Raw genomic sequence first — 40,694 nt, 5'->3', positions numbered from 1 at the left:
TCGACGGGCAGCACATCCGCACCCTGCTGCTCACCCTGCTGTTCCGCTTCATGCGGCCGCTGGTCGAGTCCGGCTACGTCTACCTCGCGATGCCCCCGCTGTACAAGATCAAGTGGAGCAAGGACGACTTCGACTACGTGTACTCCGACCGCGAGCGCGACGCCACCATCGCGGCGGGCGTCGCGGCCGGTCGCCGGCTGCCCAAGGACGACGCGATCCAGCGCTTCAAGGGTCTCGGCGAGATGAACGCCGAGGAACTGCGGGTGACCACCATGGACCAGGCCCACCGCCTGCTCCAGCAGATCACCCTGGAGGACGCGGCCCGCGCCGACGACCTCTTCTCCGTCCTGATGGGCGAGGACGTCGAGGCCCGCCGCTCCTTCATCCAGCGCAACGCCAAGGACGTCCGCTTCCTGGACGTGTGACGGGGCCCGCCCCTGCCAGCACAGTCCAGTCACGCGTGAAAGGAAACTGACCACCAGTGGTCGACGACAACCGTCCCGACGGCGAGCAGCCGGACGCCAGCACCGCCACCGACACCTTCGTGTCCCGGGTCGAGCCGATCGAGCTCGAGACCGAGATGCAGCGCTCGTACCTCGACTACGCGATGAGCGTGATCGTCAGCCGTGCGCTGCCCGAGGTCCGCGACGGCCTCAAGCCGGTGCACCGGCGCGTGCTCTACGCCATGTACGACGGCGGGTACCGCCCCGAGAAGGGCTACTACAAGTGCGCCCGCGTCGTCGGCGACGTCATGGGCAACTACCACCCGCACGGTGACACCTCGATCTACGACACCGTGGTCCGCCTGGCCCAGCCGTGGTCGCTGCGGATGCCGCTGGTGGACGGCAACGGCAACTTCGGCTCGCCGGGCAACGACCCGGCCGCGGCCATGCGCTACACCGAGTGCAAGCTGATGCCGCTGGCCATGGAGATGATGCGCGACATCGACGAGGAGACCGTCGACTTCGCCGCCAACTACGACGGCCGCTCGCAGGAGCCCACCGTCCTGCCCGCGCGCATCCCCAACCTGCTGGTCAACGGTGCCACCGGCATCGCGGTCGGCATGGCCACCAACATCCCGCCGCACAACCTGCGCGAGGTCGCCTCCGGCGCGCTCTGGGCGCTGGAGCACCCGGAGGCCTCCAACGAGGAGCTGCTGGAGGCCCTGATCGAGCGGATCAAGGGCCCGGACTTCCCGACCGGCGCGCTGATCGTCGGCCGCCGCGGGATCGAGGAGGCGTACCGCACCGGGCGCGGCTCGATCACCATGCGCGCGGTGGTCGAGGTGGAGGAGATCCAGGGCCGCCAGTGCCTGGTGATCACCGAGCTGCCCTACCAGGTCAACCCGGACAACCTCGCGCTGAAGATCGCCGACCTGGTCAAGGACGGCAAGGTCGCCGGCATCGCCGACGTCCGCGACGAGTCCTCCTCGCGCACCGGCCAGCGCCTGGTCATCGTGCTCAAGCGGGACGCCGTCGCCAAGGTCGTGCTGAACAACCTCTACAAGCACACCGACCTGCAGACCAACTTCGGCGCCAACATGCTGGCGCTGGTCGACGGCGTGCCGCGCACGCTCTCGCTCGACGCCTTCATCCGGCACTGGGTCAACCACCAGGTCGACGTCATCGTCCGGCGCACCACCTTCCGGCTGCGCAAGGCCGAGGAGCGGGCGCACATCCTGCGCGCCCTGCTGCGCGCCCTGGACATGATCGACGAGGTCATCGCGCTGATCCGGGCCTCGGCCAGCGCCGACGCCGCCCGCAGCGGCCTGATGGAGCTGCTCGCCATCGACGAGCTCCAGGCCAACGCGATCCTGGAGATGCAGCTGCGCCGCCTGGCCGCCCTGGAGCGCCAGCGGATCATGGACGAGCACGACGAGCTGCAGCGCAAGATCGACGAGTACAACGCGATCCTGGCCTCCCCGGGCCGTCAGCGCGAGATCATCTCCGAGGAGCTGACCGCGATCGTCGAGAAGTACGGCGACGAGCGGCGCTCCACCCTCATCCCCTCCGACGGCGACCTCTCCATCGAGGACCTCATCGCCGAGGAGGACATCGTCGTCACGATCACCCGTGGCGGCTACGTCAAGCGGACCCGCTCCGACCTCTACCGCTCGCAGAAGCGCGGCGGCAAGGGCGTGCGCGGTGCGCAGCTCAAGCAGGACGACATCGTCGACCACTTCTTCGTGACGACGACCCACAACTGGATCCTGTTCTTCACCAACAAGGGCCGGGTCTACCGGGCCAAGGGCTACGAGCTGCCGGACGCCGGCCGGGACGCCCGCGGCCAGCACGTGGCCAACCTGCTGGCCTTCCAGCCGGAGGAGCACATCACCCAGGTGATGGCGGTGCGCACCTACGAGGACAAGCCGTACCTCGTGCTCGCCACCCGGGCCGGTCTGGTGAAGAAGTCCGCGCTCAAGGACTACGACTCGCCCCGCTCCGGCGGCCTGATCGCGATCAACCTGCGCCAGGACGAGGAGGGCCGGGACGACGAGCTGATCGGCGCCGAGCTGGTCTCCGCCGAGGACGACCTGCTGCTGGTCTCCCGCAAGGCCCAGTCGATCCGCTTCACCGCGACCGACGACGCGCTGCGGCCCACCGGCCGCGCCACCTCCGGCGTCAAGGGCATGTCCTTCCGCGAGGACGACGAACTGCTGTCGATGAACGTGGTCCGGCCGGGGACGTACGTCTTCACCGCCACCGACGGTGGCTACGCCAAGCGCACCGGGGTGGACGAGTACCGTGTCCAGGGGCGCGGCGGTTTCGGCACCAAGGCGGCGAAGATCGTCGAGGGCCGCGGATCGCTGGTCGGCGCCCTGGTGGTGGACGACAGCGACGAGATCATGGCGATCACCCTGTCGGGCGGGGTGATCCGCACGAGGGTTTCCGAGGTTCGTGAAACCGGACGTGACACCATGGGCGTCCAACTGATCAACCTCGGAAAGCGCGACGCGGTGGTGGGCATGGCCCGCAACGCGGAGGCCGAGGGCGAGGAGCTGTTGGAGGACGAGGCGTCCGACGCCGAGTCCACCGAGGTGGCCGAGGGTACGGAGACGGTGGCGGGCGGCGAGGAAGCCCAGGCCTGACCCCTACCGCGCAGGCTGGTGCCGTTGCGTCCGAACACGGGCGCGGCGGCGCCGGCCGCCGACCAGTTCCGGGCAATCCCGCCGGGTGCTGGATGACGAGTGACGACGCAGGGCGGCGCCGCCGCCCTGGTGGGAAGTGCGGGAGGACCAGTGAGTGGAGCCACGGGTGCTGCGGGAGGAGCCACCGGCGGCCGTCCGGGCGCAGCACAGGGCGGCGGGGGCTACGGGGTGCCGCAGCCGCCGGCCGAGCACCCCGCCGCGTCCACCTCGCTGATGCCACCGGTCGGTGCGGCGGGTCAGGGCGGGGCGACGTACGGCGGGCAGCCGACCCCTCCGCCGCCGGGAGCGCCGGCGCCGGGCGGTAGCGGGTTCTCGCAGCCGACCACGTACGCCAAGGGGCAGCCGACACCGCCCCGGGGCACCCGGGTGGGCGGCAACACCCCGCCCGGCGGGACGCCCGTCCCGGGCGGCGCCCCGCGCCGGCCCGGCGCGGCGCCGGCCGTCGGGGGCGCCGGCCTCGGCCGGACCCGCAAGGCCCGGCTGCGGATCACCAAGGCCGACCCGTGGTCGGTGATGAAGGTGAGCTTCCTGCTGTCGCTGGCGGTCGGGATCATCATCATCGTGGCGGCGGCCGTCCTGTGGATGACGCTGGACTCGCTCGGGGTGTTCGACTCGCTCGGCAAGACCCTCAAGGAGGTCACCGCCGGCGAGGCGCCCAACAGCGGCATCAACCTGATGGACTACGTCGGGTTCGGCAAGGTGATGACCTTCACCTCGCTGATCGCGGTGGTCGACGTCGTGCTGCTGACCGCGCTCTCCACGCTCTCGGCGTTCATCTACAACGCGGCCGCCGGCTTCACCGGTGGCATCGAGCTGACCCTGGCCGAGGAGGACTGACCCCGGCCGCGCCGGACCGGGTCTGACCCCCGGTCACATCGTCGTCCGCGGACGGAATGTGCGGGCCCCGACGGCTGTTGCAGCCTTCGGGGCCCGTCGGCATTTCGGGTGACAGCCGGTCCCCGCGGCGTGCCGCCCCGTCGGGCGTCCGCCGCGGTGGGATTAGCTGGGCGCGCTCGTGCCGAGTCACCGAGTGCCGCAGGCCCGCCCCCCGGTCCGACCGGCCGGGGCGGGTACGGCTGTGCAGGTACGGCTGGACGGAGGCGCGCGATGGCTCAGCTCGCAAGGCAACTGGTCGAGGCCCTGGAAGGGCTGCTGGGGGTCCCGGTACCGCTGCGGGTGCAGGTGTGGGACGGCAGTGCCGCCGGGCCGCCGGGGGCGCCCACGGTGGTGCTGCGCAACCGGCGGGCGCTGCGCCGGCTGCTCTGGCAGCCGGGTGAGCTGGGCCTGGCCCGGGCCTACGTGTCGGGGGACCTGGAGCTCGCCCCGGGCGCCGACCTCTACGAGGTGCTGACGGTCGTCGCGCACCTCGCCGAGCGCCCCGAGATCCGGCAGCTGGCGCTGGGCCCCGGCGACGTGGTCGGCCCCCGGGGCCGCCGGGTGCTGGGGGCGCTGCTCCGGGCGGGTGCGCTCGGCCCGCAGCCCGCCCCGCCGCCGGAGGAGGCCGGGTCCGTCCGGGGCCGGGTGCACAGCCGCAGCCGGGACCGCGCGGCGATCAGCCACCACTACGACGTCGGCAACGACTTCTACGGGCTCGTCCTGGGCTCCTCGATGGTGTACTCCTGCGCCTACTGGGAGCCGGCCGCCAAGAGCCTGGAGGCCGCCCAGGAGGCCAAGCTCGACCTGATCTGCCGCAAGCTCGGCCTGCGGCCGGGGATGCGCCTGCTGGACGTCGGCTGCGGCTGGGGCTCACTGGTGCTGCACGCCGCGCGGCACTACGGCGTCACCGCGGTCGGCGTCTCCATCTCCGAGGAGCAGGTCGCGCTCGCCCGCCGGCGGGTCGAGGAGGCCGGCCTGGCCGACCGGATCGAGATCCGGCTGCAGGACTACCGGGAGATCCCGGACGGCCCGTTCGACGCCATCTCCAGCGTCGGCATGGCCGAGCACGTCGGCTCCGAGCAGTACCGGGTCTACGCCGACAACCTGTACGGCCTGCTGGTGCCCGGTGGCCGGCTGCTCAACCACCAGATCGCCCGCCGCCCGGACCACCCGGGCGAGCCGCACCGCCCCAGCCCGTTCATCGACCGCTATGTCTTCCCGGACGGCGAGCTCTCCCCGGTCGGTTCCACCGTGGCCCGGCTGGAGGAGGCCGGCTTCGAGGTCCGCGACGTGGAGTCGCTGCGCGAGCACTACGGGCTGACGCTGCGCGAGTGGGTGGCCAACCTGGAGGCGCACTGGACGGAGGCGGTCCGCCTGGTCGGCCGCGGCCGGGCCCGGGTCTGGCGGCTGTACATGGCGGCCTCGGCGCTCGCCTTCGAGGAGAACCGGATCGGGATCAACCAGATCCTCGCCGTGCGCACCGGTCCCGAGGGGGCGGCCCACCTCCCGGCCACCCGTGAGGAGTGGCTGCTCCGCCGCCCCACCGCTTCCCACCAGCGGACTGCCGCCGGGGCCGGTGCCGATCAGGATTTGGGAGATCGGCCGTCGGTCCGCTAATCTTTCAGTGCGGCAAGGGCCTATAGCTCAGACGGTTAGAGCGCTTCCCTGATAAGGAAGAGGCCACAGGTTCAAGTCCTGTTAGGCCCACCACCGCGAAGGGCCCGGAGCGATCTCGCTCCGGGCCCTTCGGCGTTTTCGTGCCCGGACCGGGGAACCACGGGCCCGTCCCGGGGGTTGTCCGGGGGAGGGCGGGTGGAGGGATGGTGGCGGTATGGCGCTGTTCTGGGCGATGAGCATTCCCGGACTGGTCTGCGCGCTGGTCGTGCTCGCCTTCGTCGATCAACTGGCGCTGCGGGCGCGCCGGGCCCGCTGGATCCCCTGGCGGGGGACGGGCCGTGAGGGGCAGATCTCGTCGACCGGCTTCGAGCAGCTGCACGCCCAGTTCGCGGCGGGCAAGCAGCACGAGCTGGACGAGCGGCGCAGCACGCTGATGCTGCGCGACGAGGAGGGGGAGGGGGCTCCGCCGCGGACCAGGGTGGACCTCGCCTCCGGTACCGCCGTGGTGGTCACGCCGCCCCGCCGGTGACCGGTCCGGGTCGGTCCGGAGGGCGTCCTGGGGCCGCTCACCGGCAGGCCGACCGTACGACAGGAGGTGTGGCGTCAATCCTCCGGCCGGACGGGTCGGTTGGCGGCAGCGGTGGCTGGTCACGATTGGGACACCGGTGTGTATCATCGGCCGCAAGGGCAGTCTGGCACCCGGCAGCCCGTTCGTGCTCGTAAGAACCCATGGACTCGTCGGCCCGGCCAATCCGGTCGGCGCACGGCTGTTGAGTCCGATACGCAAGAAGGACGAGGTCCCGCGGTGAAGAAGCTTCTCCTGGTCGCCCTGGTCGCCCTCGGCGGCTTCTTTGTCTACCGTCAGGTCCAGGCGGACCGCGCCGAGCAGGACCTGTGGACCGAGGCCACCGACCCGGTCCCGGCCGGTCGCTGAGGGCCCGGACGATCTGACGATCGACGATCTTCGGAGACGCCGCAGCGCGTCTCCCCGGTCGGTCGGTCCGGTCGGACGACCGGGCCGACCGGCTCTTCCGGCACCGGCCGGGCACCAGTGCGGGGACGGGGCGTGGGATTCGCGCCGGGACCCGGTACGCTAGTGCCCGGCGGTACACGCGGTGCCGTCGAGGGGCTTTAGCTCAGTTGGTAGAGCGCTGCCTTTGCAAGGCAGATGTCAGGAGTTCGAGTCTCCTAAGCTCCACAGACGAACGCCGATCGGCCGCTGACCTGAATCCGGGTCAGCGGCCGATCGGCGTTCTGCGGGGGTGCGGGCCGGTCAGTGCGGCTTGCGCGGGTCGTGCGGCTTGGGCCGGTCCTCGTCGTGGTCGGGCCCGTCGGGGGTGGACGAGCCGGGTTCGGCGGCGCCGGACCCGGTCGGGACGTCCGGCGCGGCCGCGGTCTCGGCCGTGGAGCCGTTCACCGGGCTGGTGGTGGCCGCGTCCACGGTGCCGTCCGCGGTGCCGGCGCTCGTGGCGTGCGAGCCGCCGGGGCGCGGGGCGGCCGCGGCCTCGGCCGGGCCGGGCGCCGGGGTGGGAGCCCCGGTCGTGGGCTCGACGAGCCACTCCGGGTCGCCCTGGTGCCGCCACCACTGCCAGACCAGGATGCCGCTGCCGATGGCGACGGCGCCCGCCACGGCGAGGCCGGTGGCCCAGCCGTTGCGGTGCTCCTTCCTGGCGTTGCGGGCGGCCAGGTCGCTGATCTCGGCCGAGGTGACGTGGCCCTGCAGCGCGGTCAGCGCGGCGGCGCCGCGGGTCTGCGCCTCCAGCGCGACGGGCGTGACGGTGGCGCGGGCCTCCTCGACCGCGTGGGCGACCTTGGGGACCACGGTGGAGCGGGCCTGGTCGGCGGCGCGCATCGCGGAGAGCCGGGCCGCCAGGGCGGTCTCCTGAGCCCGGTGGAGGGCCTTGAGGGTGTTCTTCTGGGCTTCCGGGGGAAGGCTGGCGAAGGCATGCTCGAACTGCGGGGCGATGTGCTTGGCGTACTGGACACGGGCGCTGTGCGCCGCCTGGGAGGCCTTCGGCCCGACGGCGTCCACAGCGGGCCCCAGCCGCTGCTTCGCGCCGTCCGCGAGGTGCGCCGCGGTTTCCTTGGCGGTGGCGGCGTAGGGCGCGAGAGTTTCCCGGGTCTTGCCGGCCGTCTCACGTGCTGAGTCCAAACGGGTCACGAGTCTCTCCTCCTGGTGGCGTCCTATATGCACTTATCCACCTCAATGCTGATCATGCATGTTGATTTGTCTGAGAGCACTCCGGAGTGGGCCGTACGCGGGGTGCGGCGGGTCGCCCGGCCCGGCGTCCGGGGACCGGATCCGGCCGGTGGAGATCGCTCGGCGCCGACCCGCCGCAGTACGCTGACGATCCCGGTGCCACCCGTACGGCGGGTGCCGGCGGGACCGCGCCGCCGACGTACGAGAAGGGGTTACCGCTGATGCTCCCGGACGAGTCCAGGCCGCCGACGGACGAGGACCCGCGGCCGGGCGGCAGGTCCGGGGCGTCCCGCTGCTACCGGCACCCGGAGCAGGAGACCGGTATCGGCTGCTCCCGGTGCGGCCGGCCGATCTGCCCGAAATGCATGGTGAACGCCTCGGTGGGCTTCCACTGTCCGGAGTGCGTCACCGGGGACAACCGGCAGGTGCGGCAGGCGACCACGCGGTTCGGCGGCAAGCCGGCCGCCGACGGCGCGCTGGTCACCAAGGTCCTGCTCGGACTCAACCTGGCGGTCTTCCTGCTGGCCGCCTACGTCCTGGAGCCGTGGCTGGCCGAGGACCTCTCGCTGTTCAGCGTCGGCCCGCAGATCACCGGCTTCCCGTACGGCGTGGCGGCCGGGCCGGACCAGTGGTACCGGCTGCTGACCGCGACCTTCTTGCACGTCGCGCCGTGGCACATCGCCACCAACATGGTGATGCTCTGGGTGATCGGTCCCTCGCTGGAGGCGGCGCTCGGCCGGATCCGCTTCCTGGCCGTCTACCTGCTGTCCGGCCTGGCCGGCAGTGCGTTCGCCTTCCTGCTGGCCGGCGGCTTCATGAACTCGCTGGGGGCGTCCGGCGCCATCTTCGGCCTGCTCGGCGCGACCGTGGTGATGTACAAGCAGACCAGGACGCCGCTGGGACCGGTGATCGCGCTGCTGGTCTTCAACCTGATCGTCACCTTCTCGGTGTCCGGCATCGACTGGCGGGCGCACATCGGCGGGCTGGTCGCCGGCACGCTGACCGCGATCGGGCTGATGTACGCCCCGCGGGAGCGCCGGACGGTCGTCCAGACACTGACGGTGGCGGGGGTGGCCGGGCTGGTGCTGCTGATGGTCCTCGTCGGGACGGCCCGCTACGGCGGGTGACCGTCCCGGACGTTTGTCCACAGCGCGTGGGGGGTTGTGCACAGCCGGTGCGCCAGCCGGGCTGTGGACTGTTGTTCTACGCGTGTCCCGCTGTGCGTATTCGGCATTCGGGGGAGCGCGCGCACGGGTGTGGACAGCGCGCCGGACGCGAGTTATCCACAGGCCGGGGAGACTTTTCCCCAGTGTGGATAACCATGTGGATAAGCGCGATAAGCGGGATAACCGCCGTCCGGTGTCCGGACACACCGCAGCGCCGCCCCGCACGACGCTGCCGGGGCGGCGGAGCGGACGCTCAGGGCCTGGGCCCCGGCGTCACTTCCACTGGGTGGAGACGCCGAATCCCGCCGCGATGAAGCCGAAGCCCACCAGGATGTTCCAGTTGGCCCAGCTCTCGACCGGCCAGGTGCCACTGGTCACGTAATAGGTGACGATCCAGACCAGACCGACCAGGAACAGTGCCAGCATCAGAGGGGCTACCCAGCTTCGGCCCGAGCTGATTTTCACCGTTGCCACCGTCGGCGGGGTGTAATCGGACTTCTTGCGGAGTCGAGACTTCGGCACGAGGAGCTCTCCTGTCGATGCGCTGTGAGACCGCGCAGGGGTTCAGCGGGTGGGGCGGCTGTGGGTGGCGGCTGTGGAGAACGTTAGGGGAACCGGTCCCGCACATGCCACCGGCGTCCGTTAGCGTAGTGGCTCGGCGGGTCTGAAGGAGATAAGGGTACGGTGCCTAATTTGTCGATTCCTCCTCGGCCTGCCCGCTCTCGCGCCGCCGGCATCCGAATTGTCGGCCGTGCCCTGACCTGCGCCGTCTTCGCGCTCGCCGGCCTGCTCTTCTACATCAGCGCGCAGACCGCCCGCGGGACCGATCTGCGGACCGACAATTCGCTGTTGAGCCTCGGCGACGTGATACGCCAGCGCAGCTCGCAGAACCAGCAGTCCCAGGAGCAGCTCGCCGACCTCCAGGCGCGTTCCCAGGCGCTCACCGGCCAGCAGGGGCGCAGCCCCGCGGACGCCGCCCGGCTGACCGCCCTCCAGCAGGCCGCCGCCCTGGAACCGCTGCAGGGGCCCGGACTGACCGTCACCCTCAACGACGCGCCGCCGAACGCCACCGCGCGCATCCCCGGGGTGCCCGAGCCCGGCGTCAACGACCTCGTCATCCACCAGCAGGACATCCAGGCGGTGGTCAACGCGCTCTGGCGGGGCGGCGCCGAGGGCGTCCAGGTGATGGACCAGCGGCTGATCGCCACCAGCGCGGTCCGCTGCGTGGGCAACACCCTGCTGCTCCAGGGCCGGGTCTACTCCCCGCCGTACGTGGTCAAGGCGGTGGGGCGCACGGACGCGCTGCGGTCCGCGGTGGACGCCGACCCGACGATCCGCAACTACCTGCAGTACGTGCAGGCGTACGGGCTGGGCTGGAAGGTGCAGGAGAGCGGCGAACTCAGCGTGCCCGGCTACTCCGGCACGGTCGACCTGGGTTCGGCCGGGGGGCAGTGACGGCCGGCCGGTGACCACCGGTCCGGGCGCCGCTCCGGACCGCCGCCGCGACCCGCCGGGCGGGCCGCCGGAGCACAACGGGCGGGCGCTGCCGGGGAAGGGCGCCTCACGCGCCCGGATCACGGGTCTACTCTTGACCCCAGTCTGTTGCGTCGAGGGAGCACCATGTACGGCTGGATCTGGCGACACCTTCCGGGGCACCCCCTGGTCCGGGCCCTCATCTCGCTGCTCCTCGTCCTGGGGGTGGTCTACCTCCTGTTCACCTACGTCTTCCCGTGGGCGGAACCGCTGCTCCCCTTCGGCGACGTCACAGTGGACGGCGACGGCGGCGCCGCCGGCTGAGCCCGGCGGCCCTGCTCCTCCTCCCAGTCCCCGCAGCCCACGGAGATAGCGCGCGAATGACCCCCCAGCTGACCTCGCCCCGCATCCTGGTCGTCGACAACTACGACAGCTTCGTCTTCAACCTGGTCCAGTACCTCTACCAGCTCGGCGCCACCTGCGAGGTGGTGCGCAACGACGAGGTGACGGTCGAGCACGCGGTGCGCCGCGCGGGCGCGGAGGGCTTCGACGGGGTGCTGCTCTCCCCCGGCCCCGGTGCGCCCGAGGAGGCCGGGGTCTGCGTCGAGATGGTCCACCACTGCGCGCGGACCGGGCTGCCGGTCTTCGGTGTCTGCCTGGGCCTGCAGTCGATCGCGGTCGCGTACGGCGCGGTGGTCGGCCGGGCGCCCGAGCTGCTGCACGGCAAGACCTCGCTGGTGGAGCACGAGGACGGCGGCGTCTTCGAGGGACTGCCCTCGCCGCTCACCGCGACCCGCTACCACTCGCTGGCGGTCGAGCCGGCCACCGTGCCGGACGAGCTGGTGGTGACCGCCCGGACCGAGAGCGGCGTGATCATGGGGCTGCGCCACCGCGAGCTGCTGGTCGAAGGCGTCCAGTTCCACCCGGAGTCGGTCCTCACCGAGGGCGGGCACCGGATGCTCGCCAACTGGCTGGCCGAGTGCGGCGATCCGCAGGCCGTCGGCCGTTCGGCCGGGCTCGCCCCGGTGATCGGCCGGGGCTGAGCGGCATGACCGCGGTGCGTCCGGAGGGGCGATACCAGGCGGGCGCGGATCCGCACGGGGCCGGGGCGCCCGGCCCGGGCGGCCGGCACCGGCAGCCGACCCCGCAGTACGGCGGCCGGGGCCAGCACCCGCCGGAGAGCCAGTACCAGCAGTACGACCCCTACGGTGCGCAGCCGCTCGGACCGGGCGACCCGGAGCACGGTGGTGCCGAGGACGGCTGGAGCGTCTACGAGCAGGCCGGACAGGCCGCTCCGGGCGACCCGGCCCACCCGGGGCAGCCCGAGTACCCCTGGCTGGCCGACCAGACCCTCCAGCTGCGGCTCCCGGCCCTCGCCGCCGACGGCACTCCCCCGCCGCTCGGCGGCCGGGCCGAACGCCGTCGTGCCGCGCAGGGCCGGATCTCGGTGCGCTCGGGCGGCGGGCGCCGCCGGGCGGCCGACGGCGCGGCCACGGGCCGGGCGCGGCCCAAGGAGTCGCCCGCCGTCGTGGTCGCCCGCCTCGTCGGCGAGCTGTGCATCACGCTCGGCCTGGTGATGCTGCTCTTCGTCTCCTACCAGCTCTGGTGGACCAACGTGCAGGCCGACGCGGCCGCCGACGGTGCCCGCAACCAGCTGGAGCAGCAGTTCGACGCGGCCCAGCCGGCACCCGGCGCGGCCGGGCAGCCCGCGCCGGACCCGGCGAAGCCGGAGACCTTCGAGCCCGGCAAGGGCTTCGCGATCATTCACCTGCCGAAGCTGGGTCTCAAGTTCCCGATCGCCGAGGGCACGTCCAAGTCGGCGGTGCTCGACAAGGGCCTGGTCGGGCACTACGCCGGGACGGGCATGCCGGCCGACAAGGCGGGCAACTTCGCGCTGGCCGCGCACCGCAACACCCACGGCGAGCCGTTCCGGCACATCAACCAGCTCGGCAAGGGCGACAAGATCGTGGTGGAGACCGCCACCGCGTACTACACGTACGAGATCACCGGCGGCATCCCGGAGACCCCGCCGTCCAACGTGAGCGTGATCAAGCCGGTGCCCAACGGCTCCGGGTACACCCAGGCGGGCCGCTACATCACCCTGACCACCTGCACACCGGAGTTCAGTTCCAAGGCCCGTCTGATCCTCTTTGGCAAGATGATCGAGGAGCGGCCGCGGAGCCAGGGCAAGCCGCCCGGCCTCACGGTCGGCTAGGGCCTGCCGGACAAACCCCGGCGGGCCGCGGCGGACGGCCGCCGCACCGGATGGACAGCACGCGAAGGGGAGTACGAGTGACCCAGGACGAGACGGCGCAGGCAGGCCCGCCGCCCGCGCCCGCCCGTCGGCGACGGGGCCGGGCGCTGGCCGCGCTCGGCGTCCTCGGCGAACTGCTGATCACCCTGGGGCTGGTGCTCGGTCTCTTCGTCTCCTACTCGCTCTGGTGGACCAACGTGGAGGCCGACGCCGCCGCCGCGCAGGCGGGCGACCGGCTGCGCGGCGCCTGGGCGGCGGGGCCGACCAACGCCCCCCCGGCCGCCCCCGGCGCCCCGAGCCCCACCGCCGCGCCCGGCACCGGCACCGGCCCGGCCCCCGTGGCGGGCGACGGGATCGGCTTCCTGCACGTGCCCGCGATGGGCCGGGGCTACCAGGTGCTGATCCGGATGGGCACCGACGCCGACACCCTCGCCGAGGGCGTCGCCGGGGTGTACGAGCAGCCCTACCGGGCCGCGATGCCCTGGGACGCCACCGGGAACTTCGCGCTGGCCGCCCACCGGGACGGCCACGGGGCGAAGTTCCACGACCTCGACGCCGTCCACCGGGGCGCCGCGATCGTCGTCGAGACCAGGGACAAGTGGTACGTCTACCGGGTCGACAGCACCCTGGCGGAGACCTCCAAGTACGACACCGGCATCGTCGCCCCCGTCCCCAAGGGCTCGGGCTACCAGGCGCCCGGACGGTACATCACCCTGACGACCTGTACGCCGGTCTACACCTCGCGCTACCGGATGGCCGTCTGGGGCAGCCTGGTGCGGGTGGACGACATGGACGCCGCGCGCACCCCGCCGACCGAGCTGAGGTCCTGACCCGGGCACGGCCCAGCTACCGGGCCGGACCGGAAAGCCCGAGGGCCCGTCGCAGCACCTGCGACGGGCCCTCGGGCGTTCCCGGCGTCAGAGCCAGGGGAACCAGGGGTTAGGGGTTGCCCCCTTTGGTGTTGGAGGGTGACGGGTTGGCGGGGTCGCCCCCTTTGGTCGGCTCGGGCGGCTTCACCATCAGGGTGACCGACTGCCCCGGGTCCAGCTGGGTCCCGGCGCCCGGCATCGAGTTGGTGACCGTGCCGTTCGGGTCCTGCGAGCCGAGCAGGGTGTAGCCCAGGCCCTGCTTCTGCAGCTGCGCGATGGCGTCCTTGACCGGGACGTTCTGCAGCGGCGGGACGGTGGCCTTGTCCGGCGCCTTGAAGATCGTCAGGGTGATCTTCGAGTTGGCCGCGGCCTTGGTGTTCGGCTGGAGCGACTGCGACGCGACGGTGTTGACCTTGGTCGGGTCGTTGGTCGGCGTCGTCTTCGAGGCATCGACCTGGAAGCCCGCGCCCTCCAGGGCGGCCTGCGCGGCCTCCTTCTGCTGACCGACCACACCGGGGACGGAGACCTTGGCCTTGCCCTGCGAGACGGTGAGCTTGATCTGCGCGGTCGGGTCGCCGGCCGCGTTGGCCGCCGGGTCCTGGGCGATGACCGTCTCCGTCGGAGCGGTGTCGTCGTCCTTGTACTCGGGCTGCGCGATGTTGGTGAAGCCGGCGTCGTTGAGCGCCTTGACCGCCTGGTCCTTCGTCAGGCCGACCACCTTGGGCACGGTCGCCTTGGCCGGACCGGAGGAGAGCTGCACCGTGATCGTGGCGGCCTCCGCGACCTGGCCGCCGGCCGCCGGGGTCTGGGTGCAGACCTGGTCCTTCTTCACGTTGGTGTCCGGGCAGGCCACCTTCTCACCCTCGGTCACCACCAGCTTGGGGCCGCTCTGCGCGGCGAGGGTCTTGGCCTCGGCCAGCGTCTTGCCCACCAGGCTCGGCGCGACGACCTTGACGGACTCCTTCTTGTCGCCGCCCTTGTTGCCGAACATCGCCTGGGCGACGAAGAAGGTGCCGACCAGGACCAGCACGGCGGCGACCGCCAGCACGATCCAGGAGGTGTTGCTCTTCTTCGGCGGCTGCTCGCCGCGTCGGCCCCCGCCGCGGCCGTAGCCGTCGTCGTAGCCGTCGTTCCCGCCGCCGCCCGGGGCACCGGCGTAGGTCTGCCCGTAGCCGTCGTCCTGGTAGCCGGGCTGCTGGCCGTAGCCGGCCTGCGGGAGCATCGTGGTCGGCCCGCCGCCGGGCTGCTGGGGCAGCACGTTGGTCTGGCCGTACGGGTCGTGCTGCTGCGGGTAGCCGTTCTGGTCGTAGCCGTACCCGGCCGCGCCGCCCATCCCGTAGGCGGCGGCCTGCTGGGCGGCGGCCACCGGGAGGCCGTCGAGGAAGCGCTCGATGTCGTCGCGCATCTCGTCGGCGCTCTGGTACCGGTAGTCGCGGTCCTTGGCGAGCGCCTTCAGCACGATCGCGTCGATCTCGGGGCGCACCTCGGGATCGAACACCGACGGCGGCTGCGCCTCCTCCCGGACGTGCTGGTAGGCCACCGCGACCGGCGAGTCGCCGACGAACGGCGGCCGCACGGTCAGCAGCTCGTACAGCAGGCAGCCGGTGGAGTAGAGGTCCGAGCGGGCGTCGACCTGCTCGCCCTTGGCCTGCTCGGGGGAGAGGTACTGGGCGGTCCCGATGACGGCGGAGGTCTGCGTCATGGTCATCCCGGCGTCGCCCATGGCCCGGGCGATGCCGAAGTCCATGACCTTGACGTTGCCCTGCCGCGTCAGCATCACGTTGGCGGGCTTGATGTCGCGGTGCACGATGCCGGCCCGGTGCGAGTACTCCAGGGCCTGGAGGATGCCGATGGTCATCTCCAGCGAGCGCTCCGGCAGCAGCCGGCGGCCGGAGTGCAGCAGCTCCCGCAGCGTGGACCCCTCGACGTACTCCATCACGATGTACGGGATGGAGATGCCGTCGATGTAGTCCTCGCCGGTGTCGTACACGGCGACGATCGCGGGGTGGTTCAGTGATGCCGCGGACTGCGCCTCACGGCGGAAGCGGGCCTGGAAGGACGGATCACGGGCCATGTCGGCCCGGAGCGTCTTCACAGCGACGGAACGGCCGAGCCGGGTGTCATGGGCGAGGTACACCTCGGCCATGCCGCCGCGTCCGAGGACGCCGCCGAGCTCGTACCTGCCGCCTAGGCGACGAGGCTCTTCCATAGTTCCGACCCTCTCCCTCACCCGCCGGTGAGGTTGTGACGTAGGTGTCCCCGCACGCTCCGAGTGACGCCGGCGCGGGCCCGGGTGGTTCTGCGATCAGGACCCTTCGACGCTTCGCGGGCGGCAACGGGCACACCCGCTGCTGCGGATACGCTACCGGTCGCACCGCGCCGGACCGGAGTCGGCCGTGGGCCGATACCAGACCGGTATCCGTTCGGCGGGGCCGATCGTGACATTCGACGCACCCGTGACGGCCGCTCCCTACTTGCCGAGGGCGGCCTGCATCACCGCCTTGGCGATGGGTGCGGCGAGCCGGCCGCCGCTGATCCCGTCACGGTTGTTGGAGCCGTCCTCGACCACCACCGCGACCGCGACGGACTGGCCGTCGGGGGTCTTGGCGTAGGAGGTGAACCAGGCGAACGGCAGCCCGGCGTTGTCCTCGCCGTGCTGCGCGGTGCCGGTCTTGCCGCCGACCGTCAGGCCCGGGATCCTGGCGTTCTTGCCGGTGCCGTTGTCGACCACCGAGACCATCAGGTTCTGGAGCTTCTGCGCGGTCTCCGGGCTCATCGCCTGGGAGTACTGCTTCTCGGTGTGCTTGGAGATGGTGGTCAGCGAGGCCGAGCGCTCCTGGTCGACCAGGTACGGCTGCATCAGCGAGCCGTTGTTGGCGATCGCGGCCGAGACCATGGCCATCTGGAGCGGGGTGGCCCGGGTGTCGTGCTGGCCGATGGAGTCCAGTGCCACGCCGTCCGGGGTGGAGTTGGTCGGGAAGACGCTCTTCTCGGACCGGACCGGGGTGTCCACGGTGCTGTTGAAGCCGAACTTCTCGGCCTGCGCCCGCATCTTCTCCTTGCCGAGCTCGGTGCCGATCTTGCCGTAGACGGTGTTGCAGGACCAGTCCATGGCGACCTTGACCGTGGCGTTCTCGCAGGGCTCGTCGTCGCTCTCGTTCCTCAGCTCGGTCTTGGTGCCCGGCAGGATGTACGGCTTCGGCGTCTGGGTCTGGTCGTCGACGCTCTGGAACACGCCGTTCTCGAACGCCGCCGCCGCGGTGACCAGCTTGAACGTCGAACCGGGCGGGTACGTCTCGCGCAGCGCGCGGTTGAGCATCGGCTTGTTCGGGTCCGCGTTGAGGTCCACCCAGGCCTTGGAGTCGCCGGACTCGCTGCCCGCGAAGGCGCCCGGGTCGTAGGACGGGGTGGAGACCAGCGCCAGGATCGCGCCGGTGCGCGGGTCGAGCGCGACCACCGCGCCCTTCTTGTTGCCGAGGCCGTCGAAGGCGGCCTTCTGGGCCTTGGAGTTGATCGTCGTGACGACGTCCCCGCCCTTCTTCGGCTCCCCGGTCAGCATGTCCAGGGTGTTCCGGAAGAACAGCCGGTCGTCGCTGCCGGAGAGGATGCCGTCCTCCAGCTGCTCCAGCTGGCTGGCGCCGAAGGACTGCGAGGAGTACCCGGTCACCGGCGCGTACATCGCGCCGTCGACCCAGGAGCGCTTGTACTTGTAGCGCAGGCCGTTGACGAAGTCGGACTGGGTGACCGGCTTGCCGTCGACGATGATGTTGCCCCGCGGGTGGGCGTACCGGTCGTACACCTGCCGCTTGTTGTTCTTGTTGGTGGCCCAGGCCTCGGCCTGGACGCCCTGCACCCAGTTGGTGCGCACCATCAGGGCCAGGATCAGGACCAGGCAGAAGATCGAGACCCGGCGGATCGGCTTGTTCACGAGGCTGCTCCCCCCTGGAGCTCGGTGGCCGGGGCCGGTTCCACCCCGGGGCGGCGGGCGCTGTCGCTGATCTTCAGCAGGATCGCGATCAGGGCCCAGTTGGCGACCACCGAGGACCCGCCCTGGGCGAGGAACGGCATGGTCATACCGGTCAGCGGGATCAGGCCGGTGACGCCGCCGGCGACCACGAAGACCTGGAGCGCCATGGCCGAGGAGAGGCCGACGGCGAACAGCTTGCCGAACGGGTCCCGGGCCGCGATGGCGGTGCGCAGACCGCGCTGCACCAGCAGGGCGTAGAGCATGAAGATCGCCATGATGCCGGTGAGCCCGAGTTCCTCGCCGAACGAGCCGAGGATGAAGTCGCTCTTGGCGGCGAAGTCGATCAGCCAGGAGCGGCCCTGGCCGAGGCCCGAGCCGGTCACCCCGCCGGAGCCCAGCGCCATCAGCGACTGGCCGATCTGTTCCGTCGAGCCCTGGGGCGGTTTGGGCGTGAAGGCGGCCATCGGGTCGAGCCAGGCGTCGATCCGGGTCTTCACGTGGCTGGCGGTGGAGGCGACCGCGACGGCGCCGCCGACGGACATCAGCAGGCCGAAGACGATCCAGCTGGTGCGCTCGGTGGCGACGTACAGCATCACCACGAAGAGGCCGAAGTACAGGAAGGACGAGCCCAGGTCGTTCTCGAAGATCAGGATCAGCAGGCTGAGCAGCCAGATCACGATGATCGGGCCGAGGTCGCGGCCGCGCGGCAGGTAGAGGCCCATGAAGCGGCGGCTGGCCAGGGCCAGGGCGTCCCGCTTGACCATCAGGTAGCCGGCGAAGAACACGGTCAGGATGATCTTGGCGAACTCACCGGGCTGGATCGAGAAGGCGCCCATCCGGATCCAGATCTTGGCGCCGAAGTCCTCCTTGCGGGCCGGGAAGAAGGCCGGCGCCGCGAGCAGCACCAGGGCCGCCGCCATCGAGATGTAGGTGTAGCGCTGGAGGACCCGGTGGTCCTTCAGGAAGATCATCACGAAGATGAAGAACGCCACCCCGAGGCCCGACCACATCAGCTGGTTGGCCGCCGCGGGGTAGTTGTTGTGCAGCAGCTTCCCGGCCTTGTCGAGCCGCCAGATCATCACCACGCCGAGCCCGTTGAGCAGGGTGGCGATCGGCAGCATCAGTGGGTCCGCGTAGGGCGCGAAGCGGCGCATCAGCAGGTGCGCGACCAGTGCCAGCGCCCCCATGCCGAGGCCGTAGCCGAGCATGCCGGCCGGTAGCGAGTCGTCCATCGCGAGGCCCACGTTGGCGTACGCGAGGACCGGCAGCAGCACCGCGAACGCCAGCATGGCCAGCTCGGTGTTGCGTCGGTTGGGCGCGCCCTGCGGGGAGATGGTGGTGTTGCCCCGGCGCCGGGAGGAGGCGCGGTCGGCCGGTACGCCGCCGGTCCGGCGGTCGCCGGAGCGGTTGTCGGCGCCGTTGCTGAGGTCGAAGGTGCTCACGTGGTGACCGCTCCCTGACGGCCGGCAGGCCCGCTCGGGGCGGGCCTATGTCGGGTCGCGGCCGTCACGGCTTCGGGCAGGAGTCGGCCTTCTGCCGCTCCTCGTCCGTCAGACCGGGCAGGTCGCCCTGCGACCCGGTGGCCGGGGCGGCGGCGCTCTGGCTCGGGGCGGCCGTGGTCGGGGTGGGGGTCGGGGTGGCCGAGGCCGTGGGGGTGGCCGGAGCCGCCCGGCCGGGCACGGAGGGCGACGGCACGGGCGCGGTGGCCGTCCGGAACCCGATGTGCGCCACGGCGGGCGTGGTGCCCGGCTGACCGGCCGGCGCGGTGCCCGGCAGCGCCGGGTTGGCCGCGGCGGCCGCCCGGGCGTCGGAGACCTTGTGGCAGAACGTCGCCTGCTCGCCCAGCTTCTTCACCTTGTCGTCGGCGTCGCCGAGGCTGCTGGCCGAGATGGTGTTGGTGACGTGGGTGCGCTGGTCCTGCGGCAGGTACTTGAGCTCGATGTCCTTGTACGTGGTGTGCACCGAGGACAGGCTCAGCCCGGCGAGGCTCTGGTTGACGCCCTGGTAGACCGCGACGTGGTCGCCGTCGACGCCGACGTAGTACTGGTCCTGGGTCCACTGGTAGCCGAAGAAGCCGACGCCGCCCAGCACGCCCAGGGCGACCAGGGCCGCCAGCGAGAGCTTGAGCGCCTTGCCCTTGCGCTTCGGCAGCGCCTCGTCGTCGAAGTCCTCGGTGCCGTACACCGGGGGCTCGCCGGCCGCGTAGCCCTCGTAGCCCTCGGCCGGGCCGAAGCCGGCCGGGGCGGCGCCGTAGCCGCCGTCGTAGCCCTCGGCGGGGCCGAAGGCGCCCTGCGGGGAGCGGCCGAGACCGGCCGCCCGGCCGGCCGGGGTGTCCCGGATCGACTGGTCGGCGACGGTCGAGGACGGCGGGGTCTCGGCGACCGCGCCGACGACCACCGGGACGTCGTTGAACTGACCGCTCAGGGTGTCCGTGGCACCGACGTCGAGGACGTCCGCCACGATGCAGGTGATGTTGTCCGGACCGCCGCCGCGCAGGGCGAGCTGGATCAGCTCCTGCACGGTCTGCTCGGGGGAGTAGAAGCTCCCGAGGGTGTCCTGGAGGGTCTGGTGGCTGACCGGGCCGGAGAGGCCGTCGGAGCAGATCAGGTAGCGGTCGCCGGCCCGGACCTCGCGGATCGACAGGTCGGGCTCGACCTGGCCGCGGCCGTCCAGCGCCCGCATCAGCAGCGAGCGCTGCGGGTGGGTCTCGGCCTCCTCGGGCGTGATCCGGCCCTCGTCGACCAGGCGCTGCACCCAGGTGTGGTCCTGGGTGATCTGCACCAGCGCGCCGTCACGCAGCAGGTAGGCGCGGGAGTCGCCGACGTGCACCAGACCCATCCGCTGGCCCGTCCAGAGCATCGCGGTGAGGGTGCAGCCCATGCCTTCCAGCTGCGGGTCCTCCTCGACCATCTGCCGGAGGCGGTCGTTGGCGCCCTGGACGGCGTCACCGAGCAGGGTCAGCAGGTCGGCGCCGGGCACGTCCTCGTCCAGCCGGACGATCGAGCCGAGCACCTCGGAGGAAGCGACCTCGCCGGCCGCGGCCCCGCCCATGCCGTCGGCCACGGCGAGCAGCCGCGGCCCGGCATAGCCGGAGTCCTCGTTCCCCTCCCGGATCAGCCCCTTGTGGGAGCCGGCGGCGAAGCGCAGCACCAGGGTCATGCGACCTGAGCCCCCCTCTGGGTCATGGACGGGATGCTGTCCCTCATGCGCTACTACTTCCGCAGTTCGATGACGGTCCTGCCGATACGGATCGGCATGCCCGGCTGGAGCGGGGTCGGCGCGGTCAGGCGCTGCCGGTCCAGATAGGTGCCGTTGGTGGAGCCTAGATCCTCGACCGTCCACTGCCCAGTCTGATCCGGATAGATCCTGGCATGCCGGGAGGACGCGTAGTCGTCGTCCAGCACGATGGTGGAGTCGTGCGCGCGGCCCAGCGTGATGGTCTGGCCCTGCAGCGCCACGGTCGTACCGGCCAGCGAGCCCTGCACCACGACCAGCTGGGTCGGGGCGCCGCGGCGCCGGCCGCCGCCTCCGCCCTGGGTCTGGGCGGCCTGGGCGGGCTGGCCCTGCGGGGCCCGCCCGGGCGCGGCCGCGGCGGGGGCCGCCGTGGCGGCGGTCGCGGTCGCGGCACCGCCCCGGCGGGAGGAACGCGGGTTCACCTTCGTGCCGAAGAGGTCACTGCGGATCACCTGGACCGCGACGATGACGAAGAGCCACAGCACGGCGAGGAAACCCAGCCGCATGACCGTCAGGGTCAGTTCTGACATGGCCGGCCCGCCCGTGAGTGAGCGAAGCGAGCGAACAAATCGGACACTACCCTTCGACCTGTCGGTAGACGATGGTGGTGGAACCCACGACGATTCGCGAGCCGTCGCGGAGCGTAGCGCGCTGGGTGTGCTGTCCGTCCACCACGATGCCGTTGGTGGACCCGAGGTCGAGCACCATCGAGGGCGTGCCGGGCCGGATCTCGGCGTGCTTGCGGGAGACCCCGGGGTCGTCGATCCGCACGTCGGCCTCGGTGGAGCGGCCGAGCACGCAGGCGTTCCCGGTGATCTGGTGGCGGGAGCCGTTGACCTCGATCCAGCGCCGGACGGCGGTGCCGTGGCCGGCACCGGGGAACGGGCGGACGTTCCCGCCCGCGGGCGGGCCGGCGGGCATGGCGGGGGGCGCGGCCGGCGGCGGGGGCGCGCTGTAGGGAGCGGCGCCCTGCTGCTGCCACGGTGCGCCGGGGGCCGGGGCGGCCGGCGGCCGGCCGTAACCGCCCCCCTGGGTGGGGTGCGCCGGGGCCTGCTGCTGCGGCTGCTCCTCGGCGGCCAGCGTGCGGCTGCGCACCCGGTAGAGCCCGGTGTCCAGGTCGTCGGCCTTCTCCAGGTTCACCTGGAGCGGGCCCATGAAGGAGTACCGCTGGGCCTCGGCGTACTCGCGGACCATCCCGGCCAGCTCGGTGCCCAGCTGACCGGAGTAGGGGCTGAGCCGCTCGAAGTCGTGCGGGCTGAGCTCGACGATGAAGTCGTTGGGCACGACGGTCCGGTCGCGGTTCCAGATGCTCGCGTTGTTGTCGCACTCGCGCTGCAGCGCACCGGCGATCTCGACGGGCTGGACCTCGGATTTGAACACCTTGGCGAAGGTGCCGTTGACGAGACCCTCAAGTCGCTGCTCGAACTTCTTCAGCACTCCCATTGGGGCACCCCCTTCCAGGGTTCGTTCGCCTGCCCGCGACCGGATCCCGGGGAGCCGGTCGCGCCTACTTGCGGTACTTCCGTACTGATCGTATCCACGCCGGGGCCATCCATACGGTTCCCGGACCGCGTGGTGACCGGGGGTGGGCTCGGACACACAGGGTGACGCATGGCGGCGGCAGCATGCCAGGGCTACCCGTCGAAACGTGCCCTCATCCCTCGCTCGGCTGTTCGTCCGGGCATCCGTTCGGATGCGCTCGGCCGTCCCGGGAAACGGATTCGGAGGCGGCCCGCAGGTCGTGCTACTGTTTTCCACGTCGGAAGGGGCGCCCGCAAGGGAGCCGGACCGAAGAGCCGCGAAGACCACATGGTACCGAGCGGATCGGCTGGTCGGCTGGCAACCACGACAAACACCCATGCGCGGGTGGCGGAATAGGCAGACGCGCTGGATTCAGGTTCCAGTGCCCGAAAGGGCGTGGGGGTTCAACTCCCCCCTCGCGCACAGCGAAGCCCCGCAGATCTTCGGATCTGCGGGGCTTTCTCGTGTTCGGGGCGTGCCCGGGGCCGCGGAGCCGGCGCGGGCGGGTTCACTCCCGGCCGGCGGGCAGGTCGGCCCGTACCGCGAAGCCGCCGTCGGGGGTGGTGCCGGCGGTGAGCGTGCCGCCGAGCAGCTGGGCCCGCTCCCGCAGCCCGACCAGGCCGTGGCCGCCGCCCGGCAGGGTCTCGGCCGGGCGGACCGGCGGGGCGTCGTTGCGGACCTCGACCCGGAGCCGGCGGCCCGCCGCCCGCACGTAGACGTGGACGGTGGCCTGCGGGGCGTACTTGGTGATGTTGGTGAGCGCCTCCTGGACCGTCCGGTAGGCGGCCCGCTCCACCGCCTCGGGCCAGGGGTGGTCCCCCGGGGACAGCTCGGCCACGGCCGCCAGGCCGCTCTCCTCGATCAGCCGGGGGAGGTCGGCCAGCCGCGGCTGCGGGGCGAGCGGGGTGTCCGGGCGGGAGCCGGCGGCCCGCAGCACGCCGACCATCTGCCGCAGCTCCTCCAAGGTGCGCACGGAGAGTTCGCGGATCGTCCGGGCGGTGGCCGCGGCGGCCGGGTCCGCGGTGCTGACCTGCAGCGCGCCGGCCTGGATGCTGATCAGGCTGACCTGGTGCGAGACCACGTCGTGCATCTCCCGGGCGAGCCGGGCCCGCTCGCTGACCAGGACCCGCTCGGCGAGCAGCCGGTTCTCCCGGGCCCGGCCCCGGGTCAGTTCGTCCAGCCGGGCCGCCAGCTCCCGGCGGGTGCGCGAGAGCAGACCGGTGGCGGCCGGGCCGGCGGCCAGCATCACCGACTGGATGGCGTAGAGCGCGGTCTCCCGGCTCGGTTCGAGGGACTGCTCGGAGAGCGGCCAGTGGAAGAACTCCACCAGGGCGAAGAGGGTCGCGCAGGGGACCACCACCCGGGGCACCGGCCGCTCGGCGGCCACCGTGTACACGGCGGTGATCGGGGCGAGCCAGATGTCGGCGAGGTAGCTGCCCGGCATGGTGAGCAGCAGCACGGTGACCGGGAATCGCCGGCGCCAGGGCAGCACCGCGGCGGCGAGCAGCGAGAGCAGCACCTGCCACCAGGCCGAGCCGCGGGCCACCAGGGCGGCGTCCATCAGCGAGTAGAGGGCCGGCAGCAGCAGCATCAACCAGGGCGCGGTCAGCCAGGCCGGCAGGCGTCTGGCGGGGGGCAGCTCGCTCGTGGTCATGCCCCGTCGCCGGGTTTCGGCCGGACCAGGCCGGCCCGGTGGGCGACGACCGCCGCCTGCACCCGGTTGGCGGCGCCGAGCTTGCCGAGGATCGCGCTGATGTGGTCCTTCACCGTGCCGGTGCCCAGGAAGAGCCGGTCGGCGATCTCGGCGTTGGACAGCCCCTCGCCGAGCAGCGCCAGGACGTCGAGCTCGCGGCTGGTGAGGGTGCGGGCCAGCGAGGTGGCCTCGGCGTCCGGGCCGCCGCCGTCCACGTAGCCGCCGATCACGGTGCGGGTGACGGTCGGGGAGAGGATGCTGCCGCCGGCCGCGATCACCCGGACGGCGTGGACCAGCTGGTCCGGGGCGGTGTCCTTGAGCAGGAAGCCGGCCGCGCCGGCGCGCAGCGCGGTGCCGATGTACTCGTCGGTGTCGAAGGTGGTGAGCATCGCCACCGCCGGCGGGTCGGGCAGGGCGCGCAGCCGGCGCAGCACCGAGATGCCGTCGAGGTCGGGCATCCGGATGTCGAGCAGCACCACGTGCGGGCGCAGGCGCTGGACGAAGTCCTCGGCCCGGCCGCCGGAGCAGTCGCCGACCACCTCCAGGTCGGGGGCGGAGCCGACGATGAGGCCGAGGCCGGAGCGGACCAGGATCTCGTCGTCCACGATCAGCACGCGGGTGGTGGTGATGGTCCCTCCTCGGTTCGGGCGGCCGGGACCGGCCGGTCCGCTCGCTGCGGTGTGCTTGAGCATTTCGAGACTAGGGCCAGCGGGGGCGGGGTGCCGAACGCCGCCGCTGGGTGGACACCCCCGCCGTTCGGCGGGGGGCGGAATCGGCTACCGGGTTCACGTCATCCTCACCCGGGGTGCGGAACGATGGAGTCGGCTGCCCCTCACCGGTTTCCGGTCATGGCCAGGGTCGCCGGTCAGTCCGTCGGGCGCACGGATGCCCGGCGCCGGCCTGTGTGCGGATGCGCCCCACCATCTGATCGTTTGGAATTGAGCTGTGTCGTCCACTGTGAAGCCGGAGCCGTCCGCCGCGTCCACCGGGCCCCGGCCCGCCGGCCTGCTGGAGCGCTGGCGCCCGAGGGCCGCCGCGGCCACCGTCTGGTACCTGCGGCTGATCGCCCTGCTGAACCTCGTGACGGTGCTGCTGGTGCCGTTCCGGGACCAGGTCGAGACGCACAACGAGGGCGAGTACTTCACCCCCTACCTGATGACGGCCGGGCTGAGCACCGCGGTGCTGTCGGTCTTCCTGGCGATCGCGATGCGTCGGCGCAAGCGGGCCGCGTGGATCTTCAACATCGCGCTGGCGGGGCTGTTCGCGTTCCTCTACCTGGCCGCCATGGCGCTGCCCGACGAGCGCTTCAACCGGCACCCGCTCAACTACATCTCCACCGTGCTGACCTGTGCGTTCGTGCTGGCGCTGCTGGTCGGGCGGAAGGAGTTCACCTCCAAGGGCGACAGCTCCAACCCGAAGACCGCGGCGGCCACCTTCGTCGGCGGCCTGGCCTTCGGCGGGGTGGTCGGCGCGCTGCTGGTCTGGGCGAACAACGGCGCCCAGGGCGCCGGATTCTGGGACCTCTTCCGCTACTCGGTCGGCCGGATGATCACCATCACGCCCTCCGAGCACCTGCGCTCCGTGATCTCCGCGCCCACCTGGGTCAACGCCGTCATCAACGCGATGGGCGGGGTGCTCTTCCTGCTGGTGCTCTACGTGGCGTTCCGCAGCCCCAAGGACAAGGAGCTGCTGACCCCGGAGGACGAGGAGCGGCTGCGCGGCCTGCTGGAGAAGCAGGGCGACCGGGACTCGCTGGGCTACTTCGCGCTGCGCCGGGACAAGGCGGTGGTCTTCTCCCCCAGCGGCAAGGCGGCGGTGACCTACCGGGTGGTCGGCGGGGTCTCGCTGGCCTCGGGCGACCCGATCGGGGACCCGGAGGCCTGGCCCGGCGCGATCGACGCCTGGCTGGCCGAGGCCCGCGAGCACGCCTGGGCGCCGGCCGTGATGGGCGCCTCCGAGGAGGCCGGGGTGATCTACGCCCGGCACGGGCTGGACGCGCTGGAGCTCGGTGACGAGGCGATCGTCGAGCTGGACGAGTTCTCGCTGGACGGCCGGGCGATGCGGGTGGTCCGCCAGGCCTACAACCGGGTCAAGCGGGCCGGGTACACCGTGCGGATCCGCCGCCACGAGTCCATCCCCGAGTGCGAGATGGCCCAGCTGGTGGCCAAGGCCGACCAGTGGCGCGACGGCGCGACCGAGCGCGGCTTCTCGATGGCCCTCGGCCGCCTCGGCGACCCGGGCGACGGGCGCTGCGTGATGCTGGAGTGCCACGACGGGGACGGCGAGCTGAAGGCGCTGCTGAGCTTCGTGCCGTGGGGCGCGGACGGGCTCTCGCTGGACCTGATGCGCCGGGCCCGGGACACCGAGAACGGCCTGATGGAGTTCATGGTGATCGAACTCCTGCAGCGCGCCGAGGAGGTCCAGCTGGCCCGGGTGTCGTTGAACTTCGCAATGTTCCGTTCCGTTTTCGAGCGGGGATCGCGCCTCGGCGCGGGGCCGGTGCTCCGGCTCTGGCGCTCGGTGCTGGGCTTCTTCTCGCGCTGGTGGCAGATCGAATCGCTGTACCGGGCCAACGCCAAGTACCGGCCGATCTGGGAACCGCGCTATCTGCTGTTCGAGAAGAGCAGCGAGATTCCGCGCATCGGCATCGCCAGCGCGCGCGCCGAGGGCTTCATCACCGCGCCGAGCCTGCCCGCCCTGTTCCGTCGCCGGCACGCGGGGAGCGCCGGCACGGCGCCCCGCCCGCCGGCGGCCGCGCGGGACGGGAAGGGGTAACCCCTCCGCCGGGGGGCGGAGGGGGCCGGTCGTCCGGATGGGGGGAGCCATCGGGGTTTCTCTCCCCCCAGAGGATGAGGCCGCTCCACTTTTATGCCGATGTGGATTGATTAACCGGCTTCTAATGTTGGAGTGGTCGAGAAGGCGTTCGCGGCTTCGGGGATTTGGAGAGACGGTTGTGATTTACAGGACCCACGCGGGGGGCGTGCGAAAGGGGCCGCTGGCTATTGCCGGTGCGGCCGCTGTCGCCGAGTGGGGGACGTTGTTCGGGACGGTCCGGGACCGGCTGGTGGCGAAGAAGTTCGCCGCCGTTCCGCTGTCGACGGCGGCGACCGCGCTGATCCTGCTGTTCAGCATCGTGCAGCACCTGCCGGGCGGCGAGCGGTTCGTCACCCGGATCGGGGTGGTGAAGGCGGCGCTGCCGCTGGACGTCTCGCTGCTGCGCACACCGCTCTCGCTGTACGTGCCGGCGCTGGACCTGCCGGTCTGGGGGGCGCTGGCCCAGGTGTTCGTGGTCTTCGGGATCGCCGAGATCGTGCTCGGGCGGCGGCTCACCCTGGTGGTGGCCTACGCCTGCACGCTGGCCGGGACGCTGTTCGCCCGGGTCGGTGTGGCGATCGGTCCGGACCACATGTTCGGCTTCCCGAAGTGGGTGGCGTACGTCCGGGACACCGGTCCCTCGGCGGCGGTGGTGGCGCTGGCGATCTGCATCGCGTTCCGCTGCCGGGCCTGGTTCACGGCCGGTGTGGTGGTCGCGCTGATGGTCGGTGAGGCGGTCGTGCTGCCGAACCTGGCGGGCCTGGAGCACGTCGTCGCGGTGATCACCGCGCTGCTGATCGCCGTCTCGGTGGAGGTGTTCGGGGACTTCTGGCCGCGGGTGCTGGCCGGGGTCGGCGCGGCGGCCTCGGTGGCCGCGGCCGCCTCGATCGAGGTGGCCACGGAGGCCCGGCGCCGGCGGTCGGCGGGCGCGGCGATCCCCTAGGGGACGCCGGGGGCCGGTGCGGGGCGTGAGGGAGCTGTCCGGCGGGGCCGGTCGGCCGGGCGCGGGCGGGGGCCCGCCCCCGGCGCTCAGCCGGTGGGCGGTAGCGGCAGTTCGAACCAGACCACCTTGCCGACCGCCTTGCGGGCGGTGCCCCAGCGCTCGGCGAGCTTGGTGACCAGCGTCAGGCCGCGGCCGGTCTCGCCGAGCTGTTCGGCGGGCTCCAGCGACGGCAGGTTGTGGTTGTCGTCGCTGACCTCGACCAGCAGCTTGTCCACCCGGATCAGCTGGAGCTGGACGCGGTCCCGGGCGACCCGGACGGCGTTCGTCACCAGTTCGCTGACCAGCAGCTCGGTGGTGTCGCGGAGCCCCTCCAGGTGCCAGCCGGTCAGCTGCTCGCGCACCAGCGCGCGGGCCCGGCTGACCTCGCGGTGGTCCACGGTGAGGTCCCAGGTGGCCACCTCGGTCGGCGCGACGCCGTCGAAGCGGGCCACCAGCAGGGCGACGTCGTCCTTGCGGTCGTCCGAGTGCAGCCGGTCCAGGACGACGTCGCAGGCCTCCTCGGGGCTGCGCTGCGGGTCGATCAGATTGCCGCAGAGCGCGGCCAGCCCGGTACCTATGTCGCCGCCCCTGACCTCGACCAGGCCGTCGGTGCAGAGCACCAGCATCGAGCCGTCCGAGACGTCGATGGTCTTGGCGACGAACGGGACCCCGCCGACGCCGATCGGCGCGCCGGCCGGGATCTCCAGCAGCTCGCCGGTGCCGTCCGGGTGCACCAGCACCGGCGGGACGTGGCCGGCGCTGGCCAGCTCGCAGGTCCGGTTGATCGGGTCGTAGACCGCGTACAGGCAGGTGGCCAGATGGTCGTCGCCGAGCTTCTGGGCCAGGTTGTCCAGGTGGCGCAGCAGCTGGCCGGGCGGCAGGTCCAGGGCGGCGAGGGTCTGCATCGCGGTGCGGAAGCGGCCCATCGCGGCGGCCGAGTGCAGGCCGTGGCCCATCACGTCGCCGACCACCAGGGCGACCCGGCTGCCGGGCAGCTGGATCGCGTCGAACCAGTCCCCGCCGACCTCGGCCTTGGAGTCGCCCGGCAGGTAGCGGTGGGCGATCTGCACGCCGGGGATCTGCGGCGGGCGGGTCGGGATCATCGAGCGCTGCAGGACGGTGGCGACCTTGGACTCGGCGCGGTGCAGGCGGGCGTTGTCCAGCGAGAGCGCGGCGCGGGCGGCCAGCTCCTTGAGGGTGGCGGCGTCGCCCTCGTCGAAGGGGGCGCGGTCGGGCAGCCGGAGCAGCTTGAGGATGCCGAGCACGGTGCCCCGGGCGGAGAGCGGCACGACCAGCATCGAGCGGCCGGAGACCACCGGGGCGAGCCGGACACCGCCCAGCGCGGCGGCGTAGTCGACCGCGACGTCCTCGCTGATTACCGGGACCAGGACCGGCTGGTTCAGCTGGAGGGCCATCCCGGGCGGGGTGTGCCGGGGCATCGCGACCAGCGAACCCTCGGCGAGGACGTGGTCCCACTGGCCGGTCGAGTCGTTGTTGGCCAGGGCGACCCGGCGCAGCATGGTGTCGTCGTCCGGCCGGGCCTCGGGCAGCTCGGAGTCGGAGATCAGGCCGTCCACCAGGTCGACGCAGGCGAAGTCGGCGACCCGGGGGACGAGCACCTGGCAGAGCTCGCGCGCGGTGAAGCCGAGGTCCAGGGTGGTGCCGACCTTGCCACCGACCTCGCCCAGCAGGGCCAGTTGTTCCCCGGCCTGGCCGTTGGTCAGGAACGGGGAGAGCCGGCCGCCGGAGCCGGTGGCGCCCGACGCGGCGCCCGTGCCGCACGGTGCCTCGGCGGGGGAGGGGACGGCCCCGGGCGGGGCCTGGTCACCGCGGTGGACCAGATGCCCGGGGGCGGACGACTCGACGGCGGCCTGCTCGATGGTGGCGCCTCCTCGGGGCGGGGCGGGGACGGCCGGGGCGGCCGCCGAGGCCGCGCCGGCGGGCCGGGCGGCCGGGGTGGCGGGCCGGTCGGCGGCCTCGCGCTGGACGGGCAGTGGACCGGCCGGCCGCCGGCCGGGGGCGGGCTGCTCGGGCTGCGGGGGCGGGCCGAGCCGGGCGGCCCGCTGCTGGGCGGTCGGGTAGCGGCGGCCGATGCCCGCGGCCGCGTGCGCGGTGCCGGCCTGCGGATCGGCCGGCAGGACGGGGAGCACGGTGCCGGCGTCCAGCCGCAGGGCGGGCAGACCGGCCCGGGCGAGCGCGTCGAGCAGTGCGGCCGGGCGGTCGCCGGAGCCGGCCGGCAGCAGCCGGGCGAGCGGCTCGGGCACCGGGCGGCCGGGCGCGGTGAGGGCGGCGGTGAGCCGGTGGAAGCCGCCCCGGGCGGCGGGGGTGGCGGCGAACGGCAGCAGGCGCTCGCCGAGCGCGAGCCGCGGCCCGGTGGAGCGCAGCGGGCGGGCGTCGGCGGCCAGGGCCAGCAGCCCGCCGGTCCGGCCGGCCAGCGGATAGGCCCACCAGAGCACGTCGCGCAGGTGCTCCTCGCGGTCGACGACCGGCATCTGCCCGGCCCACGGACGGCCGCCGGAGGTCAGCTCGGCCAGGGTGTCCAGCGCGTCGCGTCGGTGCCGGACGGCGGGGGCGGCGGCCGGGCCGGGGACGCTGCGCGGCTCGACGGCCGGCAGCAGGCCGGAGGCGGGGCGGTCGTGGGTGACGTCGGCGCGGTGCCCGAACAACTCCTCGGCGGACCTGCTCCACTGCGCGATCCGGCCCGTCCGGTCGACCAGGACGAGGGCGAGCCGGACCACCGCGACCACCCCTGAGGGCTGGTCGCCCGGTAAGGCCCCGGACCCGGCCGTGCCGGCCGCCGGACGCGGTGTTGAGTTGGGCTCGTCCACCATGGATTCGGTCTGCTCCCGCCTGGCCGCCACGCCTGGAGGTGGCCGTCTCTCTGGAGGAGGCACGCTGTGCGTACCAGCGAAGCACGGACCGGGCCGGGCTCGATAGCGAAACGGGGAGATTCATCAGTATCAGTTGAGCGGCACGGGGGTGCGCCGCCGGCCGCGCTCCCCGTCCACCCGGGAGGAGCAGCGCGCACGGAGGTAGGGTGGCAGGCCGGGCCGCCCCGCGGGGCGGGCGTGCCGCTCCCGGTACGGCGGAGGGCACGGCAGCAGGACGAGCCGGCAGGACGAGACAGAGGCGAGACGTGACCGCGCAGAGCCCCGCCCGTTGGACGGATCCGGAGCAGCAGGAGCTGGAGGAGCGGGTCGCCGCCGCCGAACTCGCCTGGCTGACCATGGACGTCGACACGCAGACGCTGCGGGTCGAGATCGACAACTTCGCGCTGATCCACCATCAGCTGCTCGGCCCGCTCTACGCCCGGCTGGACGAGCTGGACGCGCTGATCGCCGAGACGGTGGCCACCCGGACCGGGCACCCCGAGGACCTCCGGCGGGCCGCCGAGGCGCGCCTGCGGGTGGACGAACTCCCCGACCTGGACGCGCTGTTCGACAGCGTGCAGGAGCAGGACGCGGCCACCGCGCCGCCGGCCGCGCCGGCCCGGGTGCGGCCCGGCCGGGACGCCCAGCGGGTCTACCGCGAGCTCGTCCGTCGCGCCCACCCCGACCTGACCACCGACCCGGCCGAGCAGCTGCGCCGGGCGGCCTTCATCGCCCGGGTCAACGAGGCCTACGCGTACGGCGACACCGAGGCCCTGGAGGGCCTGGCCGCCGAGTGGTCCACCGCCCCCGAGGCGGCGCCCGCGGTGGACGCCCCGGACCGGCTCGGCTGGCTGCGCCGGCGGCTGGAGTGGCTCACCGCCAAGATCGCCGAGACCGCCACCGAGCAGGTCAGGCTGGAGAACACCGCGATGGGCCAGCTGCTCGCGCTCGCCCCGCAGGACCCGGACGGGCTGCTGGAGGAGCTCGCCGACCAGCTGCTGGCCAAGGCCGCGGCCCAGCAGGCCGAGCTGGAACGGCTGCTCGGCGGACAGCCGGTGGGAGACAATGGGGCCCACCGGACCGAGCCCCAGGAGAGTCAGACGATGTTCCCGCAGATCCCCACCGCCGAAGCCGCCGCCGTCCCCGCCGAGGCCGCCCTGCTGGACGTCCGCGAGCAGGACGAGTGGGACGCCGGCCACGTGGACGGCGCGCTGCACATCCCGATGGGCCAGGTGATCGCCCGCCTCGCCGAGCTGCCGGACGAGCGGCTCTACGTGCTCTGCCGGGTCGGCGGGCGCTCCGCGCAGGTCGTCCAGTACCTGGTGCAGAACGGCCGGGACGCGGTCAACGTGGACGGCGGGATGTACGCGTGGGAGTCGGCCGGGCGCCCGATGGTGAGCAGCGACGGCCGGGACGCCTTCGTCCTCTAGTCCGTCCTCCGGGGGCGCGGTGCGGCCGCCTCCCCCGCCGCCGCCGGGACCGCCGGCGCCCGGGTAGGGCAGGATGGGCGCTCGACCGAGCCGGGACGGGACCGGCGGCGTACGTCCGGCAGGGTGGGACCCCTCCCGGCCGGAGGCTGGGGAGACGATGCCATGGCCGGGACCGAGGACACCGGGGCGCCGCCCGCCGGGCGGCCCTGGTCGGGGCCGGCGCTGGCCGTGCTCGGGGTGGCCGGCGCGGTGCTGGTCGCGGGCACCGGGCTCTTCCTCGCCGCGGTGTTCCTGCACGTGGCCCCGGCCAACTCGGCCTCCCGGGAGTACCGGGAGCAGGTCGACGGCCTGGTGTACCCGGAGTTCGAGCAGAACTGGAAGCTGTTCGCCCCCAACCCGCTCCAGCAGAACGTCAGTCTGGACGCCCGGGTGCGCACGGTCGCGGACGGCGGTGCGACCAGGACCCACGACTGGACCGGGCTGACCGCCCGGGACGTCGCGGCGATCCGCGGCAACCCCGCGCCCAGCCACGCCGACCAGAACCTGCTCCGCCGGGCCTGGGACTTCTACGAGGGCTCGCACAGCGCGCAGGACGACTCGCTGACCAACCCGCGCGGCAAGCTGGCCGAGCAGTACCTGAAGCGGATCGCGCTGCAGCGGATCGGCCGGAGCGTCGACGGCGAGCGGATCCTGCAGATCGAGTTCCGGGTGACGGCCGCCACCGTCCCGCCGCCGGACTGGAGCGGGGAGGCCGCGCCGCCCGCGCCGAAGGTCCGCGAGCTGCCGTGGTGGCCGGTGGGCGACGAGGACTTCCGGGGGCTCGGGTGAGCGACGTGCCCCCGACGGTCGGGCCGGAGCTGCTCGACGGGATCCCCCGGCAGCCGCGGCCGGAGGCGCCGGCGCTCCCGGCCCCCGGACGGCCTGGTGCGGGCCCCCGCGCCGCCCTCGGGCGGGCCCTCGCGGCCTTCACCGGCCAGGCGCTCGGGCGCCACCAGGCGGCCGCGGTGCGGATCGGCTTCGGCCTGGTCTGGCTGGCCTTCCTGCTGCGCGAGTGGCCCCACCGGCGGGTGCTCTACGGCGACACCTCGCCGTGGTCGCTCGACCTGGCCGAGCGGCTGCTGGCGGACAACGGCGCGCTGACGGTGCTGCCGTGGTTCGGCGGGCGGCTCTGGTTCGAGCTGGTCTACCACCTGGCGGTGCTGGCCGCCCTCGCCGTCCTGCTGGGCTGGCGGACCAGGGCGAGCACCGTGCTGTTCCTGGTCACCGTGCTGTCGCTGCAGAACCGCAACGTCTTCCTCGGCGACGGCGGCGACAACGTCGTCCACCTGATGGCCGTCTACCTGGTCTTCACCCGCTGCGCGCGGGTCTGGTCGCTGGACGCCCGGCGGCCGGCCCCCGGGCGGAGCGGGGTGCTGCTCTGGGCGGTGCTGGGGGCGGTGCTGCTGGTCTGCCAGCTCGGCGACTTCTCCGGGGACAGCCTGACCTGGACGGCCGCGACCTTCCCGCACGTCGGCTGGGCGCCGGTGTTCTGGGGCCTGTGGGCGGTGGCCGGGCTCTGGTGGCTGCTCGGGCGGCTGCGGCCGGACGGCGAGCCGCGCGCGGTGCTGGACGCGCTGGCGAACATGGTGCACAACTGCGCGATGCTGGTGATCGCCGCCGAGGTGGTGCTGATCTACGCCACGGCCGGCTGGTACAAGGTGCAGGGCTCGCGCTGGCAGGACGGCACCGCGCTCTACTACCCCTTGCACCTGGACTACTTCACGCCCTGGCCGGCGCTGTCCGGGCTGGTCGGCTCGGCCCTGCTGCCGGTCTTCCTGGTCTCCTACGGGACGGTGCTGCTCCAGGTGGCGTTCCCGTTCACGCTGGTCGACCGGCGGATCAAGAACGTGCTGCTGGCGGTGATGATGGCCGAACACCTGGGGATCGCGGTGCTGCTGGGGCTGCCGGTGTTCTCGCTGGCGATGGTCGCGGCGGACGCGGTCTTCCTGCCGACCGGGGTGCTGCGCTGGGCCGCCGCGCGCGTCGGCGGCCTGGCGGTACGGTCCCGGAGCCTGGTGGCGCGTGCCGGGAGCCTCCGCTCCCGGACGGAGCCGCTCCCCTAAGCTGACCGCTATGTCCTGGTTTGCCGCACTCCGAGACACCGCGCGGACCGGACTGACCCTGGACCGGGCGCTCACCGACCCCAAACGCGCGGCCCGCGGGGCCGTCGCCGTCGCCCTGGTGCTCTTCCCGACCCTGGCCCTGGGCGGGCCCCGGCTCGCCACCTCGGCCGCGATGGGCGCGTTCATCGCGGGGACGGCCACCTTCCAGCGCAGCTTCCGCCCCCGGCCCACGCTCGCCGTCGCGGCCGGGATCGGTCTCGGCACCAGTACCTTCCTCGGGTACCTGGCGGCCGGGGTGTACGGGGCGTTCCCGGTGCTGCTCGCGGTCTGGTCCTTCGGGGCGGGCCTCGCCTGGGCGATCGGGCCGACCGCCGGGGTGGTCGCCGCCAACACCCTCTCGGTCATGCTGGTCGTGGTCCAGCTCCCGGTCAGCGTGCCCGCCGCGCTCGGCCACGGGCTGGTCTGCGCCCTCGGCGGCGTCGTCCAGGCGGCCGTCATCACGTTCTGGCCGATCGGCAGCTGGACCGCCCAGCGCGAGGCGCTCGCCGACACCTACGCCGAACTCGCCGACTACGCCCGCCGGCTGCGCCAGGACCCGACCGCGCACGTCGACCCGGCGCCGTTCATGACGGCCCGGCACGCGGCCGCGCTGACGCCCTGGCAGGACCGCCGCCGGCCGCCCGAGCTGCGCGGGCTGCGCGGCATCGCCGAGCGGGTCCGCCCGACCCTGGCCGCGATCGCCGACCCCAAGGTCGGCGCCCCCGAGGAGGGGCCCGAGCGGGACCGGGCCCGGGCCGTGCTGGCCGCCGCCGCCGAGGCGATGGACGCGCTGGCGCGGGCCGTCCGCACCGGTGATCCGCTGCAGCTGCCCCGCTCCGCACCGGCGCTCACGCTGGCCGCCCCGGCCGACGGGCCGGAGCTGCAGGGCGCCAGCCGACGGGCCGCCCGCCGGCTGGCCGGGCTGCTGCGCAAGGCCGCGGACGCCCTGGAGCGCGGCGACGAGGACACCATCAGCACGCCGGTGGTCGGCGCCGGCGGGGCGCTGCTCAAACCGCCGCTCTCCCGGATGCTGCCGGTCGCCCTGCGAGCGGTGCGGCGCCAGCTCCAGCCGCACTCGGCGGTGTTCCAGCACGCCGTCCGGATCACCGCGGTCGTGGTGCTCGCCTACCTGCTCGCCCGGCTGCTCGGCTTCGAGCACGGCTACTGGGCCCCGATGACCGCCGCCATGGTGATGCGGCCCGACTTCGCGCAGACCTACAGCCGGGGCGTGGCCCGGCTGGCCGGGACGATGGTCGGCGTCGCGGTCTCCACCCTGGTGGTGCAGCTGGCCCACCCCGGCGAGTGGGTGCTGGCCGCGCTCGCGGTGCTCTGCATCGGCGGCGCGTACCTCACACTGCGCACCGGCTACGCGCTGATGACGGTCTGCATCTCCTCGTACGTCGTCTTCCTGCTCGGCCTCCAGGAGGGGAACCCGCTGGTCACCGCCTTCGAGCGGGTCGGACTGACCTTCCTCGGCGGCTCCGTCGCGCTGCTCGCCTACGCGCTCTTCCCCACCTGGCAGACCGCCCGGCTCGGCGAGCGGCTGGCCGAGTGGCTGGCCGCCGCCGGGCGCTACGCGGCCGCGGTGCTCGCCGTCTACGAGGACCCGGGCGCCCCGCGCGGGCGGGAGGTCCGCTCGGCGCTGCTGGACTCCCGGGAGGCCCGGTCCGAGCTGCTCCAGGCGATGCAGCGGGCCGACGCCGAGCCCGGCCGGCACGCCTCCGGGCTGCCCGGGGTGAGCCGCCGCCAGCTGGACCGGGCCCGGGCGGCGGTCGGCCACCTGGGCCGGGTCGCCGTGCTGCTGGAGGCCCACCTGCCCACCGCCGACGCCGACCCGGTGCCGGGCGCCGCCGAGTTCGCCGAGGAACTGCGGCTGGCCACCGCGCTCGCGGCGGCCGCGCTGCTCACCGACCGCCCGGTGGAGTTCGACGCCGTGCGGGAGGCGCAGCGCGGGCTGGAGGACCGGCTGGCGCAGGCGCCGGCGAGCGTCCAGCGCGATGTCGTCCGGACCAGCAGCCGGCTGCTGCTCCAGGCGCTGAAGGACCTGGAGCGCGCGCTGCGCGGGGGCGCCTCGGCCACCCCGGCGCAGCGCGCGCAGGAGTCCACGGCGCGGTAGCCGCGGTAGCCGCGGGCGGTCGGGCGGTGGCCGTCCGGCGGGCCGGCGGGCACGCTGCGGGCACGTCGTGGAGCCGCCGTTCGGAGCCGCCGGTCGGAGCGGCGTGGCGGGCCGGGCACCTGCGGGCCTCGGCCGGCGGTCGGCCGCCCCGGCGGGGGCGGTGGGGCGGGGGTGGCAGAGTGGGCGTCATGGACGACGAGCGGGTGCGGGAGTGGCGGGCGGGCGCGGCGGCGCCGGACACGGTGCTGTTGGACGGGTTCCACGCGCTCAAGCACGCGCTGCGCTTCGGCGGGGACGTCCGGCAGGTGCTGACCGCCGACCGGGCCGCGCTGCTGGCGCTCGCCGCCGAGCTGGCCGAGGACGTCGGCCCCGCGGTGGCCGCCCTGGCCGTGGAGCTGCCGGAGGCGGCGCTGCGGGCGCTGGTGCCCAGGCCGCACCCCACCGGGGTGATCGCGCTGGCCGGGCGCCCGACCAGCGCGGCCAACCTGGCGGCCCTCGGCCGGCGCCCCCGGACGGCGCCGGTCGTGCTGCTGGAGAATCCGCGCAACCTGGGCAACGTGGGCGCGGTGATCCGGCTGGCGGCCGGTTTCGGCGCCACCGGCGTGGTGACCACGGGGGACCTGGACCCCTGGCACCCGAACGTGGTGCGGGGCAGCGCCGGCCTGCACTTCGCCACCGCCGTCGAGCGGCTGGAGCTGCCCGAGCTGCCCGCCGGCCCGTTGTACGTGCTGGACCCGGAGGGCTCGGACATCCGGACGGTGGCCCTGCCGGACGACGCGCTGCTGGCCTTCGGTACCGAGCGGCACGGGGTCTCGGCGGAGCTGAAGGCGCGGGCGGACCGGCTGGTCGCGGTGCCGATGCAGCCCGGCGTCTCCAGCTTCAACCTGGCGACCAGCGTGGCGATGGGTCTCTTCCACTGGATGTCGGGCCGCCCGCCCGGCCTTGCCCGGTAGGGCGGGCACCGGGAGGGCTACGGCGCGAACAGCCGGTGCCAGGTGTCCGGCCCGGGGTAGCCGTCCGCCTCGGCGCCGCTCCACCCCTGGGCGAGCTGGAAGGCCTGGACGGCCAGCCGGTCGGCCTCGCCCCAGCGCGGGCCGGGGCCCTCGGTGTAGAACCGGCCGAAGCCCCTGCGGACCAGCTGCTCGCCGAGCCGCGTCACGGACGCGTTGTCGGCGCCCGGGGCGAACCGGTCGCCGCCCGGGAAGGCGGGCACCGCGGTGTCGCCGCCGGGGGTGACCGGGGGCGGGGGGAGCCGGGTGGCGGCGGCGGGGATGTCGCGGCCCTTGTGGGCGACCAGGTAGTTCCAGGTGTCCTTGCCGGGCAGGCCGTCGGCCTCGCTGCCGCGCCAGCCCTGGGCGAGCTGGAAGGCCTCGGTGGCCTTCCGGTCGGCCTCGCCCCAGCGCGGGCCGGGGCCCTCGGTGTAGAACCGGCCGCCACCGCGCTCGACCAGCATCCGGCCGAGCTCGGTGACGTGGGCGTTGTTCGCCCCGGGGCCGAACTTGTCGGCGCCCGGGAAGGCGGTCGACGCGGAGGCGGCGCCGTCGTTGCTGCTGCCGGTGGTGGAGAGCGCCTTGGCGCGGTACGGGAGGTACGAGGCGGAGTTGCTCCAGTAGGCGTACGGGGTGTCCCGCCGGGTGGTGCCGGGGGAGGTCTGCTCGTACGCCAGGTAGCGGGTGCGGGAGGAGTCCGTCCAGCCGCCGAAGAGGGTCACGTGCGAGCCGGCCTGGGGGTTGGCCGGGTTGTTGTAGATCAGGATGTCGCCGGGCTGGAGGTCCGCCTTGGTGATCCGGTCGGCGAAGTCGGGCAGTGTCCAGGTGGTCTGACTGCTGTCCAGGCCCCAGGCCATCGAGACGAAGCCGGAGCAGTCCTGGCGGTAGCCGTCGGACCAGAAGCGGCTCATGCTGTACGGGACCTTCTGGGCGAGCCAGCTCTGCGCCCGCTCGACGATCGCGGCCCTGGTGAGCGGCTCCGCAGTGGCCCGCGGGGCGGCGGGGGAACGGGCGCCCGGCTCCTCGCCGTAGAGGCCGCTCACCCCGCCCTGCGGGGTGGTCGGCGGCTGGGCGGCGCTGGCGCCCCCGGGGGTCGGCGCGGGGGCCGCCGCGGCCCCGGCCGCCCCGCCGCCCAGGGCGGTGCCGACCGCGGCCACCAGGACGGCGGCGCGGCGGCGGACGCTCCGGGCCGCGGCGTGCCCGCCCTCGTGCACCGGCGCGGCGTGCCGCCGGGCCCGGCTGCGGGCCCGGCAGCCGCCGCATATGCAGTCCTCGTCCGGTTCGACCTCGTCGAATTCCAGCAACGGGGCCGATTGCTCGGTGGGGGTCATTCTCCGCCTCTTTCCCGGTCAGTCCTGATGGCACGACAGGAGGGACGTGCCCAGGCCGGTATCGCGTGCTGTCCGACCAAACTCCCAAACCGGACGGGTGCTCGGCGCGGCGGGGTGCGCCGCCCGGGTGACGGAGGGTCGGCGGTCCGGGCGTGGCGCGGGGGAACGGCTGGCGGTGGCACGGCGGCCGCTCCGACGGGCGGTCAGCTCCCGGCGGTGGTGGCCGGACGGGTGCGGGCCGCCCGGCGGCGGTCAGGCGGCGGCGGGCGGGTTGGCCGGGGAGTACTCGGGGCCGGTCCAGGTCAGCGGGGTGGCGTCGGCCAGTTCGACGACGCCGGTGACGGTGAGGTCGACCACCCGCTCGGCCCCCGGCAGACCGGCCGCCGCCGCGTCGGACCAGTCGGTCCGGGCCTCACCGGTGATCAGCAGCGCCCCGCCGGTCTCGAAGTCGGGCAGCAGCAGTCCGGCGCGCGGGTCGAGTTCCAGGTTGCCCAGCGTCATGAACATGCTGTTGCCGGCGTACTCGGGCCAGCGCAGCCGGTCCGGGCCGACGGCGCGCAGGAAGCCGGGGTTGCCGCCCCGGTGCGAGGCGTCCACCCGGCCGTCCGGACCGGCGGTGGCGATGAAGAAGGTGTCGGCGGTGGCCGCGGCCAGCCGCTGGGCGGTGGAGAGCACCGCGCCGGCGGCCACCACGTGCGGGACGCCGGCCGACGGCTGCTCCAGCGGGCTGCGGCGCTGGATGTACTTGGGGCAGTTGGCGTAGACCTGGTCGGCGGTGATCACCAGGCCGCCGCGGCCGTCCGGCGCGGAGCGGCCGTTGAGCCGCATCCGCCGCCGGCCGGCCGGGTCCAGGGCGATGGTGCCGACCTCGGCGGGCCCGGCGAGGACGGCGGCCAGCGGGTCCTCGGCGGCGGGCCGGGCCGCCACCGCGAGGGTCCGCTCGTCGGGTGCGCGCAGGAAGCCGGGGCCGCCGGTGAGCTGGGTCGCCCATAGCCGGCCGGCGGCGTCGGCGGCGCCGACCACCAGCACCCGCCGCTCCGCCAGGAAGCGGGCGGCCACGGCCGGGATGGTGCGGCCGATCGCGCGGCCCGAGTGGTCGGCCCGCTCGGTGCGGCCGGCCCGGGCCTGCACCGCGCGCTCGCCCGGGTGGTACGGCGTGCTGCTGCTGTCCGTCATGGCGGCTGCCTCCCGATCCGGTCGGGCGGGCCTAGAAGAACCCGCAGGTGGGGGCCGTGCCGGTGGGGGCGGTGGCGCCGGTCGCGTCCACGCCCTGCGGGGTGAAGATCTCCAGCCGGATGCCGTCCGGGTCGGTGAAGAAGATCCCGCCGGAGGCCGCGCCCTCGCTGTGCGGGACGACGCCGTCGTGGGCGAACCCGGCGCCCAGCTCGCGCAGCAGCCGCTCGGCCGCGCGGACCTCGTCCAGGCTGTCGACCTGGAAGGAGAGGTGGTGCAGGCCGGGCGCCGCGGTGGCGAAGGCGCCCGCGCTCTGCTGCCAGAGGGTGATCACCAGCCGGCCGTCGCGGCCGAGGAAGGCGAAGCGGCGCTCGGGGTCGGTGCCCTCCTTCACCAGCTCCAGGCCGAGGACGCTGCGGTAGAACGCCGTCGAGCGGTCGAGGTCGGTGACGTTCAGGCCGATGTGGCCGGTCTGCAGGGTGCTGGTGGCGGTGCTGGACATGGCTGATCACTCCCGTGGCCGGGGCGCCCGGAGGCGCCCGCTCCCTAACCTGTACAAGAGACGGTAGTGGTTAGCCTGATGTTCCGTCAACCAGTACTGGCATCGGTAGTGGTTAGGTAGGTCTCGGCGAGCCGGTCCTGGAAGGCCTCGGCGGTGAACAGGTAGTCCTGGCTGCCGGCCGACTCCAGCGCGTACGCCGCCAGCAAGCAGCCGATCCGGGCCGAGGCGTCGTCCGGCAGGCCGTCGGCCCGGCCCGCCAGGAAGCCCGCCCGGAACGCGCCGCCCGCGCCGGCGCCGTCCGGCAGCCGGGAGATCGGGGCGGCCGGGA

33 protein-coding genes, 3 tRNA genes and 1 pseudogene (1 of these 37 only partly in view) are annotated in these 40,694 nt (G+C 73.5%); 22 read left to right on the top strand and 15 right to left on the bottom strand.

The window, feature by feature from the left end:
* From ABZ495_RS21540 to ABZ495_RS21505, 8 genes and pseudogenes are all read left to right on the top strand, one after another.
* Window positions 1–425 (top strand): annotated as a pseudogene (locus ABZ495_RS21540) (DNA topoisomerase IV subunit B); the annotation flags it as partial.
* 119 nt (window positions 426–544) lie between these two features.
* Window positions 545–3,088: a DNA gyrase subunit A gene (gene gyrA / locus ABZ495_RS21535; protein WP_329492178.1), complete on the top strand. Its 2,544-nt coding sequence runs from the start codon at window positions 545–547 to the stop codon at window positions 3,086–3,088.
* A 150-nt stretch (window positions 3,089–3,238) separates the two neighbouring features.
* Window positions 3,239–3,985 carry a DUF3566 domain-containing protein gene (locus ABZ495_RS21530; RefSeq protein WP_329488806.1) on the top strand — a complete coding sequence of 249 codons (747 nt, stop codon included), beginning with the start codon at window positions 3,239–3,241 and terminating at the stop codon, window positions 3,983–3,985.
* 270 nt (window positions 3,986–4,255) lie between these two features.
* Window positions 4,256–5,641: a cyclopropane-fatty-acyl-phospholipid synthase family protein gene (locus ABZ495_RS21525; protein WP_359805911.1), complete on the top strand. Its 1,386-nt coding sequence runs from the start codon at window positions 4,256–4,258 to the stop codon at window positions 5,639–5,641.
* Between the two features lie 16 nt (window positions 5,642–5,657).
* Window positions 5,658–5,734, top strand: a tRNA-Ile gene (locus ABZ495_RS21520).
* Between the two features lie 121 nt (window positions 5,735–5,855).
* Window positions 5,856–6,170, top strand: coding sequence for a DUF6191 domain-containing protein (locus tag ABZ495_RS21515; protein ID WP_329488808.1), 315 nt, complete (start codon window positions 5,856–5,858; stop codon window positions 6,168–6,170).
* A gap of 276 nt (window positions 6,171–6,446) precedes the next feature.
* Window positions 6,447–6,575 carry a DLW-39 family protein gene (locus ABZ495_RS21510; RefSeq protein ID WP_014137031.1) on the top strand — a complete coding sequence of 43 codons (129 nt, stop codon included), beginning with the start codon at window positions 6,447–6,449 and terminating at the stop codon, window positions 6,573–6,575.
* 191 nt (window positions 6,576–6,766) lie between these two features.
* Window positions 6,767–6,839, top strand: a tRNA-Ala gene (locus tag ABZ495_RS21505).
* Window positions 6,840–6,914: 75 nt separating this feature from the next.
* Here the strand turns inward: ABZ495_RS21505 and ABZ495_RS21500 are convergent.
* The gene (locus ABZ495_RS21500; RefSeq protein WP_359837470.1) at window positions 6,915–7,802 is read right to left on the bottom strand and encodes a DUF5324 family protein; all 888 of its coding nucleotides are present in this window, start codon (window positions 7,800–7,802) and stop codon (window positions 6,915–6,917) included.
* Between the two features lie 404 nt (window positions 7,803–8,206).
* Between ABZ495_RS21500 and ABZ495_RS21495 the strand changes: the two genes are divergently transcribed.
* Entirely contained in the window at window positions 8,207–8,968 is a 762-nt protein-coding gene (locus ABZ495_RS21495) for a rhomboid family intramembrane serine protease (protein WP_359837468.1), read from the top strand.
* 312 nt (window positions 8,969–9,280) lie between these two features.
* Here ABZ495_RS21495 and crgA read toward each other — a convergent pair whose 3' ends face one another.
* Window positions 9,281–9,529: a cell division protein CrgA gene (crgA, locus tag ABZ495_RS21490; RefSeq protein ID WP_329488811.1), complete on the bottom strand. Its 249-nt coding sequence runs from the start codon at window positions 9,527–9,529 to the stop codon at window positions 9,281–9,283.
* Between the two features lie 171 nt (window positions 9,530–9,700).
* Here crgA and ABZ495_RS21485 point away from each other — a divergent pair, with 171 nt between their 5' ends.
* The 5 genes from ABZ495_RS21485 to ABZ495_RS21465 all read left to right on the top strand — a co-directional run bounded on the left by ABZ495_RS21485 (window position 9,701) and on the right by ABZ495_RS21465 (window position 13,564).
* Entirely contained in the window at window positions 9,701–10,462 is a 762-nt protein-coding gene (locus ABZ495_RS21485; protein WP_329488813.1) for a DUF881 domain-containing protein, read from the top strand.
* A 165-nt stretch (window positions 10,463–10,627) separates the two neighbouring features.
* A complete protein-coding gene (locus ABZ495_RS21480; protein WP_329488814.1) occupies window positions 10,628–10,804 on the top strand; it encodes a hypothetical protein in 177 nt (58 codons plus the stop codon).
* 56 nt (window positions 10,805–10,860) lie between these two features.
* A complete protein-coding gene (locus ABZ495_RS21475) occupies window positions 10,861–11,523 on the top strand; it encodes an aminodeoxychorismate/anthranilate synthase component II (RefSeq protein ID WP_359805904.1) in 663 nt (220 codons plus the stop codon).
* 5 nt (window positions 11,524–11,528) lie between these two features.
* The gene (locus ABZ495_RS21470; RefSeq protein ID WP_359837466.1) at window positions 11,529–12,695 is read left to right on the top strand and encodes a class E sortase; all 1,167 of its coding nucleotides are present in this window, start codon (window positions 11,529–11,531) and stop codon (window positions 12,693–12,695) included.
* Window positions 12,696–12,772: 77 nt separating this feature from the next.
* The gene (locus ABZ495_RS21465) at window positions 12,773–13,564 is read left to right on the top strand and encodes a class E sortase (RefSeq protein WP_329488817.1); all 792 of its coding nucleotides are present in this window, start codon (window positions 12,773–12,775) and stop codon (window positions 13,562–13,564) included.
* 109 nt (window positions 13,565–13,673) lie between these two features.
* On the opposite strand, the gene pknB is transcribed toward ABZ495_RS21465, so the two are convergent.
* The 6 genes from pknB to ABZ495_RS21435 form a co-directional block, all read right to left on the bottom strand.
* Window positions 13,674–15,812 (bottom strand): Stk1 family PASTA domain-containing Ser/Thr kinase, encoded by a 2,139-nt coding sequence (pknB, locus tag ABZ495_RS21460; RefSeq protein WP_359837463.1) that lies wholly within the window; start codon window positions 15,810–15,812, stop codon window positions 13,674–13,676.
* A gap of 261 nt (window positions 15,813–16,073) precedes the next feature.
* Window positions 16,074–17,531 carry a penicillin-binding protein 2 gene (locus ABZ495_RS21455; RefSeq protein WP_359805893.1) on the bottom strand — a complete coding sequence of 486 codons (1,458 nt, stop codon included), beginning with the start codon at window positions 17,529–17,531 and terminating at the stop codon, window positions 16,074–16,076.
* A complete protein-coding gene (locus tag ABZ495_RS21450; protein ID WP_329492179.1) occupies window positions 17,528–18,904 on the bottom strand; it encodes an FtsW/RodA/SpoVE family cell cycle protein in 1,377 nt (458 codons plus the stop codon). Before ABZ495_RS21450 ends, ABZ495_RS21455 begins: the two co-directional genes overlap by 4 nt.
* 172 nt (window positions 18,905–19,076) lie before the next feature.
* Entirely contained in the window at window positions 19,077–20,729 is a 1,653-nt protein-coding gene (locus ABZ495_RS21445) for a protein phosphatase 2C domain-containing protein (RefSeq protein WP_359805891.1), read from the bottom strand.
* 53 nt (window positions 20,730–20,782) lie between these two features.
* Window positions 20,783–21,334 (bottom strand): FHA domain-containing protein, encoded by a 552-nt coding sequence (locus tag ABZ495_RS21440; protein ID WP_359837461.1) that lies wholly within the window; start codon window positions 21,332–21,334, stop codon window positions 20,783–20,785.
* Window positions 21,335–21,380: 46 nt separating this feature from the next.
* Window positions 21,381–22,247, bottom strand: a complete 867-nt coding sequence (locus ABZ495_RS21435; protein ID WP_329488822.1) for a DUF3662 and FHA domain-containing protein — start codon at window positions 22,245–22,247, stop codon at window positions 21,381–21,383.
* 417 nt (window positions 22,248–22,664) lie between these two features.
* On the opposite strand from ABZ495_RS21435, the gene ABZ495_RS21430 reads away from it, so the two are divergent.
* A tRNA-Leu gene (locus ABZ495_RS21430) sits at window positions 22,665–22,748 on the top strand.
* An 85-nt stretch (window positions 22,749–22,833) separates the two neighbouring features.
* Here ABZ495_RS21430 and ABZ495_RS21425 read toward each other — a convergent pair.
* Both ABZ495_RS21425 and ABZ495_RS21420 read right to left on the bottom strand, forming a co-directional pair.
* A complete protein-coding gene (locus ABZ495_RS21425) occupies window positions 22,834–23,979 on the bottom strand; it encodes a histidine kinase (RefSeq protein WP_352288610.1) in 1,146 nt (381 codons plus the stop codon).
* On the bottom strand, window positions 23,976–24,647 hold the full coding sequence (locus tag ABZ495_RS21420) for a response regulator transcription factor (protein ID WP_329492180.1): 672 nt from the start codon (window positions 24,645–24,647) through the stop codon (window positions 23,976–23,978). The genes ABZ495_RS21425 and ABZ495_RS21420 overlap by 4 nt, the downstream gene beginning before the upstream one ends.
* Before the next feature lie 376 nt (window positions 24,648–25,023).
* Here ABZ495_RS21420 and ABZ495_RS21415 point away from each other — a divergent pair, with 376 nt between their 5' ends.
* Together ABZ495_RS21415 and ABZ495_RS21410 are read left to right on the top strand one after the other, a co-directional pair.
* Complete coding sequence (locus ABZ495_RS21415; protein WP_359805970.1) at window positions 25,024–26,793, top strand: phosphatidylglycerol lysyltransferase domain-containing protein; 1,770 nt, start codon at window positions 25,024–25,026, stop codon at window positions 26,791–26,793.
* A 205-nt stretch (window positions 26,794–26,998) separates the two neighbouring features.
* Window positions 26,999–27,775: a hypothetical protein gene (locus tag ABZ495_RS21410; RefSeq protein WP_359805885.1), complete on the top strand. Its 777-nt coding sequence runs from the start codon at window positions 26,999–27,001 to the stop codon at window positions 27,773–27,775.
* Between the two features lie 86 nt (window positions 27,776–27,861).
* On the opposite strand, the gene ABZ495_RS21405 is transcribed toward ABZ495_RS21410, so the two are convergent.
* On the bottom strand, window positions 27,862–30,645 hold the full coding sequence (locus ABZ495_RS21405; protein ID WP_359837459.1) for a SpoIIE family protein phosphatase: 2,784 nt from the start codon (window positions 30,643–30,645) through the stop codon (window positions 27,862–27,864).
* Window positions 30,646–30,950: 305 nt separating this feature from the next.
* Here ABZ495_RS21405 and ABZ495_RS21400 point away from each other — a divergent pair, with 305 nt between their 5' ends.
* The 5 genes from ABZ495_RS21400 (at window position 30,951) to ABZ495_RS21380 (ending at window position 37,324) form a co-directional block, all read left to right on the top strand.
* Window positions 30,951–32,114 (top strand): rhodanese-like domain-containing protein, encoded by a 1,164-nt coding sequence (locus tag ABZ495_RS21400; RefSeq protein WP_329488827.1) that lies wholly within the window; start codon window positions 30,951–30,953, stop codon window positions 32,112–32,114.
* Window positions 32,115–32,276: 162 nt separating this feature from the next.
* On the top strand, window positions 32,277–32,942 hold the full coding sequence (locus ABZ495_RS21395; RefSeq protein ID WP_329488828.1) for a DUF5819 family protein: 666 nt from the start codon (window positions 32,277–32,279) through the stop codon (window positions 32,940–32,942).
* Entirely contained in the window at window positions 32,939–34,216 is a 1,278-nt protein-coding gene (locus tag ABZ495_RS21390) for an HTTM domain-containing protein (protein WP_359837457.1), read from the top strand. Before ABZ495_RS21395 ends, ABZ495_RS21390 begins: the two co-directional genes overlap by 4 nt.
* Window positions 34,217–34,226: 10 nt before the next feature.
* The gene (locus ABZ495_RS21385; protein WP_359837455.1) at window positions 34,227–36,371 is read left to right on the top strand and encodes an FUSC family protein; all 2,145 of its coding nucleotides are present in this window, start codon (window positions 34,227–34,229) and stop codon (window positions 36,369–36,371) included.
* A gap of 188 nt (window positions 36,372–36,559) precedes the next feature.
* Window positions 36,560–37,324: an RNA methyltransferase gene (locus ABZ495_RS21380; protein WP_359837453.1), complete on the top strand. Its 765-nt coding sequence runs from the start codon at window positions 36,560–36,562 to the stop codon at window positions 37,322–37,324.
* 17 nt (window positions 37,325–37,341) lie between these two features.
* Here the strand turns inward: ABZ495_RS21380 and ABZ495_RS21375 are convergent, their stop codons facing one another.
* The 4 genes from ABZ495_RS21375 to ABZ495_RS21360 form a co-directional block, all read right to left on the bottom strand.
* Window positions 37,342–38,691, bottom strand: a complete 1,350-nt coding sequence (locus ABZ495_RS21375) for a peptidoglycan-binding protein (RefSeq protein WP_359805871.1) — start codon at window positions 38,689–38,691, stop codon at window positions 37,342–37,344.
* Window positions 38,692–38,943: 252 nt separating this feature from the next.
* Window positions 38,944–39,867, bottom strand: a complete 924-nt coding sequence (locus tag ABZ495_RS21370; protein ID WP_359805868.1) for a pyridoxamine 5'-phosphate oxidase family protein — start codon at window positions 39,865–39,867, stop codon at window positions 38,944–38,946.
* Between the two features lie 31 nt (window positions 39,868–39,898).
* Window positions 39,899–40,366, bottom strand: a complete 468-nt coding sequence (locus tag ABZ495_RS21365; RefSeq protein WP_329488834.1) for a VOC family protein — start codon at window positions 40,364–40,366, stop codon at window positions 39,899–39,901.
* Between the two features lie 86 nt (window positions 40,367–40,452).
* Window positions 40,453–40,694, bottom strand: the 3' end of a protein-coding gene (locus ABZ495_RS21360; RefSeq protein ID WP_359837451.1) for a PfkB family carbohydrate kinase. It continues 712 nt past the right edge of the window; the window shows 242 of its 954 coding nt (coding positions 713–954); its start codon lies off the right edge, out of view; its stop codon occupies window positions 40,453–40,455.

Origin of the sequence: Kitasatospora sp. NPDC005748 (assembly GCF_040630735.1) — a bacterium.
Lineage (GTDB): Bacteria > Actinomycetota > Actinomycetes > Streptomycetales > Streptomycetaceae > Kitasatospora.
Note: the sequence above shows the minus strand (reverse complement) of the source record. Positions and strands in the feature narration are given on the sequence as shown.

Excerpts from the sequence above, each read along its gene's own strand:
- ABZ495_RS21525 (WP_359805911.1), top strand. The coding sequence starts at position 4,256 with ATGGCTCAGCTCGCAAGGCAACTGGTCGAGGCCCTGGAAGGGCTGCTG.
- ABZ495_RS21515 (WP_329488808.1), top strand. The coding sequence starts at position 5,856 with ATGGCGCTGTTCTGGGCGATGAGCATTCCCGGACTGGTCTGCGCGCTG.
- ABZ495_RS21495 (WP_359837468.1), top strand. The coding sequence starts at position 8,207 with ATGGTGAACGCCTCGGTGGGCTTCCACTGTCCGGAGTGCGTCACCGGG.
- ABZ495_RS21480 (WP_329488814.1), top strand. The coding sequence starts at position 10,628 with ATGTACGGCTGGATCTGGCGACACCTTCCGGGGCACCCCCTGGTCCGG.
- ABZ495_RS21475 (WP_359805904.1), top strand. The coding sequence starts at position 10,861 with ATGACCCCCCAGCTGACCTCGCCCCGCATCCTGGTCGTCGACAACTAC.
- ABZ495_RS21470 (WP_359837466.1), top strand. The coding sequence starts at position 11,529 with ATGACCGCGGTGCGTCCGGAGGGGCGATACCAGGCGGGCGCGGATCCG.
- pknB (WP_359837463.1), bottom strand. The coding sequence starts at position 15,812 with ATGGAAGAGCCTCGTCGCCTAGGCGGCAGGTACGAGCTCGGCGGCGTC.
- ABZ495_RS21445 (WP_359805891.1), bottom strand. The coding sequence starts at position 20,729 with ATGACCCTGGTGCTGCGCTTCGCCGCCGGCTCCCACAAGGGGCTGATC.
- ABZ495_RS21440 (WP_359837461.1), bottom strand. The coding sequence starts at position 21,334 with ATGTCAGAACTGACCCTGACGGTCATGCGGCTGGGTTTCCTCGCCGTG.
- ABZ495_RS21435 (WP_329488822.1), bottom strand. The coding sequence starts at position 22,247 with ATGGGAGTGCTGAAGAAGTTCGAGCAGCGACTTGAGGGTCTCGTCAAC.
- ABZ495_RS21425 (WP_352288610.1), bottom strand. The coding sequence starts at position 23,979 with ATGACCACGAGCGAGCTGCCCCCCGCCAGACGCCTGCCGGCCTGGCTG.
- ABZ495_RS21405 (WP_359837459.1), bottom strand. The coding sequence starts at position 30,645 with ATGGTGGACGAGCCCAACTCAACACCGCGTCCGGCGGCCGGCACGGCC.
- ABZ495_RS21395 (WP_329488828.1), top strand. The coding sequence starts at position 32,277 with ATGGCCGGGACCGAGGACACCGGGGCGCCGCCCGCCGGGCGGCCCTGG.
- ABZ495_RS21385 (WP_359837455.1), top strand. The coding sequence starts at position 34,227 with ATGTCCTGGTTTGCCGCACTCCGAGACACCGCGCGGACCGGACTGACC.
- ABZ495_RS21380 (WP_359837453.1), top strand. The coding sequence starts at position 36,560 with ATGGACGACGAGCGGGTGCGGGAGTGGCGGGCGGGCGCGGCGGCGCCG.
- ABZ495_RS21375 (WP_359805871.1), bottom strand. The coding sequence starts at position 38,691 with ATGACCCCCACCGAGCAATCGGCCCCGTTGCTGGAATTCGACGAGGTC.
- ABZ495_RS21370 (WP_359805868.1), bottom strand. The coding sequence starts at position 39,867 with ATGACGGACAGCAGCAGCACGCCGTACCACCCGGGCGAGCGCGCGGTG.
- ABZ495_RS21365 (WP_329488834.1), bottom strand. The coding sequence starts at position 40,366 with ATGTCCAGCACCGCCACCAGCACCCTGCAGACCGGCCACATCGGCCTG.